Source organism: Streptomyces sp. NPDC088910 (assembly GCF_044749865.1).
Taxonomy (GTDB): Bacteria; Actinomycetota; Actinomycetes; order Streptomycetales; family Streptomycetaceae; genus Actinacidiphila.
The window spans coordinates 288,357-329,967 of record NZ_JBIVIV010000012.1; the positions used below are offsets into that span (position 1 = coordinate 288,357).

A 41,611-nucleotide genomic window follows, 5' to 3' on the forward strand; every position below is an offset into this window, starting at 1 on the left:
TTCGCGGGGCACTCGGGTAAGTGTTCCCGCGCGGAGCGAAACGGAACGAGGGAATCCGCTTTTTTCGGTCGCGGTTCCACCGTGCGGCGCGCCGCTGGTCAGGTGGGTGGCATGAGGTGTGTCGGTGGGACGGTCGGGCGGTCAGGCCCGGACGTAACGGGTGAACAGGAAGCCGTCCTCCTCCAGGACGGAGCGCGGGACGAGGCGGGCCGGGCCCGGAACGTCGGGGCCGTGCATGATCCGGGGCGCGTCGCCGCCCCCGAGCACCGGGGCGACGGTCAGGCACAGTTCGTCCAGCGTGCCGGCCGCGGCGAACTGCGCGAGGACCCGCGGGCCGCCCTCGTGGAGCAGCCGCGTGTGGCCCAGCGCGGCCAACTCGCGCACCGCGCGGACCGGGTCGACGCCTTCGCCGTCGCCCGCGACGACCACATGGGCGCCCGCCGCGCGGGCGGCGGCGACACGGTCGGCGGGCGGCGACGCGCCGGTCAGCACCAGGGTGGGGGTGACCGGCGCGGTGAACAGCGGTGTCGTGAAGTCCAGATCGAGTCCGCGGCTGATCACCGCGACGGCGGCGGCCGGGGTCTGGCCGTCCGCCGCCCTGCGCGCCGCGAACACCTCGCGGGCCCTCGCGGGCCTGTAACCCTCCAGGCGAACCGTTTCCGCACCCACCAGCACCACGTCGGCCAGCGCGCGCAGCACGCCGAAGACCCGCATGTCCGCCTCCGACGACAGCGGCGCCGACCTGCCGTCGTACCGGGCCGCGCCGTCCAGCGACGACACCATGTTGGCCCGGAGGTACGGGCCCGCTCCCCGTTCGGGGTACGCGTACGCGTCCGCCAGGCCGAGCGGGGTCTCCAGCCCGGCCGAATCGTTCGCTCCCGCTACGGGATAGAGCCGTCGCATCCCCGAAGTCTCCCACGCCGCGCCGCTACGGGCCGGTCGGCGCCCTCGGCCCGCCGCCCCCGTACGCGTGGGGTCGGACACATGCCGGCGGGGGCGGAACCGGGAGGCACTACGCTGGTGAGCTGTGTCGACCTCTGTCGTTTCGTCTGGGAGTGCCGCGATAGGCGGCGATGGCGGGCCCGTGTCACTCAGCGCGCGCACGCCGCATGTGCCGGTGGAGCGATTGGTGGCGGAGATGGTGCCGCCGCCGCGGTTCGACGGCGTCAGGTTCGAGACCTACGTGCCCGACCCGAATCAGCCCAGCCAGGCCGCGGCCGTACGGGCCCTGGCCGGTTTCGCGGCGTCGCTGACGGCCGCGCCGACGCCCAAGCGGTGGTTCCGGCGGGCGGCGTCCGCGCCCGGCGGCCCCGGCGGGGTCTACCTCGACGGCGGTTACGGCGTCGGCAAGACCCACCTGCTGGCGTCGCTGTGGCACGCCACCCCGGCGCCCGCCGAGCGCAAGGCGTTCGGCACGTTCGTGGAGCTGACCAATCTGGTCGGCGCCCTCGGCTTCCAGCACGCGGTGGCGGCGCTCAGCGACCACCGGCTGGTCTGCATCGACGAGTTCGAACTGGACGACCCGGGCGACACGGTGCTGGTGTCCACGCTCCTCGGCAAGCTCGCCGACGCGGGCGTACGGCTGGCGGCGACGTCGAACACGCTGCCCGGCAAGCTCGGCGAGGGCCGCTTCGCCTCCGCCGACTTCATGCGGGAGATCCAGGGCCTGTCCGCCCGCTTCACCAGCCTGCGGATCGACGGCGAGGACTACCGGCACCGCGGCCTGCCCGAGGCGCCGACCCCGCACACCGACGAGCAGGTCACCGCCGCCGCGGCCGTCACACCCGGCGCCGCGCTCGACGACTTCGGCGCGCTGGCCGCGCACCTGGCCACCGTCCACCCCAGCCGCTACGGCGCGCTCTGCGACGGCGTCGGCGCCGTCTTCCTGCGCGGCGTGGAACCCGTCACCGACCAGGCGACCGCGCTGCGCCTGGTGGTGCTCGCCGACCGGCTCTACGACCGCGAGATCCCCGTCTTGGCCTCCGGCGTGCCCTTCGACCGCGTCTTCGGCCAGGACATGCTGGCGGGCGGCTACCGCAAGAAGTACTTCCGCGCCGTCTCCCGGCTCACCGCGCTCGCGCGGGACGCCGAGAAGCTGACCGGCACTGGCGGAGACCGCTGATCCGGCGCAGGATCGGTGCATGGCCAAGAGCGGGAGCAAGGACAAGGGCAACGGCAAGCACGGCGCCGAGCACGCGCACGTGGACCGGCACGCGCACGAGGACGGCCGGGGCGGCAAGCACGCCGACGCCGCCGCCAAGAAGGCGCAGAAGGACCCGGGCCTGCGCTCCCTGCTGCGCGTGCCGCCCGGCGGCGGACCGGTCAACCTGCGGGCGTACGACCCCTCCGCGACCCCCGGCGGCCCGCGCGACAAGGCGACGGCCCTGGCCGCGACCGCGGAGCTGCGCGCCCGGCTGGCCGAGCTCCAGGAGCGGCTGTGGGCGCAGAGCACCGCGGGCGACCCGCACTGCGTGCTGCTGGTGCTCCAGGGCATGGACACCTCGGGCAAGGGCGGCACCGTCAAGCACGTGTCCTCCGGGCTGAACCCGTCGGGCATCCGCGTCACCGCGTTCAAGGCGCCCACCGAGGAGGAGCGTCAGCACCCCTTCCTGTGGCGCATCCGCCGCGCGCTGCCCCGGCCCGGCGAGCTGGGCGTCTTCGACCGTTCGCACTACGAGGACGTGCTGATCGCCCGCGTGCGCGACCTCGTGCCGCGCGCCACCTGGAGCCGCCGCTACAGCGTCATCAACCGCTTCGAGCAGTCGCTCGCCGACGACGGCGTCACCGTCGTCAAGGTCTTCCTGCACATCAGCTACGACAAGCAGCGCGAGCGGCTGCTGAAGCGGCTCGACAACCCGGACAAGCACTGGAAGTTCAACCCCGGTGACATCAGCGAGCGCGCGCTGTGGCCCGCGTACCAGAAGGCGTACGAGGTGGCCCTGGAGCGCTGCTCGACCGACGCCGCGCCCTGGCACGTCGTGCCGTCCGACCGCAAGTGGTACCGGAACTGGGCGGTCGCCAAGCTGCTGCTCGAACACCTCGAACTGATCGACCCGGCCTATCCGAAGGCCGACTTCGACATCGAGGAGAACCGCGTCGCGCTCCTCAAGACCTGACCCGCGTGCCCCGGTCCTAGCCGGAGCACGCGGTGCGCTGCGCCTCCTGCCACTCGCACACCGGGCAGTACGTCGCGCCGCGCGTGCTCGCCGGATACTCGGTCGGCTCGCCGCACAGCACGCAGTCCGCGAGGGCTTCCGCGTCGGGCGTCGGGGTCGTCTGTGTCACCCGTTCACCGTAACGCGGGCGCGCAGCACGGCGGCCCCCCGGGGCGGAAGCTGGACGGCCGCGTCCGGGCCCGGCAGCACCTTGCACGACGGCCGGGCCAGCACCACCTCGCACGGCACGTCCAGCGGCACCCGCGCGGGCGCGTCGGAGAAGTTCACGACCGTACGGAAGGGGCCGCGGGCCAGCCGCAGCGTCCGGCCGCCCGCGGTCGCCGCGACCGTGTCGAGCTGGGGATCGGTCAGGGCGGGCTCCGACCTGCGAAGCGCGATCAGCCCGCGGTACCACTCCAGCAGCTCGCGGTGCCCCGCCTTGTCCGGCTCGGCCCAGTCCAGGCACGAGCGGTCCCGGGTCGCGTGGTCCTGCGGATCGGGCACGTCCTCCTCCGCCCAGCCGTGGTCGGCGAATTCGCGGCGCCGCCCGCGCGTGATGGCCGCGCCCAGCTCCGGGTCGTCGTGGTCGGTGAAGAACTGCCAGGGCGTGCCCGCGCCCCACTCCTCGCCCATGAAGAGCATCGGGGTGAACGGCGAGGTCAGGACGAGGGCCGCGGCCACGGTGAGCTGGTCAGGGGTGAGCCGGTCGCCGGTCGCGCGGTTGCCGATCTGGTCGTGCGTCTGCGCGTAGCCCAGCAGCCGGTGGGCGGGCGCGGCGGCCCGGTCCAGCGGGCGGCCGTGGTGCCGGCCGCGGAAGGAGGACCAACTGCCGTCGTGGAAGAAGCCCCCGGTGAGCGTCTTGGCCACCGCGGCGGGCCCGGCGGCGGCGAAATCCGCGTAATAGCCCTGCGCCTCGCCGGTGACGGCCGCGTGCAGGGCGTGGTGGAAGTCGTCGCTCCACTGGGCGTGCAGGCCGAGGCCGCCCGCCTGGCGCGGGGCCGTCGTCCGCGGGTCGTTCAGATCGGACTCGGCGATCAGGAACAGCGGGCGGCCGAGCGCGGCTGACAGCCCGTCCACGGCCGTCGACAGCTCCTCGAGGAAGTGCAGGGCGCGCGTGTCCACCAGCGCGTGGACGGCGTCGAGCCGCAGCCCGTCGAGCCGGTAGTCGCGCAGCCACGACAGCGCGCTGCCGATCAGGAAGTCCCGCACCTCGTCGGAGCCGGGCGCGTCCAGATTGACCGCGTCGCCCCAGGGGGTGTGGTGCCGGTCGGTGAAGTACGGGCCGAACGGCGGCAGATGGTTGCCCGACGGGCCCAGGTGGTTGTGGACCACGTCGAGGACGACGCCCAGGCACTGCTTGTGCGCCGCGTCGACAAATCGCTTCATTCCCTCGGGGCCGCCGTACGGCTCGTGCACCGCCCACAGCGACACGCCCTCGTACCCCCAGCCGTTGGTGCCGGGGAACGGGCACACCGGCATCAGCTCGATGTGCGTGATGCCCAGCCGGGCCAGGTGCGGCAGCCGCTCGATCGCCGCGTCGAAGGTGCCCTCGGGGGTGAAGGTGCCGACGTGCAGTTCGTAGACCACCGCGCCGGGCAGCGCGCGGCCCGGCCACGGCACCGTCCAGGCGAACGCGTCGTGGTCGACGACGGCGCTCGGCCCGTCCGGGCCCTCCGGCTGGCGGCGCGAGCGCGGATCGGGCAGCGGCGGACCGCCGTCGAGCAGATACGCGTACCGCGTGCCCGGCCCGGCGGACACCTCCGCGCGCCACCAGCCGGCCCGCGCCGGGTCGGGGCCGAGGCCGTGCCGTGTGCGGTCGTCGATCAGGATCTCCACCTGCTGGGCATCCGGCGCCCACACCTCGAACAGCACCCACGGCTCCCGTCTCGTCATCCGGTTCGTTCAGCGTCTTCGGTCTTCCGCGCGGCGGTCTTCCGCGCGGAAGTTCTCCGTACAGCGTTCTTCTGTACGGCGGTACGGCGGTCTTCTGTACGGCAGTCTTCTGTACGGCGGTCTTCTGTGCGGGCGCCCCCGAGGCCGTTCCTCGCGGGTGCCCGGGGCCGTGGCCGCGCCACGGACCCCGGGCACATGCATGCCCACGGAACGGCCTCCCGCATCACCGCGAGCGGATCAGCGGGGGAACATCACACTGCGTCGGGGACGAAGTCGATCCGCTCCTGAACGATCGGGTACCCCGCCTTCGCGAAATTCCGCGCCATCGGGACATTCGTCCGGTCGGTGGCCGCCGCGACCTTGACCGCGCCGCGGTCGACCAGGTCGTGAGTGCACTCGACCAGCAGGTCGTACGAGTAACCACGGCCTCGCTGCTCGGGCACCACGGCGATGAAGCCGATGCACGGGCCGGCCGGATTGCGCGCGGGCACGTGCAGCCCGGCCACCTCGCCGTCCGGGGTGTACGCCACCCGCCGCCAGTCGGCGGGCGAGGGGAACCAGTCGAAGAAGCCGATGGTCTCGTCGAGGGCGGCCTCCAGGCCCTGTTCGGCGATCATCCGGCGGTCGTGGGCGTCGAGGGTGCCCTCCATGATGCGGGCCATGACGGCCCGGAAGGCGGTGTCGTCCGGCTCGGGCCGGTACTCAAGACGCCCGGTGCGCGGCGGCAGCGGGCAGTCCGCCGTCCACTCGTAGCGGTACCGCTCGACCAACTCGCGCAGCCCCGCGGCCTCGACGGCCGCCGCGCGGCTCCGCGCCGCCGCCGTCACGTCGGGGCGCTCGCGCCAGTCGGGCGGCAGCAGCAGGCTGTACTCGGTGTTCAGCGGCGCGGCGCGCAGCAGTTCGGTGGCCGCCTCGGCTTCGCCCTCGGCGAAGTCGAACCAGTCCAGGGCCAGCGGCTCGCTGTCCTCGGGCTTGGCCCACCACGCGGCCCGCGCGACGACCTTCGCGCCGCGCAGCGCGACCCACGACCACTCGGGCCGGTACTCGCCGCCCGCGTCGAGGGTCGCGAAGGACTGGCCGAGCAGGGCGCGGCCGACGGACGCGTCACCGGTGCCGGTACGCGTGCCGGATGCCGTCTCGGCAAGGGAGTTGAACAGGGCGGACTCGCCCGCGACCAGCGGGCGGAAAACCAGATCGGACATGGTGAAGCGATTCCTTCGGGAGTTCGACGGAGCGCTCCCGGGACCATCTCCCCGTGGATCTACGGACGCCCTGCGGAGGGGCGGGAGCGCGGCACAGTGATGTACGTCATCGCTCTCGCCTCCTTCTCGTCCGGTCACGGGCGTGATCAGCACCCTAGGCGGGCGACGGCCGACAAGGCCACCGGTTATTACGCGGCGGCCTTGTCGGGATGGCGACGCGGGTGCGCGGGAGCGGGCGTGGGCGGCTCAGCCCGCCGGGCTCACCCCGCCGGGCTCACCTCTCCGCGCTCACCTCTCCGGGGTCAGCAGGGCCACAGGGCTGCGGCCCAGCAGTTCGGCCAGCGGGGCCGCGCCCTCGTACGTCCCGCCGCCCAGGCGGTCGTGCCAGCGGCCCGGAGGGAGCGGCAGCGACGCCTCGCGCCAGCCGCCCGCCGCGGCGAGGCGGGCGGAGAGCCGGGTGACGACGGTGAGGGCGGAGCCGCCGCGCAGGAAGGCGAGGCAGTGGTCACCGGCAGGACCCTGCGCGACGAGGGGGATGTACGAGGCGGTGGGGCCGTACCACTCGGGGCGGTCGCGCCGCAGCCGGAGCGCCACCGCGGTCAGGCGCAGCTTGGCCTCGTCGAAGGAGCCCGGCGCGGCGCCGTCCAGCAGGCGGTCCAGGGTGCGGTCGACGCCGAACCGCTGGGTCCCGCCGACCGGCCCGTTCATGGGGCCGCGGTTGTCCGGGTCGACCAGGGTGTACACCGGGAATTCGGTGTTCTGGTAGACGTCGGGCACCCCCGGCATCGTCAGGTGCACCAGCGCCGCGCCGAGCGCGTTGGCGTCGGCGTACGGGGCGAGGGAGTTGACGAATTCGCCGACGTCGTAGACGCCCGCGCCGCACGGGCCCTGCTCGGTGAAGTCGGTGACGGCCTTCTCGTACGCCTCGTCCTGCTCGGTCCACGAGGTGTGCAGGCCCGCCTCGCGGACCGCCTTGAGGGCGGCGGGCACCAGCCGGTCCGGGTGGCAGAAGCCGAGGCCGACGCCGGTCTGGAAGACGGTGTACGCGGTGTGCCGGTCGGGCGCGGGCGCGTCGCCTGACCGCTCGGCGCGGGCCTCGCGGGCGCCCATCCACTCCCGCCAGGCGTCGGGGAGTTCGGACAGGACGGCCAGCCGCAGCCGCAGGTCGGCGCTGCGCTTGGTGTCGTGCGTGGACAGGACGGTGCCGGTACCGGGGTGGTCGCGCTGGATCCGCGCGCAATAGGCGTGGAATTCCTCCGGGGCCGTCGCCGGATGCGCCGGGCTGCGGCCGACCTCGCACAGCGACAGCAGCGGCGAGTAGCGGTAGAAGGCGGTGTCCTCGACGGACTTGGCGTGCAGCGCGGAGGCGACCTGCGCGAAGCGGACGGCGAAGTCGTCGGCGTCCTCACCGGGCACCGTCGCGCCCTCGGCCGGGCGGCCGAGCGCGAGGTCGCGCAGCAGGCCGATCGCCGGGGCGAGCCGCCCGTCGGCGCTTTCCGCCGCACTGGAGGCGGCCTCGGTCACCATCAGGGTGTCGCCGGGCGTCGCCGGGGTGCCGGGGCGTACGTACGGGCGGTACACCGGGATACGGACCAGCAGCTCGCGCAGCGCCTCCTCCAGCACGGACGTCGCACAGGGCGCCGTGTAAGGGTCGGTCTCCTGGCGCTCGGCTGTTACCGGCCCGGCCGCCCCCTCGGTCCCGCCGCCCGTGCCGGGGCGCTGCGCCCGCTGTGCGCTCGCCGCGAGGCGGGAGACCTCCGCGGCGAGGTCGTGGCCGACGATGCGGTGGGCGGCGCGCCGCGCGGTCGGCTCCCACCGGCCGCCGCGGCTGTCCTCGACGCCGGTGAACTCCCGGTAGAAGTCGGTCACTTCGGCGACGCCCGCCGGGTCGGTGAACAGCCCGTCGATCCGGTCGAGCGCGTCGTACCCGGTGGTGCCCGCGCACGCCCAGTCGGCGGGCAGCGCCTCGTCCCGCTGGAGGATCTTCTCCACCACCGTCCACCGCCCCTCGCTGGCCTCGGCCAGGCGGCGCAGATAGCCCGCCGGGTCGGCGAGGCCGTCCGGGTGGTCGATCCGCAGCCCGTCGGCGACGCCTTCGCGCAGCAGCCGCAGCACGGTCGCGTGGGTGGCCTCGAAGACGTCCTGCCGCTCGACGCGGACCGCGATCAGGTCGGAGATCGTGAAGAAGCGGCGGTAGTTCAGCTCGGTGCGGGCCTGCCGCCAGTACGCCAGCCGGTACCACTGCGCCTCCACCAGTTCCGGCAGCGGCAGATTCTCCGTGCCCGGCCGCAGCGGGAACCGGTGGTCGTAGTAGCGCAGCACCTCGCCGCCCGCGCGCTTGTCGGAGACCACCGAGAGCTGCCCGAGGACGTCGGGCAGGGGGTCGCCCAGCACGGGCAGCAGCACCTTGCCGCCCAGCGCGGCCCAGTCGATGTCGAACCAGTCGGCGTACGCGGAGCCGGGACCGTCGCGCAGCACCTCCCACAGCGGGCCGTTGAGGTGTTCGGGCGCGGGCACCGCCATGTGGTTGGGGACGATGTCCAGGATCAGGCCGAGGCCGTGCTCGCGGGCGGTGTGCGACAGCGCCCGCAGGCCCTGCTCGCCGCCCAGCTCCTCGCGTACCCGCGAGTGGTCCACCACGTCGTAGCCGTGGGTGGAGCCGGGCACCGCTTCGAGGATCGGCGACAGATGCAGGTGCGAGACGCCGAGCGAGGCCAGGTACGGCACGTGCGCGGCGGTGTCGGCGAAGGTGAAGCCGGGCTGCACCTGCACCCGGTAGGTGGCGGAGGGCGTCACGGGAAGTCCGGTCATGAGGTCTTCTCTACCCCGGATTCGGCCGTGAAGCGGCCGAACGCGCCCGGGTCTCCCCGGACGCCGTCCGTATCGCCGAAAGCGGCCCGTCCTTCCCCGTGGCAGGCCGGCCGCGCCGCCGACCCGCGGGCCACCGGCCGCGTCGCCGACCCGCGGGCCACCTGCCGCGCCGCCGACACACGGAGCACGTGTCGCGCCGCCCGGGCCGCTACAGCGCCGGGCGCTGGAGCACCACCATGCTGCGGTCGGCCAGCTCCACCCGGTCCCCGGCCTGTACGCGCTGGCCGGTGCCCGGCGGGACGCCCCCGGCCAACTGGGTGTCCACCACGAGCTGCCACTCCATGCCGTGGTTGACCGGGACCACGAACTCCTGCGGCTTCGGCGCCGCGTTGACCATCAGCAGGAACGAGTCGTCGGTGACCGGCTCGCCACGCGGCCCCGGCTCGGAGATCGCGTTGCCGTTGAGGAAGACCGACATCGACCTGGCGTGCGCCGCCTGCCAGTCGCGCTGCGCCATCTCCTGCCCCTCGGGCGTGAACCAGGCGATGTCCGACAGTTCGTCGTGCGTGCCCTCGACCGGCCGCCCGTGGAAGAAGCGCCGCCGCCTGAACACGGCGTGGTCGCGCCGCAGCCACACCATCGTGCGCAGGAACTCGTGCAACTGCTGCGCCTCGTCGTTCGGCCCGCCGTCGTCCGGCTTGCCGGGCCAGGACACCCACGCCAGTTCGTTGTCCTGGCAGTAGACGTTGTTGTTGCCCTTCTGGGTACGGCCGAACTCGTCGCCGTGCGAGATCATCGGCACGCCCTGCGAGAGCATCAGCGTGGCGAGGAAGTTGCGCATCTGCCGCCCGCGCAGCGACCGCACCTTCTCGTCCTCCGTCGGCCCCTCCGTACCGCAGTTCCAGGACCGGTTGAAGCTCTCGCCGTCACGGTTGTTCTCGCCGTTGGCGTCGTTGTGCTTGTCGTTGTACGACACCAGGTCGCGCAGCGTGAAACCGTCGTGGCAGGTGACGAAGTTGACCGAGGCCAACGGGCGGCGGCCGTCGTCCTGGTAGAGGTCGGAGGAACCGGTCAGCCGGGAGCCGAACTCGGCCAGCGTGGCGCTCTCGCCGCGCCACAGGTCCCGTACCGTGTCGCGGAACTTCCCGTTCCACTCGGTCCACAGGGGCGGGAAGTTGCCCACCTGGTAGCCGCCCTCGCCGACGTCCCACGGCTCGGCGATCAGCTTCACCTGCGAGACCACCGGGTCCTGCTGGACCAGGTCGAAGAAGGACGAGAGCCGGTCCACCTCGTGGAACTGCCGGGCCAGCGTGGCCGCGAGGTCGAAACGGAAGCCGTCCACGTGCATCTCGGTGACCCAGTAGCGCAGGCTGTCCATGATGAGCTGGAGGACGTGCGGGCTGCGCATCAGCAGGCTGTTGCCGGTGCCCGTGGTGTCCGTGTAGTACCGCTTGTCGCCGCCGAGCCGGTAGTACGAGGCGTTGTCCAGGCCGCGCAGCGACAGCGTCGGCCCGAGGTGGCTCCCCTCGGCCGTGTGGTTGTAGACCACGTCCAGGATCACCTCGATCCCGGCCCGGTGCAGCGCGCGGACCGCCGTCTTGAACTCCAGCACCTGCTGCCCCCGGTCGCCCAGCGAGCAGTACGAATGGTGCGGCGCGAAAAAGCCGATGGTGTTGTAACCCCAGTAGTTCGCGAGGCCCGCGTCCACCAGACGGTGGTCCTGGATGAACTGATGCACCGGCATCAGTTCCAGTGTCGTCACCCCGAGTTCCACCAGATGGCCGATCACCGCCGGGTGAGCCAGCGCGGCGTAGGTGCCGCGGATCTCCTCCGGCAGACCCGGGTGAGTCATCGTCAGGCCCTTGACGTGGGCCTCGTAGATGATGGTCTTGTGATAATCGATCCGCGGGGCGCGGTCGTCGGCCCAGTCGAAGTACGGATTCACCACGACGGACGTCATGGTGTGCGGGGCGGAGTCCAGATCGTTGCGCGAGTCGGGCTGTCCGAAGCGGTAGCCGTAGACCGCCTCGTCCCAGTCGATGCTGCCGCTCATCGCCTTGGCGTACGGGTCGAGGAGCAGCTTCGCGGAGTTGCAGCGGTGGCCGCGGGGCGGGTCGTAGGGCCCGTGCACCCGGAAGCCGTACCGCTGACCCGGCATCACCCCCGGCAGGTAGGCGTGCCGTACGAAGGCGTCCGCCTCGCGCAGCTCGACGGCCGTCTCCGACCCGTCGTCGTGCAGCAGGCACAGCTCGATACGGGACGCCACCTCGGAGAAGACGGCGAAGTTGGTGCCCGCGCCGTCGAAGGTGGCACCCAGGGGGTACGACTGACCCGGCCAGACTTGCATCTCGTGACTCTTCCACTCCCGGACCGGGAGAGCGCGGACCGATTCCGCGCACCCGGCCAGCTTCGTTGCCGAATTCGTTGCCGAGAGTGCATCCTCCCACCTGGTCCACCCGAGGGTGACAAAGCCACAACAGCCAGCTACCGCAAGGGTGATGAGCTTGTCCGGTAGTAGTCAAGTAGGGTCAACAGGGCTGCGGGGCACCCTGCACCGCAGTACCCTTCCTTGATCGTGGACGGGGGTGGGAGGCGGGTGGCGTGGAGACGTCCGGAGGTCTGATGCTCCCGGGTGGTGGAGATCAGGAGGACCGTCAGGTCGCGGACGGTGCCGCCGCCGAGGCGGTGCAGAGCGCGGTCACCCTCGCCCAGCCGCTGGAGATCGGAGCGGAGCTGGACTGGGGCGCGGAAGCCTGGTCGGAGGTACGCACCCGCGCCACGCGCGCCGGGCGGGCCTACGTATGGCTCAACCTCGTGGAACAGCGCCTGCGCGCCGTCGTCAACGCTGTGCTGCGCCCGATCTACGAGCCCGTGCACGGCGAGGAGTGGGTGGTCGCCGCAGCGGGCCCGGCCGGGCACGAATGGGTGCAACGGGCCGTCGCCGTACGGGAAGTGAGCCGCCGTAAGGGCTTCCTGCTCGACCCCGCCGACGACAATGTGCTCAGCTTTCTGACGCTGCCCCAGCTCCGCGAACTGGTCGTCCAGCACTGGCCGTGCTTCGAGCCGTACTTCGACGACCGCCGCGACCTCGAACTCGCCCTGGACGAGCTGGAGGTGGCCCGGCACGTCGTCTCGCGCAACCGGGCGCTGTCCAGGACCGTCCTGGACCAGGCCGAGCGGGCCGCCGCCAAGCTGCTGGAGCTGCTGGGCGCGGGACCCGCCCGTACGGCCGCGCAGCGGCTGCCGGTGGACGCCGTCGAGGACCTGGTCGCCGACCGCTACTCCGACGTCATCGGCGTCTACCCGGACCGGGTGCGGCTGCAACGGCAGCTCCCCGTCGAGGACTTGTTCTCCGGCGCGCGCCGGCTCGACGCGATAGGCATCGGCCTCAATCTGCTGGTGCAGAACTACTCGGGGCGGCGCCTGGTGCGGCTCGCCGAGTCCGGCTGCCGGGTCAGACTGCTCTTCCTCAACCCCGCGAGCAGTACGGTCCGCCGCCGCGAGCGGGAACTGGGCCTGGGGCGCGGTGAGCTGGCCCGGTCGGTCGAGATGAACATCATGCACATGCGCCGGGTGCGGGCCCGGCTGCGGGACCCCGACGCCTTCGAGATCCGGGTCTTCGACGAGACCCCGCGCTTCACCGCCTACCTCGTCGACGGCGACACCGGCGACGGCCTGGCCGTCGTGCAGTCCTATCTGCGGCGGGCCCGCGGCATGGAGGTGCCGGTGCTGCTGCTGCGCGGCGGGTCCCGGCAGGTGGTCGCCGAGGAAGGGCCCGCGGAACACGGGCTCTTCGAGGTCTACCGCGAGGAGTTCGAGGGCATCTGGACGGATTCCCGTCCCGTGTCGTGACCTCCGGGGGAGGGGCGGGGACGCCCCGGGAAACGGAACCCCGCCGTCCGGCGCTGTCAGTGGTCCGCGCGATGATGGCAGGGCACACGGGGGTTACGGGGAAATGGGTGGGAAGGATGCTCGCCATGGCATGGCATGAGGAGCTGTTGGTCGGGTTCGACCTGGAGACGACGGGGACGGATCCGCGCCAGGCGCGGATCGTGACCGCGGCGGTCACCGAGGTGAAGGACGGGGAGCCGGTACGGCACCGGGCGTGGCTGGCCAATCCCGGCGTCGCCATTCCCGAGGAGACCACCGCCATCCACGGCATAAGCACCGCCCGCGCGGCGGCCGAGGGGCGCCCGGCGCCGGAGGTCGTCGCCGAGATCGCCGACGCCCTGCGGGGGTACTGGGCGGCCGGGGTGCCCGTCGTCGTCTACAACGCGCCCTTCGATCTCACCCTGCTGGACGAGGAGTTGCGGCGGTACGCGCTGCCGCCGCTGGCCGTTCCCGGGGCCCGTCCGGGGCCCGTGCTCGACCCGCTGGTGATGGACCGCGCCCTCGACAAGTACCGGCGCGGCAAGCGCACCCTGGAGGCCGCCTGCGGCGTCTACGGTGTCGTCCTCGACGGCGCGCACGAAGCGGGCGCCGACGCCCTCGCCGCCGTCCGCGTCGCCCGCGCCCTCGCCGCCCGCTACCCCCAGGTCGCCGACGCCGACCTCTGGGACCTCTACGACGAGCAGCGCGGCTGGTACGCCGACTGGGCCGAGGACTTCGCCTCCTGGCTCCGCCGCAAGGGGTCCGCCGACGCCTCCACCATCGACCGCGCCTGGCCGCTGCGCGTCTCCGCCGCCTGACCCCTCCGGGGCCGGTCACCCGCCGTCCCGCGTCCCGCCGCTGCGGCGGATCGAAGAGGCGCCCCCTCTTCGGCTCACCTGTGCGTCGCGGTCAACCGGCGGCCGTGCGGGGGGTGATGGGGCGGGGGAAGGCGGCGGTGCCTTCCTTGAAGGCCGCCGCGGTGGGGCGGGGTCAGAAGGAGTACCAGCGGACGGTGGGGTCGGCGGCTCTCAGCGAAGCGACACGTCGGCGGAATTCGTTGAGGGCGGCCGGGCTGGCGGGGGCGTGCTGGGCGACCCAGGCGCAACTGGCGGTCTCGCGGGCACCGCGCAGGACGGTGATGCCGGGCCACTCGGTGACGTCCCAGCCATAGGCGGCGGTGAAGGCGTCGTACGCCGCCGCGGGCACCCCGTAGCGGTCACGGCTGAGCGCCTGGACGACGAGGTCGTGCTCGCGCAGGTCGGAGGAGAAGGTCTCCAGGTCGACCAGGACCGGCCCGTCGGGCCCGATGTGCACGTTGCGCGGCAGCGCGTCCCCGTGGATCGGCCCGCGCTCCAGGTGCGGTACGAGCTCGGCCGCGGCGGTCGCGAAACCGTCGCGCCGATTGCGCAGATACGCGGCGTCCGCCGGATCGATCGCGTCCCCGGCCAGCCGCAGCCAGCGCTCGACCCCGCCGAGCAGCTCACGCGGCGGCAGCCCGAAGTCCGGCTCGGGCAGCGCGTGCACGAGCAGCAGCAGCGGCGCCACATCGGCGGGCTCCGCGGGCCGCAGCGGCTCGGGCAGCCGCTGCCAGTACGTGATCGGATGGCCGTCCACCAGCCGCACCTCGGACTCCGCCGAGCGCACGGCGGGCACATCGTGCTTGGCCAGCCAGTCGGCGGTGCGCACCTCGCGCCGGGCCCGCTCCAGCAGATCGGCGCTGCGGCCGATCTTGATCACCAGACGCCCGGCGGCGTAGACCGCGTTCTCGCCGAAGGCGAGCAGCTCGGCCTCGTGATGCCCGGCGGCAGCCAGCACCGCCCGCGCCCGCTCCCGCGTGAACACCCTCGTGTCCGCCATGCCGAAACCCGAACCCTTCGCCGAATCGCCCGCAGTCCCGAATCGTCCACTGTCCCGTACCGCCGCGCCCGCCCGCGCCCTCCCCGTACGCCCCCGCCGTGTCACGCGCCGCCCCACCGACGTGCCGCTTTCCGTACCGCATATGCCGACAGCATCGGTCAACGGCGCGGAACTAGGCCAGTGTCGCATCCGCGCGCCCCCTGAACGCGCGTCACCGGCTGAGAATGCGCCGTGAATACGCCCGAATACGTCGGGCGCGCAGCGATGAATCCTGGCCGCCCGGCCGGTCGGTATCCATGAAGGCCCGTCCGAGGGCCAGGTCCAGGAGAGGCGGAGAAGACTGTGACGGCGGCACCCGGCCCGACGGAACCCCTGGTCGTGGACGTGACCGGGCTCCCCGGCGGCGCGCCCGGCACCATCGGCGCGCTCGCCCGGCTGGGGCTGGCCGCGCACAGGACCGGGCACACCGTGCGGTTGCGCGGCGCCACCGCGGAACTCCGCGAATTGCTCGAACTCGCCGGGCTAGCGGGGCAGTTCGAGTGGGAGGCCGAAAAGCGGGAATAGGTGCGCGGTGTCGAGGAACGCGTTGATGCCGGTGATCCGGCCGTCGGTGATCTCCAGCACCTGGAGCGCCCACGGGTGGTGGCCGCCCTCCGGGCCGTTCGACCGGTACTGCCCGAAGCCGGGCGATCCGTTCGCCCACACCGGCAGCAGCCGGGAGTCCTTGCACTCGATACCGGTGCCGAGGAACCAGTCGCGTATGTCCTGGTGACCCTGGAGCCACAGGGCGTACGGCGGCATGGACAGCGTGACGTCCTCGTGCAGCAGGGCGGTCAGCGAATCGAGGTCGTAGCGCTCGAAGGCGTCCACATAGCGCGCGAGCAGCTTCTCCTGCGCCTCGTCCATCGGCGCGGCGGCGGCCTTGGCGTAGTCGGTCCCCGCCGTGCTCACCCCGGCCTCGCTGAGCGTGGCGCGGGCGCGCTGCAACGCGCTGTTGACGGACGCCACCGTCGTACCGAGCAGCTCCGCGGTCTCGCTGGCCTTCCAGGCCAGCACCTCGCGCAGGATCAGAACGGCCCGCTGCCGGGCGGGCAGGTGCTGGAGGGCGGCGACGAAGGCCAGCTTGATCGTCTCGCGGGAGACCACGACATCGGCCGGGTCGCCGGAGGACGGCAGGGCGCGGACGTCGGGTACCGGCTCGATCCAGACGCTCTCCGGGGAGGCGGCGGGCAGCGTCGCGTCGGCGTGCGACGCGGGGGACAGGTCCATCGGGCGGGCCCGGCGCTTGCCCGCGTTGAGACTGTCCAGGCACACATTGGTCGCGATCCGGTACAGCCAGGAGCGGAACGAGGCCCGCCCCTCGAAGCCGCGCTGCCCGCGCCAGGCGCGGACCAGCGTCTCCTGCACGGCGTCCTCGGCCTCGAACACCGAGCCGAGCATGCGGTAGCAGTAGCCGGTCAGCTCTGCCCGGTGCTCCTCAAGACGGAGCTCCACCTCGTCGGCAGCCAGGGCGGTACCGCTCCCGGCGCTTTCGCTCTCTCTCACGGTCACGCTTTCCACACTAGGCCCGCCCACTGACAACGAGCCCGGAAAAGGGGCCCGGAACACCGCCCGGAACGCGCCGGAGCCCCCGTCCCGGGCGGGACAGGGGCTCCGTGACCTGCGGAGAAACGCGGGATCCGAATTTTCCGAGGTAATTTTCGCGCCGGGCCGAGGCGGGCCGGGCCGGGAACAGGTCCTGGGGCCCAGGTCGGGTCGGGAACAGGTCCCAGGGTCCTCCCCGGCTCCTGGCCGGGGATCAGACCCGGTCGGGCACCTGGTCCCGGTACGGCTCCTCCGGCAGCGCGACGACCGGCGGCGGGGCCAGGGTCGACTCGTCGTGCGTCATGTCGGGCAGCCGGTGCATCCAGCGCGGCAGGTACCAGTTGCGCTCGCCGAGCAGGCTCATCACGGCCGGGAGCAGCACCCCGCGGATGACGGTCGCGTCGATCAGCACCGCGAAGGCCAGGCCGACACCCATCTGCTTCATGCTCTGCATGGACAGCGTCCCGAAGATCGCGAACACGGCGACCATGATGACGGCGGCGCTGGTCACGACGCCCGCGGTGGTGGTGATGCCGTGCTCGATCGCGCCGCGGGTGCTCATCCCGCGCACCTTGGCCTCGCGGATCCGGGAGACCACGAACACGTGGTAGTCCATGCTCAGCCCGAACAGGATCACGAAGAGGAACAGCGGCAGCCAGGCCACCACCGCGCCCGTACCGGTGGCGCCCACCAGCGACGCGCCCCAGCCGTGCTGGAAGACCGCGGACAGGATGCCGTAGGCCGCGCCCACCGAGAGCAGATTCAGCACGATCGAGGTCAGCGCGATGGTCAGCGACCTGAAGGACAGCAGCATCAGCAGGAAGGCGAAGACGGTCACGAAGGCGAAGACCGGCAGCACACTGCTGGTGATCTTGGCCGTGAAGTCCATCGACCCGGCCGTCCCGCCGGTCACCGGCGCCTGGAGGCCGTCGACCTTGCCGAGGGTGTCGGGCCGTACGTGGTCGCGCAGCGTCCGCACGTTGTCCTGGGCCTTGGCGCGGTCGCTGCCGCCGGCCAGCGGTACGTCGATCTGGGCGACGTTCTGCGCGGCGTGCACGGTCAGGGTGACCGGGCCCTTGCTGGCGCCCGAGGACACGGCCTCGGCGCGGAAGGCGGCGATGGCCTTCTTGACCGCCGGGGCGTCGATGTCGTCGGCCTTGACGACCACGTTGGCCTGGTCGGGACCGCCGGGGAACGCCTCGTTGATGTGCTCGTAGGTCTGGATGATCGGCAGCTTGCTGCCCAGTTCCTGCGGCATCGACAGATTCGCGGTCTTCATGCCGAACGCGGGGAGCGCGATGACCAGCAGCGCGCCGCCCGCCATTACCGTGGCGGTCTTGGGGTGGCTCAGCACCGGGCCCAGGACGGTCTTCCAGAAGCGGCTGCTGGGGTTGGCGGCGCGCCGGGCGGTGTTCTTCCGGCCGCGGTTCAGGAACGGGATGCGGCCCTTCTCGACCCGGTGGCCGAGCAGCGACAGCAGCGCGGGCAGCACGGTGACCGAACCGAACATCGCGATGGCGACGACGATCATCGTGGCCAGGCCCATCGCCTTGAAGTCACCGATGCCGGTGAAGAGCATGCCCGCCATGGCCACGATCACGGTGATGCCGGAGATCAGGATGGCCCGTCCCGAGGTGGCCGCCGCGATCTTGATCGCGGTCTGTCCGTCGTGCCCCGCGGCCCGCTCCTCACGCTCGCGGCGCAGGTAGAACAGGCAGTAGTCGACGCCGACGGCCAGGCCGACCAGCAGCATCACGGAGTTGGCGGTGTCGCTCATCGGGATGATGTGGCTGACCATCGCCACCACACCGCCCGCGGCCATGAACGCCGTCATCGCCAGCGCCACCGGCAGCAGCGCCGCGACCAGCGCGCCGAACGCGATCAGCAGGATGCCCAGTGCCACGGGCACGGCGGAGAACTCGGCGGTCTTGAAGTCGCTGCCGAAGGCGTCGTTGAGCACCTTCCCGCCGCTCGCGTCGCCGAATTCCTCGATCCGCAAATCCGTGTGCTGCGACTGGACCTTCTTCACCGCGTCCATGACCGGCTGCACCTTGTCGGGCGCGTCGTCCGCCAGGCCGAGCATGTCGAAGCGGACCAGCGCCGAACGCTGGTCGGCGGAGACGGCCTTGGTGTCATAGGGCGAGGTGACCGCGGTGACCTTGCCCGTGCCCTTGACTGCGGTCATCACATCGGCGACCGCGGTGCGGAAGGCCGGGTCGGTCGCGTGACCCGAGCCCTTGGCCTGGATCAGCACCATCTCGCCCGCCGCGCTCTTGAGCCCGGCGTTCTCCTTGATCGTGGCGGCCTGGTTGATCTCGCCGGACATCGACTTGTCCTGGTCGAGGTCGACCCGGCCCGCCGACTGTCCGACGAACATCGCCAGGATGACGAAGAGCAGCCACCCGCCCACCGCCGCCCAGCGGTGCCGGGCGCTCCAACCGCCCATAGCCGCCGCGATGCCCATCCTGCTGCCGTGTGCGCCTGAGCGACTCACGGTGTCCCCCTTGAAGGATCGTCATGGGTGGCGGCCTGACCTGGTGATCCGGGGCCGCTCCGTACGCCTATGACGCTATGGGGACGCGGGGCGCCGACCCATCCGGCCTGCTGGTGACTTCCGGGAGGGCGGGCTCCCCCTCAGGGGTGGGGACAACCCCACCATGGCCGGGAAGTTGGCCCTTACACCGACACCAGTCGGCGCGCGGGCAGCAGCGCCTCGTCGTACCGGCGCAGCAGCAGTTCGGCCAGCTCCGGCGCGGCGCCGAGCACCGGCGCGAGCACGTCGGCGCCCGCCTCCCGCGCGCCGCGGGCGATCCGGTCGGGCAGGAAGCCCGGCGCGATGACGTACGGGGCCACGGCGATCCGGCGGACGCCCTCGGCGCGCAGCGCGCGTACGGCGTCCTCGGTGCGCGGCAGGGCGGCGGAGGCGAACGCGGGCCGCACGGCGCGCCATCCGGTGCGCCGCCACTCCCGCGCGATGTCGGCGATCACCGCCCTGGCCTCCGGGTCGGTGGAGCCCGCGGAGGCCAGCACCACACCGGTCGAGGCGCGGTCGCCCGGCCGCAGCCCGGCCTCCGTCAGCCGCCGCTCCAAGGTGGCGACCAGCAGCGGCGACGGGCCGAGCACGTCGGCCTGCGTGATCCGCAGCCGGGAGGGGGCGTCCCGCAGTACGGCGGGGATGTCGGCCTTGGCGTGGAAGGCGCGGGTCAGCAGCAGCGGAAGGGCGACGGTCTCCCGTACGCCCTCGGCCGCGAGCCGTTCCAGCACCTGGGGCACCGAGGGGGCGCAGAAGTCCAGGAAGCCGGTCTCGACCCGCAGACCCGGCCGCGCCGCCCTGACCCGCCGGGTCAGCGCGCGCACGGTCTCGGCGTGCCGCGGGTCGCGGGAACCGTGCGCGATGACGACCAAGGGGGGCCGGGCGGCGGGGCGCACTACTGCTGGGCCCCGGCGGTCAGGCCGCGGCTGCGCAGCACCCAGCGCTCCAGCGGGCTGAAGATGATCTGGTCGATGGCGATGCCGACGAACAGGATCAGCAGGATGCCGAGGAAGACCCCGGCCATGTCGGAACCCTCGCGCATGTTCTCCAGGTAGCGGCCGAGGCCGACGCCCAAGTCCGGTGAGGACGCGATGAGTTCGGCGGCCATCAGGGAGCGCCAGGAGAACGCCCAGCCCTGCTTGAGGCCCGCGACGTAACCGGGCAGCGCGGCGGGCAGCAGGATGAACCAGGCGCCGCGCAGGCCGGTCGCGCCGATGGTGCGGCCCGCGCGCAGGTACAGCGGCGGCACCTGGTCGATGCCGGACACCAGGCCGTTGGCGATCGACGGCACCGCGCCCAGCAGGATCACCGTGTACATCGCCGAGTCGTTGATGCCCAGCCAGATCACCGCGGCGGGCACCCACGCCACCGACGGCAGCGACTGGAGCCCGGACAGGATCGGGCCGATCGCCGCCCGGACGAACGGCACACGGGCCACCAGCAGGCCCAGCGGGGTGCCGATGGCCAGCGCGGCGACGAAGCCGAGCAGGCCGCGCTGCACGCTGGTCCAGATGATGGAGAGCAGGTCGCCCTCGTTCCACCGCTCGGACAGCGCCTGGCCGACGGCGTGCGGGCTGGGCAGCTTCGTCGGGTCGGAGAAACCGCCCCACACCGCGAGCTGCCAGACCACCAGCACCAGCAGGATCGCGGTGACCGGCGGCAGCACCTTCTTGAACAGGATCTCCCAGAAGGGCGCCCGCCGGACCTCGACGGTCTCCAGCGCGTCGAGGCCCGCTTCGAGCCCTGACAGGTCGTGCCGGTCCGCGGCGCCCGGCCCGTCCGTCTTCCCGAGCGGGACGGCGCCTTGCGCGGACGTCTCAGTGCTGGCCATGGCGGCGGATCTCCCCACGCAGTTCTTCGGTGATCTCGACGGACAGGTCCGCCACGGCCGCGTCCTCGATACGGCGCGGCTGCGGGATGTCGATGGTCCACTCACGGGCGATCCGCCCCGGCCGCGACGACATCAGCACGACCCGCTCGGCGAGCCGTACCGCCTCCCGGACGTTGTGCGTCACGAACAGCACCGACAGGTCGGTCTCGGACCAGATCCGGGTCAGCTCGTCGTGCAGCACATCGCGGGTGATGGCGTCCAGCGCCGCGAACGGCTCGTCCATCAGCAGCAGTTGGCTGTCCTGGGCGAGCGCGCGGGCCAGTGCCACGCGCTGCCGCATACCGCCGGACAGCTCGTGCACCCGCTTGCCGTACGCGCCGCCGAGCCGTACGAGGTCCAGCAGCCGCTCGGCCTCGGGGCGGCGCTCCTCACGGGGCACGCCCCGCAGCCGCAGGGCCAGTTCGATGTTCTTGCCCGCCGTCAGCCACGGGAACAGCGCGTGTTCCTGGAACATCAGGGCGGGCCGCCCGCCGGGCGCCGCGATGGCGCCCGCGGACGGCTTGTCGAGTCCGGCGACCAGATTGAGCAGGGTGGACTTGCCGCACCCCGAGGCCCCCAGGAGGCAGACGAACTCACCGGGCCGCACGTCGAGCGTGATGTCGTCCAGCACGAGTTGCCGGGCGCCGGGCCTGCCGAACGCCTTCGACACATGGTCGAGCCGCGCGGCGTACGCCTCGGGCTCCGCGGTCTGCGCGTCGGCACTGGTGAGGGTGTCGGCCATGGGTGTCACCTCCTGGGGTCCTACGGGGCGGGTGCGGTTGACGCCGCTACGGGTCGTCGGGGGGCGGGTGTCGCGGGCGGGGCTACTGAGCGCCGAGCCCCGCGGCGTCCACCGTCGGCTTGCCGTCCGCCGTGAGCACCTTGTTGAGCAGCGTCAGGTCGTACAGCCCGTTGAGCTTCGGCGCCTTGAGCAGACCGGCGTCCACGGCGTGCTGCGCCTCCTCGCCCGCGGTCTTCGCCAGCGGGTCGTCCAGCACCTGGATGGACTTCCAGGCCGGGTCGAGGACGTTGGCCGGGAGCGCCTTCTGCGTCAGCTTCTTGAGCTGCTCGTTCGCGTCCGCCTTGGCCTTGTCGGGGTTGGCCGCGATCCACGCGTTGGTGTTCACCGAACCGCGCAGCACCGCCTCGACCACGTCCGGGTGCGCCTTGAGGAACTTCTGCGACACGATCACATTGGTGATCACGAACTTGTTGTCGGGCCACAGCGTGCTCTCGTCCAGCAGCACCTTCGCGCCCTCGGCGACCAGCTTCGACGCGGTGGGCTCCGGCACCCACGCGCCGTCGATGGAGCCCTGCTTGTACGCGTCGGGGGTGATCTTGTTGTCGGTGCGGACCACCGACACATCGCCCTTGCCGCTCTGCGCGTCGACCTTCCAGCCCTTGGTCTTGATCCAGTTCAGCAGCGCCACGTCCTGGGTGTTGCCGAGCTGCGGGGTGGCGATCTTCTTGCCCTTGACGTCGTCCAGCGTCTTGATCTTGTCGGGGTTGACGACGAGCTTCACACCGCCGGACGCCGAACCCGAGATGATCTTCAGGCTGGCGCCGTTCGACTTGGTGTAGCCGTTGATCGCGGGGGAGGGGCCGATCCAGCCGATGTCGATGGAACCGGCGTTGAGCGCCTCAATCTCCTCGGGGCCCGCGTTGAAGGTCAGTTCCTTGACCGTGGTGGCGCCCAGTTCCTTCTGGAAGATGCCTTCCTTGAGGCCGACCAGCGGGGTGGCGTGCGTCAGGTTCGGGAAGTAGCCGATCTTGACCTGGTCGGCGGAGAGCTTCTTCGCGTCGGCACCGGCACTGGCGGCCGGCGCGGTCGTCGCGTCACTCGACTTGTCGTCGTTGGAGCCGTAGCCGCAGGCGGCGAGAGCGCCGAACAGGATCGGCAGGGCGGCGGCCGCGGCGGTGAGTCTGCGGCGGCGGAGGGCGCGGGATACGGGACGGGACTGGGCAGACACGTGGGTGTCCTCTCGTAAGGCCCGGCGTGTCGCGCTCGTGGTCAGGGCGCGGCCGGAAGTTCGTCAGGTCTTCGAAAGCGGTGCAACGGGGGCCGCTGTGCGCGGCGCTGGGGTACGGCGGCGGTCACGGCGTGCCCGTGGTCCGCGGCCGGGCGCGTCAGCCCACACATCGTGCGACCCCGCCCGTACCCGCGCCGAGCGAGCCGCTGCCGACGCGGCCGCCCTCCTTCGCGAAACCCGAGAAGGCATCCTGAGTCATCGTCAGAAGTCCCAACCCTCGTCGTCGGCCGCGCCACCCGCGGCCGGATCCGTCTTCTCCGCGAACGCCTCGCCCGCCATGCCCGCGGTCAGCGTCGTACCGTCCGCCGGGTCGATCAGCAGGAAGGAACCGGTCAGCCGGGAGTCCGCGTACGCGTCCACCGGCAGCGGCTCCGCGGTGCGCAGCAGCACCGCTCCGATGTCGTTGACCTCCAGCTCGGCGGGCTCGTTGTCGTGCGCGAGACCGTGCGAGAGGTCGATCCGGTACGGCAGGCCCTTGACGATCGCCTTCACCGTCCGGGTGGTGTGCTTGAGCAGCACGCGGTCCCCGATCCGCAGCGGACGCTCGTGCAGATGGCACACCGTGGCCCTGATGTCCTGGGTGATCGCGGGCGCCGTCGCGGTCGGCGCGATCATGTCGCCGCGCGAGATGTCCAGGTCGTCGGCGAGCAGCACCGTCACCGACTGCGGCGCCCACGCGGTGTCGACGGCCTCACCGAGCGCGTCGATCCCGGAGATCGTGGTGGTACGGCCCGACGGCAGCACCGTCACCGCGTCGCCGACGCGCAGCAGCCCCGAGACGATCTGGCCCGCGTACCCGCGGTAGTCCGGGTGCTCCGCGGTCTGCGGCCTGATCACGTACTGCACGGGGAACCGCGCAGGGCAGCCGGTCAGGTCGTGGCTGACCGGGACCGTCTCCAGGTGCTCCAGGACGGTCGGGCCGCCGTACCAGTCCATGTGCGCGGACGGCTCGACGACATTGTCACCGGCCAGCGCGGAGATCGGGATCGCGGTGATCTCCGGGACGCCCAGCGAGGCCGCGTAGGAGGTGAACTCCTCGGCGATGGCGGCGAACACGGGCTCCGCGTAGTCCACCAGGTCCATCTTGTTGACCGCGAGCACCACGTGCGGGACACGCAGCAGGGCCGCGACGGCCGCGTGCCGCCGGGTCTGCTCGATCACGCCGTTGCGGGCGTCGACCAGCACCACGGCCAGCTCCGCCGTCGAGGCGCCGGTGACCATGTTGCGGGTGTACTGCACATGGCCCGGGGTGTCGGCGAGGATGAACCGCCGCCGCGCGGTGGCGAAGTAGCGGTAGGCGACGTCGATGGTGATGCCCTGCTCGCGCTCGGCCCGCAGGCCGTCGGTGAGCAGCGCCAGGTCCGGGGCCTCCTGGCCCCGGCCGAGCGACGCCCGCTCGACCGCCTCCAGTTGGTCGGTGAGCACCGACTTGGAGTCGTGCAGCAGCCGCCCCACCAGCGTGGACTTGCCGTCGTCGACGGAGCCCGCGGTGGCGAAGCGCAGCAGCGTGGTGGCCGACAACTGCTCGGCGGTGAGGGGGTTGGTGGGACCCGTGGTGGCGGTCATGGTTAGAAGTACCCCTCGCGCTTGCGGTCTTCCATCGCGGCTTCCGACATCTTGTCGTCGGCGCGGGTCGCGCCCCGCTCGGTCAGCCGGGAGGCGGCGATCTCGGTGATCACCGCGTCGAGCGTGGTGGCGGCGGAGTCGACGGCGCCCGTGCAGGACATGTCGCCGACCGTGCGGTAGCGCACCTGGCGGGTCTCCACCGGCTCACCGGCCTTCGGGCCGCCCCACTCGCCCGCGGTCAGCCACATCCCCGACCGGTTGAACACCTCGCGCTCGTGCGCGAAGTAGATCTCGGGCAGCGCGATCTTCTCGCGAGCGATGTACTGCCACACGTCCAGCTCGGTCCAGTTGGACAGCGGGAAGACCCGTACGTGCTCGCCCGGCGCGTGCTTGCCGTTGTAGAGCTGCCACAGCTCGGGGCGCTGGCGGCGCGGATTCCACTGCGAGAACTCGTCGCGCAGCGAGAACACCCGCTCCTTGGCCCGCGCCTTCTCCTCGTCGCGCCGACCGCCGCCGAACACCGCGTCGAAGCGGTGCTCCCTGATGGCCTCGGTCAGCGGCACCGTCTGGAGCGGGTTGCGGGTGCCGTCGGGGCGCTCGCGCAGCCGCCCGTCGTCGATGTACTCCTGCACCATCGCGACATGCAGCCGAAGGCCGTGCTCGGCGACCGTACGGTCCCGGAACTCCAGCACCTCGGGGAAGTTGTGCCCGGTGTCCACGTGCAGCAGCGAGAACGGCACCGCCGCGGGCGCGAACGCCTTCAGCGCCAGGTGCAGCATGACGATCGAGTCCTTGCCGCCGGAGAAGAGGATCACCGGCCGCTCGAACTCGCCCGCCACCTCCCGGAAGATGTGCACGGCCTCGGACTCCAGCGCGTCCAGGTGCGAGAGGGCGTACGGGCTGTCCGTGTTTCCGGAGTGCGCGACGGCGGCGGTCATATGGTGAGCCCCTTCTCGACAAGCAGCGCGTGCAGTACGGAAGCCGACTCCTCGACCGTGCGGCCCTGGGTCTCGATCCGCAGATCGGGGTCGGCCGGGATCTCGTACGGGTCGTCCACGCCGGTCAGGCCGGTCAGTTCACCCGCGGCCTGCTTGGCGTACAGGCCCTTGACGTCACGCACCGAGCAGACCTCGACCGGTGTCGCGACATGCACCTCGACATAGCCGGTGCCCTGCTGCTGGTGGCGCTTGCGGACGGCCTCGCGGCTGTCGGCGTACGGCGCGATGACCGGGACGAGCGCCAACACGCCGTGCGAGGCGAGGAGTTCGGCGACGAAGCCGATGCGCTGCACATTGGTGTGCCGGTCCTCGCGGCTGAAGCCGAGGCCCGCGGAGAGGAATTCGCGGATCTCGTCGCCGTCGAGCACCTCGACCCGGCGGCCCTGCGCGCGCAGCCGCTCGGCGAGTGCGTGGGCGATGGTGGTCTTGCCCGCGCTCGGCAGACCGGTGAGCCAGACGGTGGCGCCGGTGGTCATCCCCAACTCCTGACTGGTCGTCACTGCCTCGGTTGTCACCGCGCCGGTCCGCGCGGGGCCGGCCTTCGTGGCACCGGTCCCCGTCCGACCGGCCGTCACAGGTGGATCCCGCACTCGGTCTTGCCCAGGCCCGCCCAGCGGCCGGCGCGGGCGTCCTCGCCCTCCAGCACCCGGCGGGTGCACGGCGCGCAGCCCACCGAGGCGTAACCGTCCGTCAGCAGCGGGTTGGTGAGGACCCCGTGCTCGGCGACGTACGCCTCCACGTCGTCCTGCGTCCAGCGGGCGATCGGCGCGATCTTGACCTTCCGCCGCTTGGCGTCCCAGGACACCACCGGGGTGTTGGCCCGGGTCGGCGACTCGTCGCGGCGCAGGCCCGTCGCCCACGCCTCGTAGCCGCGCAGGCCCTCCTCCAGCGGAGCGACCTTGCGCAGCGCGCAGCACCGGTCGGGGTCGCGGTCGTGCAGCTTCGGCCCGTACTCGGCGTCCTGTTCGGCGACGGTCTGCCGCGGGCTGATCGTGATGACGTTGACGTCCATCACGGCCGCGACCGCGTCCCGCGTGCCGATGGTCTCGGGGAAGTGGTAGCCGGTGTCGAGGAAGACCACGTCCACGCCGGGCAGCGCCCGCGAGGCGAGGTGCGCGACCACGGCGTCCTCCATCGAGGACGTGACGCAGAACCGCGGCCCGAAGGTGTCGGCGGCCCAGCGCAGCACGTCGAGCGCGGACGCCTCCTCCAGGTCGCGGCCCGCCTGCTCGGCCAGGGTGCGCAAGTCCTCGGCGGTGTGCTGTGCGGTGGTCACGAGGCGCCTCCATGCGGGGAGTTGGCGGTCGTTCCCCTGGACAGCAGCCCGAGGAACTTCAGCGTGAATGCGCGATTGCAGGCGTGGCATTCCCACGCGCCGTGGCCTTCCTCGGACGGACGCAGGTCCTCGTCCCCGCAGTAGGGGCAGTAGAACGGCGCGGCCCGCTCGCTCATGACAGCTCCTCAGCGGAGGCGCGCGCCGCCCACTGCGCGAAGCGCTCGCCGTCGGTGCGACCGGCCTGGAAGCGGGTCAGCACCCGCTCCACGTAGTCCGGCAGCTCCGCCGAAGTGACCTTCAGACCGCGGACCTTGCGGCCGAAGCCCGCCTCCAGGCCGAGGCTGCCGCCCAGGTGCACCTGGAAGCCCTCGACCTGCTCGCCGTCGGCGTCGGTGACGAGCTGTCCCTTGAGACCGATGTCCGCGACCTGGATACGGGCGCAGGAGTTGGGGCAGCCGTTGATGTTGATGGTGACCGGCTCGTCGAAGTCCGGCAGCCGCCGCTCCAGTTCGTCGATGAGCGAGGCGCCGCGCGCCTTGGTCTCCACGATGGCGAGTTTGCAGAACTCGATTCCGGTGCAGGCCATGGTGCCGCGCCGGAAGGGCGACGGCGTGGCCTGGAGGTCCAGCGACTCCAGACCCGCGACCAGTGACTCGACCCGGGACTCCTCGACGTCCAGGACGAGCATCTTCTGGTCGACGGTGGTCCGCAGCCGGTCGGAGCCGTGCTCGGCGGCCAGTTCGGAGATCTTCGTCAGCGTCGCGCCGTCGATCCGGCCGACCCGCGAGGCGAAGCCGACGTAGAAGCGGCCGTCCTGCTGCCGGTGCACGCCGATGTGGTCGCGCCACTGCCGCACCGGCTGGTCGGGCGCCGGACCGTCGGTCAGCTCGCGCTTGAGGTAGTCGTCCTGGAGCACCTGGCGGAACTTCTCCGGACCCCAGTCGGCGACCAGGAACTTCAGCCGGGCGCGGGCGCGCAGCCGCCGGTAGCCGTAGTCGCGGAAGATGCCGATGACGCCCGCCCACACCTCGGGCACCTCGTCCAGCGGCACCCAGGCGCCCAGCCGCACACCGAGCTTGGGGTTGGTGGACAGCCCGCCGCCGACCCACAGGTCGAAGCCGGGGCCGTGTTCGGGGTGCCGGACGCCGACGAAGGCGATGTCGTTGATCTCGTGCGCCACGTCCAGCAGCGGCGAGCCGGAGACCGCGGTCTTGAACTTCCGCGGCAGGTTGGAGAATTCCTTGCTGCCGATGTAGCGGTCGTGGATCTCGTCGATCGCGGTGGTGCCGTCGATGATCTCGTCCTCGGCGATGCCCGCGACGGGCGAGCCGAGGATGACGCGGGGCGTGTCGCCGCACGCTTCCATGGTGGACAGGCCGACCGCCTCCAGGCGGCGCCAGATCTCCGGTACGTCCTCGATCCGGATCCAGTGGTACTGGATGTTCTGCCGGTCGGTGAGGTCGGCGGTGCCGCGGGCGAACTCCTGCGAGATCTCGCCGATCACCCGGAGCTGGGCCACGGTCAGCCGGCCGCCGTCGATCCTGACCCGCATCATGAAGAACTCGTCGTCCAGCTCCTCCGGCTCCAGGATGGCGGTCCTGCCGCCGTCGATCCCGGGGCGGCGCTGCGTGTACAGCCCGTACCAGCGCATCCGGCCGCGCAGGTCGGCGCCGTCGATGGACTGGAATCCGGCCTTGGAGTAGATCGTCTCAATGCGTGTCCGCACATTGAGACCGTCGTCGTCCTTCTTGGTCTGCTCGTTGCCGTTGAGCGGCGTGAAGTGCCCCATGGCCCACTGGCCCTCACCGCGGTGCCGTCCGGCCTTGCGGCGCGACGCGGCAGCCCCGGCGGCGGCGTCTCCGGCCGGAGTCTGGGGCAGGTCAGGGGTGGAAGCCATGGCGATGCGTCCTTCGGGCAGGCTCGAATACGGTCGATTACGCGCGGGAGCACCCTATGGCCTGGGAAAACGCAGGGCTGTGAAACACAGCGGGGCGGCCGGGGACTCCCGGGCATCCACGACGACGGGGATGGCGGGGAGCGGAGCTAAGTCGGTCAGACCGCCGGACAGATGGCGCTGGACACGCGGCAGAAGTCGACGTGCGGCCGACCTACCAAGGCGATTCCAGTGCGTGACATGACGAAAGCGTGGCATGCGGGTCTCCGGAGAGTCCACCGCCATCCATTATGTGGACCAGATAATCTCACCAGGTGAGAAACTGTGGCGTCGGTCACGCCCCGCCCGGCGCGACCGGCGCGCGGACGGTCACGCGCCCGGCGGAGTGGACGGGGAAGCGGCGACCGTCGTGTCGAACACCCGGAAGCCGCGCCGCCGGTAGTTGTCCAGCGCGTACGGCCCGTCCAGCGAGCAGGTGTGCACCCACACCCGCTCGGTCGGTTCCCTTCCCTCCCAGCGGTCGCCCAGGTCCCAGGCCCGCTCGGTGCCGAAGGACAGCAGATGGCCGCCGAGACCGCGGCCCCTGGAGTCCGGCAGCAGCCCGAAGTAGACGATCTCCACCACGCCCGCGTCCTGCGCCCCCAGCTCCACATAACCCGCGGGGGTGCCGTGTTCGTACGCCACCCACACCTCGGTGCCGGGCCGCGCCAGATGCGCCCGCCACTGCTCCGGCGGCCACGGCAGCCGGTCCCGCCACGCGCAGTCCGCGCCGACCGCCGTATACAGAAAGCGCCCGAATTCGGCCGACGGGACCTGCGACCGCACGATCCGGACACCCGACGCCTCGGGCGGCACGGCCGCGGCCCGCAGCTCGTCGGGCGAGGTCAGTTCGAGGGACCAGGTGGTCACGGGCGTACTCATGCGGCCCACCCTAGGCGGTGCGGCCCGGCGCCCCGGGCCCGCCCCGGACGCCGCGACCGGGCACCCGGTGGCCGGATCTCGCCCCCGGCCCGCGCCCGTACCGCGCTCCGCGCGCCCCCACGGCGCGGACACGTCCTCTTGACGGCCGCGCCGCCGACTCGTTTCGATGGTCATCACGCGAATGCGGCCGGACACGTACGGTGACCGGTCGCGCCCGGCGGCCGTACGGTCAGCGGCGCGCGGCCAGCACCGCGGGCGCGAGCGAGTGCGGGAGGAGGTCCAACGGGTGGTGCGGACGGATGAGTTCGACATTCACCCCGTCGGCGAAGCGGTACGGCCGGTGCGCCAGCACGCCCGCCAGATTCCGCCGCAGCCGGGACAGCTCCGCGCGCACCGTCACCGTACGGCTCGGATCGCCGAACAGATCGGCCGCCAGCTCGGCCGCGGTCCTGCCGCCGCGGTGCACCGCGAGCACGAACAGCAGCTCCGCGTGGCGCGGACTGAGCTGCTGCGCCCAGCTCCCGGCCGCGCCGCTCACCGTCACCATCCAGTTGCGCGGACGGCTCACGTCCAGCACCACCTGGCTCGCGCCCGACGCCCGCTCGCGGCTGCCCAGCCGTACCAGCCAGCCGCCCGGCAGCGGCTCCACCGAGCACAGGCCGAGCGAGGGCAGCCACATCTGCCCGGCGCTGACGGCCGCGGGCAGTTGCAGCCGGTCCGGCGGCGCCATCCCGGCCACCGCGGCCACCCAGCCGTTGGGGTCGACGGCCAGTGCCTGGCCCTCCATCCGGGCCAGCAGCGGCGCGGCCACCGACCGCAGCCGCTCGACCGCCGCCCAGTGCCTGGCCCGCAGTTCGCCCTCGGCGACCCTGGCCACCGCGGAGACCAGCGACAGATTCGCCGGGTGTGCGGTGGAGGCGGGACCGGTCACGTTCACCACGCCCAGCAGCCGTCCGTCGCGCGGATCGTGCAGCGGGGCCGCGGCGCAGGTCCAGCCGTGCAGATTGCGCACGTAGTGCTCGGCGGAGTGCACCTGGAGGGGGGTGCCGGTCACCAGCGCCGTACCGATCGCGTTCGTGCCGACCGCGTCCTCGGCCCAGCTCGCGCCCTCGGCGAAGCCCAGCCGGTCGGCGAGGGACTTGCGGGACGCGAGGCTGCCGTCGCGCCACAGCACCCGGCCCTCCGGGTCGGTGACGATCATGATGTGCCCGGCCACGTCCGCGACCGCGTGCAGACCGTCGCGCAGCAGCGGCAGCAGAGCGCCGAGCGGGGTGGACTGCCGCCGGTACTCCAGCTCGTCGGTGCCCAGCAGCCCGTCGTTGCGACCGGTGTCCGGGTCCAGGCCCCGGCTCAGGGCGCGTGTCCATGACTCGCCGATCACCGGCCGCGGCGGCTTCGGCGGCACATCACCCGCAAGAGTGGCTTCCCGGACCGAGGCCAGCAGGTGCGCGGACGCGCGGGCGTCCATCGCGTCCCTCCGGCCGACCTGGATCGGAAAGTGTGTCACGTCGCCCCCGCCCTGCGTGCTCTCCGTCTTCCACTGCCCATGGTGCCGCCGTACGGGCCCGGCCGTCGCGATTTCCCTCCCCTCCGCCGGAGGTCCCCACACGGCCTGACGACATGTGCAACGGGCTGCAACCATTGCGAGCGTACGCGACTTCGACGGAGAGTGACGCGGCGTCACCGGCGCGCGGCAGCCCCCCGCCCGCGCTGCCGGGACGGTCGGCCTGACGGCCCAACAGACCGGGGGTGGTGCCGAGTCGGCGCGGCGCCACCCTCCGTGGGCGCGGCGGCGGAAACCTTTCTGCTCCCCCTTCGGGGGGCGAGCGGAGGGACAGCCGCTGCCGCGCCGTTTTCCGTTCCGCCGCGACGGGACTTCGCGGACGCGCCCTAGGACTGGACCGGGCGGGCGCGGTCGACGATCGAGGACAGGTCCAGGGTGTGGGGGAGGGTGCCGAAGGTGGCGCCCCAGTCGTGGCCGAGGCGGGAGGCGCAGAAGGCGTCGGCGACCTCGGGGGGCGCGAAGCGGACCAGGAGGGTGCCCTGGAGGACCAGCGCCATGCGCTCGACGATGCGGCGGGCGCGGGTCTCGACTCCGTCGAGGTCGGCGAGTTCGCCGAGGAGGTCCTTGACGGCGCCGTCGAGGCGGTGGTCGGCCCCGCGGGCCAGCCCCAGCTCGGCCAGGAAGGCGTTGAGGGCCAACGGCTCCCGCTGGAGGACGCGCAGCACGTCGAGGGCCTGGACGTTCCCCGAGCCCTCCCACACCGAGTTCAGCGGCGACTCGCGGAAGATCCGCGGCATGCCGGACTCCTCCACGTAGCCGTTGCCGCCCAGGCACTCCAGCGCCTCGGCCGCGACGACCGGACAGCGCTTGGTGACCCAGAACTTGGTGACGGCCACCGCCAGCCGCCGGAAGTGCCGCTCCTGCTCGGTGTCCGCGTCGCAGGCCGCCGCCAGCCGCAGCGCCGTGGTCGTCGCGGCCTCCGACTCCAGCGCGAGGTCCGCCAGCACGTTGCGCATCAGCGGCTTGTCGGCCAGCGGCCCGCCGAAGGCGCTGCGGTACGTGGCGTGGTGCACGGCCTGCGCCACCGCCTGCCGCATGAGGGCGGCCGAGCCCAGCGCGCAGTCGAGACGGGTCGCCGCGACCATCTCGATGATGGTGGCCACCCCGCGCCCCTCGTCGCCGACCCGCCGCGCCCACGTACCGCTGAACTCCACCTCGGAGGAGGCGTTGGAGCGGTTGCCGAGCTTGTCCTTCAGCCGCTGGATCGCGAAGACGTTGCGGGTGCCGTCCGGCAGCACGCGCGGCAGCAGGAAACAGGTCAGCCCTCCCGGCGCCTGCGCCAGGACGAGGAAGCCGTCCGACATCGGCGCGGAGCAGAACCACTTGTGCCCGGTCAGCGCGTACGCGCCGTCCTCCGCCAGCGGCTCGGCGTGCGTGGTGTTGGCCCGTACGTCGGAGCCGCCCTGCTTCTCCGTCATGCCCATTCCGAACAGCGCGCCCGGCTTCTCGCCGGCCGCGACCAGTTGCGGATCGTAGACCCGCGACCCGAGCCGCGGCTCCCACTCGGCGGCCAGCGCCGGGTCGGTGCGCAGCGCGGGCACCGCCGCGTGCGTCATCGACACCGGACAGCCGTGCCCGGCGTCGACCTGCGACCAGACCAGGAACCCGGCGGCCCGCCTGAGGTGCCCGTCGGGCCGCGACCAGGCGTCGGTGAGACCGGCGGTGACCGCGTGCCCGAGCAACCGGTGGTACGAGGGGTGGAAGTCCACCTCGTCGATCCGGTTGCCGTAGCGGTCGTGGGTGCGCAGCACGGGCGAGTACGTGTTCGCCTCCTCACCCCAGCGCTGTGCCTGGGCCGATCCCGCGGCCTTGCCCAGCTCGCTCAACTCGTCCGTGATCTCCGTGAGCCCGGCCGGATCGGCGTGGCGGGCCACGGCCTCCACGAGGGCGCTGTCGGTGCTGTACACGTCATGGCCGACCAGCGGCGGAGCCTGATTGGTCACCGTGTGAGTGAGGGTGCTCATGGCAGCTAACGTAAGGGGGTGCAAGCAGCCGAAGAAAGAGGCCATCGTCGCCCGAGCAGGTGGCGCCGGGCTCGGGTGGTGTACCGCAACGTCTCCAAGCGCAAGGTCGCTTGGCTGCTGCTGAAGGACACCGTCAACTCCTGCATGGAGTACCGGGTGACCGGCCTCGCCGCCGAGGCGGCCTTCTTCGTCCTGCTGTCGCTGCCGCCGCTGCTGCTCGGCCTGGTCGGCGCCCTCGGCTACGTCGACACCGTCATCGGCCTCGACACCATCGACCACATCCGGCACAACATCCTCACGGCGTCCTCCACCGTGCTCTCCGACAAGGGCGTCAACCAGCTCGTCAAACCCCTGGTCGACGACGTCTTCCACGGTCGCCGCCCGGACCTGATCTCGCTCGGCTTCCTGATCGCCCTGTGGTCGGGCTCCCGCGCGGTCAACGTCTTCGTGGACACCATCACCATCATGTACGGCCTGGAGGGCCGCCGCGGCATCGTCAAGACCCGGCTGATGTCGCTGGTGCTGTACGTCGTCGCGCTGATACTGGGCGCCGCCGTCCTGCCGCTGGTCGTCGCGGGACCCGACGCGGTGGTCGACGTGCTGCCGGGCGGCGAGGGCGCGGTCGCGGTGCTGTACTGGCCCGCCGTCCTGCTCGCCACGATCGCCTTCCTCACCACGCTCTACCACGTGTCGGTGCCGGTGCGCTCCGCCTGGTACGAGGACGTGCCCGGCGCGCTGATCGCGCTGCTGATGTGGGTGGTCGGCAGCTTCGTCCTGCGGATCTACCTCACCCACACCGTCGAGGGACCGACGATCTACGGCTCGCTGGCCGCACCGGTCGCCGTCCTGCTGTGGATCGGCGTGTCCGCCTTCGCCGTCCTGGTCGGCGCCGCCGTCAACGCGGCCGTGGACCGGGTGTGGCCGTCGCTGGCCACCGCCGCGGCCCGCGAGGAGAACGCCAGGCTGCGGGAGGCCGCGGCGGCCGAGGTCGTCGCGCAGGCCGCCGCCCGCAGGGCCGCGTACGCCGGGGACGAGGACGGCGACCCCGACGACGACCCGCCCGCCGAATACCCCGAGCGGTGGGCGGAATTCCTGCCGCACGCCGATGTGCGGTCCCGGCTGCGCCGCCGCCCCGACGTACCGCCGATGGCTCCGGCGACCCCGCCCGCCCGGCACTCGGCCCCGCACCGCTCGGCCTCCCGGCCCGCGCCTCCGCCGCCCGCCGCGCCCCCGCCGCCGATGCCGCCCTTCCCGCCGGAGCTGTGACGCGCGGCTCGGCTCGGCGGGACCGGCGGCCGGGTCGCGGTGCACCATGGAGGCATGTACGAGGAACGTGCCGCCGCGGTGCCGGGCGTCACCGTGTGGACCCGTGAGAACGGCGGCGGGTCCTACCGCGTGCTGCCCGACGGCTGCATGGACCTGATCTGGTACGACGGCGGCCTGCTGGTCGCGGGCCCCGACACCCGCGCGTTCGTCGCCGACGACGCGCCGGGCGGCTCGTACGCGGGGCTGCGGTTCGCGCCGGGGCTCGGCCCGCTGGTGCTGGGAGTGCCGGCCCGCGAGCTGCGCGACCGCAGGGTGCCGCTGGACGCGCTGTGGCCCGCGGCGCGCGCCGGACGGCTGGCAGACCGGCTGGGCGGCCGGGACGCCGCCGCCGTCCTCGACGCCTGGGCGGTGACGCGGCTCGGCGCGGCCGGGCCCGTCGATCCCCTCCCGGGCGGCGTCGCCAGGGCGCTGGCCGCGGGCCGCCCGGTGGGCGCGATCGCGGCCGGGACGGGCCTGGGGGAGCGGCAGTTGCGCCGCCGCTGCGAGGCCGCGTTCGGCTACGGGCCCAAGACGCTCGGCCGGGTGCTGCGGCTGCAAAGGGCGCTGGAGCTGGCCCGCGGGGGCACCGCGTTCGCGCAGGTCGCGGCGGTCGCGGGCTACGCCGACCAGGCCCATCTCGCGCGCGAGGTCAAGTCGCTCGCGGGCGTGCCGCTCGGGCGGCTCATCCAGCCGACGGCTCCGGCATAGCGGCGAAGAGGTCGACGGTGTTGCCGTCCGGGTCGTACACGGCCGCGTAGCGCTGGCCCCAGAAGGCGTCCCACGGCTTGAGGTGGCCCGTGTGCCCGGCCTCGGTCAGCTCGGCGTAGGCCGCGTCCACGCCCTCGGGGGCGCCGCAGTCGAAGGCCAGCGACATCCGGGAGCCGGTGGCGGGCGACCAGTCGGGGTCGAAGGAGCGGACGGTCTCCACGGTGTCCCAGGCCAGCCGCAGACCGCCGGGGAGCGTGACCTCGACGTGCGGCTCCGCGTCCGCCGCCGCGGGCAGCTCGATGCCCAGGCGCCGGTAGAAGGCGAGCGAGGCGGCCATGTCCGCGACGACGAGGCCGATCAGATCGATACGGGGCGTGAGGGGTGCGTTCATGCCGGTCACGCTAGGCGGGCCGGGCGCCGGGTGTCTTGAACGAAACGGACACCCGGCACCCGACCTGCGACCCCCCGGCCCCCACCGGGGTTGTGAGCGTCGCCGCGGTCGCGCACCGTGCTCCGCGGGCGACGCGGTCCGAAGGATGCGATGAGGCCGATGGGGACTGATGAAGGCCGATGGGGTCGGATGAGGCCGATGGGGTCGGACGGGGCCCGACGGGGAGGAGTACGGACCAGTGGTAAGGGGGAGGTATGCGGTGGTGCGTGGAAGGAAAGCTTCTTGTCCGTTGGTTCGGAAGGATTGCCCCACCGGGCCGCCGCGTCAAGGGCTGGGTCAAGGAAGTGAACGAAAAACAACTCACCCCCCGGTCAACGCTGTTACTAGGTCAAGGATTCGACCGCGAGTCATTGACATGAACATAGTCTGGACCTTTCAATCGCGGTACAGGCGCACGTCCCCCACCGTCGCGCACAAGGAAGGTCCCCCACATGATCAGATCCCGCACACAAATACCCTGGTCGCGCACCCTGTTGAGGCTGTTCGCGCTGTTCGCCGTGGTGCTCGGGGTACAGGCGGGGCCCGCGCACACCGCGCAGGCCGCCGACTTCAAGGTGATCGCCTTCTACGACGGCACGTACGACGCCGCCCACATCAACTTCGTCCACGAAGCGAACGCGTGGTTCCCGCAGCACGCGGCGCAGTACGGCTTCTCGTACACCTCGACCAACGACTGGAGCCAGCTCAACACCGCCAACCTGGCCCAGTACCAGGTGGTCATGTTCCTCGACAACGCCCCGCAGACCGCGGCCCAGCAGAGCGCGTTCCAGACGTACATGAACAACGGCGGCGGCTGGATCGGCTTCCATGTCGCGGCCTACAACGACGCGTCGTCCAACGGCTGGTCCTGGTACCACCAGACCTTCCTCGGCACCGGCACCTTCAAGTCCAACACCTGGGGGCCGACCGCCGAGACGCTGAAGATCGAGGACCCGAACCACCCGGCCACCGCGGGCCTGCCCGGCACGATCGCCTCGTCCGTCAGCGAGTGGTATAGCTGGCAGAACGACCTGCGGCAGAACCCGAACATCGACATCCTGGCCTCGATGGACCAGTCGACGTTCCCGATCGGGACCGACCCCAACCAGACCTGGTACAGCGGCTATTACCCGATCGTGTGGACCAACAAGAACTACAGGATGGTCTACAACAACTTCGGGCACAACGCGATGAACTACGACACCAACACCGCGCTGTCGTCCACCTTCGCCAGCGCCCAGCAGAACCAGTTGCTGATCCAGGAGATCCGCTGGGCGGCGGGCCAGAGCGGCCCGGTCACCCCGCCGCAGGGCGGCCCGACCGGCGCCATCCACGGCTACGGCGGCAAGTGCGTGGACATCGCGGGCGCCAGCAGCGCCAACGGCGCGGCCGTACAGCTCTACGACTGCAACGGCACCAGCGCCCAGACCTGGGCGGTCGGTTCCGACGGCACGCTCAAGGCCCTCGGCAAGTGCATGGACGTCACCTCGGCGGGCACGGCCAACGGCACCAAGGTGCAGCTCTACGACTGCAACGGCAGCGCCGCCCAGAAGTGGACGCGCAGCGGGAGCACGCTGGTGAACGCCGGGTCGGGCAAGTGCCTGGACGCGACGGGCCCCAGCAGCGCCAACGGCACCCGGCTCCAGATCTGGACCTGCGGCACGGGCGCCAACCAGCAGTGGACGCTGCCGAGTTGATCCCCCGGCCGGGCTGATCTCCGCGGCCGGCCGACACCCGAGCGGAGCCGGGCCACGGCCCGGCTCCGTACTCGTACGCCCCACGCCCACCTGAGGCCACACCCACCCCGGATGAACGCGGCGCGCGCCGGTCGCGTATTACTCCCACAGGGGTTGCGGCGTGCGCCGCCCCCGGGGGAGGGGACGACCGGTGACACCGGAAGAACGCGAAACCGGGCAGCACACCGAGCACTACGAGATGCTGGTGTCGTTCGCCCTCGGCCACGTGCGCGACCGCGCGCAGGCCGAGGACGTGGCCCACGAGACGCTGCTGCGCGCCTGGCTGCACCTCGGCCGGATCGAGCCGGGCAGCGCCACCGTCCGCGCCTATCTGCTGACCATCGCCCGCAATCTGCTGGCCGTGACACCGGGGGCCGGCTCGCCGCCGAACTCCCGCTGAGGGCCGCCGCGTCGGTACCGCTGAGCCCCGCCGCCCGGCCGGCTCACGCGGGATAGGCGTGCGTCTGGGCCGCCTTGACCGTCGCCCACACCTGCGCGCCCTCGTGCAGGCCCAGTTCGGCCACGGACACCGCCGTCAGGTCGGCGGTCAGCGGCAGGTCGTCGGCGCTTCCGGTGAGGGCGACACGGATCTGGTCGCCGTGCGACTCCAGGCCGCAGATCCTGGCCCGCCAGGTGTTGCGCGCGCTGGAGTCCGGCCGGTCGGTGGAGAGCGTGACCGCGCTCGGCGGGAAGGCCACGAAGGCGGGCCCCGTCAGCTCCTCCGTGGCGGTCACGGTCAGCTCCGGACCGAGCCGGACCGTGTGCCCCTCGGCCTCGCCCCGGTAGAGATTGAGCCCGACCAGCCGCGCGATGTAGTCCGTACGCGGACGGCGGGCGATCTCCGCGGGCGTGCCCTCCTGCACCACCCGCCCGTGCTCGATCACCACCAGCCGGTCGGCCAGCACCATCGCGTCCAGCGGGTCGTGCGTCACCAGCACCGCCACCGCCTCGAACGCGGCCAGATGGCGGCGCAGCTCCGCCCGTACGTCCAGCCGCGCGCGGGCGTCCAGCGCCGCCAGCGGCTCGTCGAGCAGCAGCAGCCGCGGCCCGGTCGCCAACGCCCTGGCCAGCGCCACGCGTTGGGCCTGCCCGCCGGACAGCCGCCGCGGCTTGACGCCCGCGTGGTCCGCGAGCCCCATCCGGTCCAGCAGATCCGCCGCCCGCGCCCGCGCGTCCGCCTTGGACGCGCCGTGGCAGCGCGGCCCGAAGGCGACATTGTCCAGCGCGGTCAGATGCGGGAAGAGCAGATAGTCCTGGAAGATCACACCGACCGGCCGGTCCTCGGCCGGCACCCGCCGCCGTACCGCCGGTTCCTCCAGTGTCCGCCCGTCGAGCCGCAGATGGCCGCCGGACAGCGGGGCGAGACCGGCCAGCGTACGCAGCGCGGTGGTCTTGCCCGCGCCGTTCGGACCGAGCAGCGCCAGCACCTCGCCGGGCGGCACCGACAGCCGTACGTCCAGCCGGAAGGTGCCGCGGTCCAGGACGAGACGCGCGTCGAGGCCGTCGGCGTCCTCGGCACCCCGCACGTCGGGCCCGTCCCCCTTGTCGAGTCTCATGACGCGGCCGTCCAGCGTTCGCGCAGCCCGGCGAGGACCGCGACGGAGACCGCGAGCAGGACGAGGCTGAGCGCGATGGCGGCGGCCGGATCGTCCTGGAGCGCCAGATACACCGCCAGCGGCATCGTCTGCGTACGGCCGGGGAAACTGCCCGCGAAGGTGATGGTCGCGCCGAACTCGCCCAGCGCCCTGGCCCAGGCCAGCACCGCGCCCGCCGCGACACCCGGTGCGATCATCGGCAGGGTGACCCGGCGGAAGGCGGTGAACCGCGAGGCGCCCAGCGTCGCCGCCGCCTCCTCGAACCGCGTGTCGGCCGCCCGCAGCGTCCCCTCGACGGTGATCACCAGGAACGGCATCGCCACGAACGTCTCCGCCACCACCACACCGGCCGTCGTGAACGGCAGCGTGACGCCGAACGCCGAGTCTAGCCAGCGCCCCACCACACCGTTGCGCCCCAGCGCCAGCAGCAGCGCCACACCGCCGACCACCGGCGGCAGCACCAGCGGCAGCGTCACCAGCGAGCGCACCAGACCGCGGCCGGGAAACGTCGTACGGGCCAGCAGCCACGCCAGCGGCACCCCGAACACCAGCGACACGGCGGTCGCCGTGGTCGCGGTCTCCAACGACAGCCGCAGCGCCGTCCACACCTCGGAACTGGTGAGCTGCGACGGCAGGCTCCGCCACGGCGCTCGGATCAGCAGCGCCAGCAGCGGCAGCAGCAGAAAGACGAGCGCGATCAGCGCGGGCAGCAGCAACGGCAGCGGGACACCGCCGCGGCTGCGCACGAAGCGGCGCCGCGGCCGGTGCCCGGGAAGGCCCGGACCGGCCGCGGCGCCCCACCGCTCCTGACCGGTCACGGGTTGAGGAAGCCCGCCCCGGTGAGCACCTTCTGGCCCTCGGCGGACCGCACCAGCGCGATGAACGCCTGCGCGGCCGTCCCGTTGGGCGCGTTCTTCAGCTCCACGATCGGGTACGTGTTGATCGCCTTCGCCGACTCGGGGAAGTCCACGCCCTGCACCTTGCCGCCCGCGGCCTTCACGTCGGTCTTGTAGACCACCGCCGCGTCGACCTCCTTCAGCTCCACCTTCGTCAGCGCGGCCTTCACGTCCTGCTCGTAACTGACCGGCGTCAGCTTCAGCCCGCTGTCGGTCAGCGCCGTCTGCGCGGCGGCCCCGCACGGCACCGTCTTCGCGCACAGCGCGACCTTGAGGCCGGACTTCGTCAGGTCCTTCAGCGACGCGATCTTGTCCGGGTTGCCGGGCAGCGTCGCGATCTCCAACTGGTTGCGCACGAAGGGGGCGGGAGTGCCCGCCGCGTCCTTGGCGTCGGTGACGATCTTCATCGTCTTCGTACTGGCCGCCGCGAAGACGTCAGCGGGCGCGCCCGAGGTGATGCTGGCCGCGAGCACGTCGCTGCCGCCGAAGTTGAACGTCACCTTCGTGCCGGGGTACGCGGCCTCGAACTGCTTGCCGAGCGTCGTGAAGGACTCCTTCAGCGACGCCGCCGCGAACACGGTCACGGAACCGGTGACCTTCGGCGTGGTCGCCGACGCGGAAGCGGAGGACGAGGCGGAGGGGGACGAGGACGAGGCGTCGGAACCCTTGTCCGAGGACGAGCAGGCAGTGAGCGCCAGCAGTACGGCGGCGCCGCCGACGGCCGCCACCATGCCGCGGCGCCGTTCGGTACGGATCATCACAGGAACTCTCTCTCTGCCGCGCACCAGGTCATTGTGACGATCATAGTGACGCATCTGCGAGGGATAAGTCTCCTGGCGCATTGCATAAGCCGCATGATCCAGCTGTCCGCCTCGTTTGTGCGATCACACAACCATGATGACGTCCAGGGTGCGGGGGCCGTGGACGCCTTCGACGCGGTCGAGTTCGATGTCGCTGGTGGCGGAGGGGCCTGAGATCCAGGTCTGGGGCCGGGTGGGGGCCAGGCGGGGGAGGGCCTGGGGGACCGAGGCGACGATCTGCGCGGGGGTGATGACGCAGATGTGGTGGTCGGGGACGAGGGTGATCCGGCGGCGGCCCTGGTCGGGGGAGGTGTCGAGCACGATGGTGCCGGTCTCGGCGATGGCCAGGGCGCAGCCGGTGATCACGGTGTCGATCGCGTCGAGGTCGTAGGTGGTCTGCTCGGGCCGGTCGGTGTGCCGCTCGGTGTCCGGGCCGATCGCGTCGAGCCAGTGCGCGGGCAGGCCCTGCGGGGTGACGACGCTGCGGCTGCCGCGCTCGGCGATCAGGCGGGCGACGGTCGCGGGCAGTCCGGTCTCGTCCGTGTGGTGGACGTGGGCCCGGTAGTCGGTGAGGTTCTCCGCGAGGAGGGTCGCGGTCTCCTGCGGGGTGCGGTCGGCGTGGGTGTGCAGGTAGTCCCTGGTGAGAGGGGTGTCGTGCGGGCGGTCGTCGCGGGGGACGTCCGCGAGGGCGTTGCGGATGCGGGTGAGGACGGTGTCGCGGGAGGTCACTGGCCGTTCTCCTCGGTCTGGGGGTGGTTGGCTGGTTGGTTTTTCTGCCACCAGTCGCGGAAGGTCTGCGGGGGGAGGGTGGGGAGGTCGCGGGTGGCGGTCCAGGCTTTGGCGGGTCCGGGGAGCCGTTGGGGGTGGAGGTGTCGGGTGCGGGTGGCGAGGCGCTGGCCCTGGCGCATGAGGGCGGGGTGGTCGAGTGCCCAGCGGGCGGCGCGCATGGTGGCGCGTTCGGCGGCGTGGCCTTTGGCGGGTTTGATCGTGACGCGTTGGCCGTCCTGGGTGGTGGTGGCGCCTTCGGCGACGCGTTCACGCAGGTGCACCAGGACTTCGGGGATGTTGATGGCGACGGGGCAGACGTCGTAGCAGGCGCCGCAGAGGGTGGAGGCGTAGGGGAGGGAGGCGTCGAGTTCGGTGGTGGTGGTGC

38 protein-coding genes are annotated in these 41,611 nt (G+C 72.4%); 9 read left to right on the top strand and 29 right to left on the bottom strand.

The window, feature by feature from the left end; genetic code table 11:
- Positions 1 to 141: 141 nt before the first annotated feature.
- Positions 142 to 903 carry a pyrimidine reductase family protein gene (locus ACIP4Z_RS26615; protein ID WP_401312176.1) on the bottom strand — a complete coding sequence of 254 codons (762 nt, stop codon included), beginning with the start codon at positions 901 to 903 and terminating at the stop codon, positions 142 to 144.
- 181 nt (positions 904 to 1,084) lie between these two features.
- Between ACIP4Z_RS26615 and zapE the strand changes: the two genes are divergently transcribed.
- A complete protein-coding gene (gene zapE, locus ACIP4Z_RS26620) occupies positions 1,085 to 2,122 on the top strand; it encodes a cell division protein ZapE (RefSeq protein ID WP_401312179.1) in 1,038 nt (345 codons plus the stop codon).
- A 19-nt stretch (positions 2,123 to 2,141) separates the two neighbouring features.
- Positions 2,142 to 3,116, top strand: a complete 975-nt coding sequence (locus tag ACIP4Z_RS26625; RefSeq protein ID WP_401312182.1) for a PPK2 family polyphosphate kinase — start codon at positions 2,142 to 2,144, stop codon at positions 3,114 to 3,116.
- Positions 3,117 to 3,132: 16 nt separating this feature from the next.
- Here ACIP4Z_RS26625 and ACIP4Z_RS26630 read toward each other — a convergent pair whose 3' ends face one another.
- The 5 genes from ACIP4Z_RS26630 to glgX all read right to left on the bottom strand — a co-directional run bounded on the left by ACIP4Z_RS26630 (position 3,133) and on the right by glgX (position 11,408).
- Positions 3,133 to 3,285, bottom strand: a complete 153-nt coding sequence (locus ACIP4Z_RS26630; RefSeq protein WP_223186409.1) for a hypothetical protein — start codon at positions 3,283 to 3,285, stop codon at positions 3,133 to 3,135.
- Entirely contained in the window at positions 3,282 to 5,048 is a 1,767-nt protein-coding gene (treZ, locus tag ACIP4Z_RS26635) for a malto-oligosyltrehalose trehalohydrolase (RefSeq protein ID WP_401312187.1), read from the bottom strand. Before treZ ends, ACIP4Z_RS26630 begins: the two co-directional genes overlap by 4 nt.
- Before the next feature lie 251 nt (positions 5,049 to 5,299).
- On the bottom strand, positions 5,300 to 6,250 hold the full coding sequence (locus ACIP4Z_RS26640) for a GNAT family N-acetyltransferase (protein ID WP_401312190.1): 951 nt from the start codon (positions 6,248 to 6,250) through the stop codon (positions 5,300 to 5,302).
- Between the two features lie 288 nt (positions 6,251 to 6,538).
- Complete coding sequence (gene treY, locus ACIP4Z_RS26645; RefSeq protein ID WP_401312193.1) at positions 6,539 to 9,061, bottom strand: malto-oligosyltrehalose synthase; 2,523 nt, start codon at positions 9,059 to 9,061, stop codon at positions 6,539 to 6,541.
- A 208-nt stretch (positions 9,062 to 9,269) separates the two neighbouring features.
- Positions 9,270 to 11,408, bottom strand: coding sequence for a glycogen debranching protein GlgX (gene glgX, locus ACIP4Z_RS26650; RefSeq protein ID WP_391048730.1), 2,139 nt, complete (start codon positions 11,406 to 11,408; stop codon positions 9,270 to 9,272).
- A 275-nt stretch (positions 11,409 to 11,683) separates the two neighbouring features.
- Here glgX and ACIP4Z_RS26655 point away from each other — a divergent pair, with 275 nt between their 5' ends.
- On the top strand, positions 11,684 to 12,913 hold the full coding sequence (locus ACIP4Z_RS26655; protein WP_355338811.1) for an SAV2148 family HEPN domain-containing protein: 1,230 nt from the start codon (positions 11,684 to 11,686) through the stop codon (positions 12,911 to 12,913).
- A 125-nt stretch (positions 12,914 to 13,038) separates the two neighbouring features.
- On the top strand, positions 13,039 to 13,749 hold the full coding sequence (locus tag ACIP4Z_RS26660) for an exonuclease domain-containing protein (RefSeq protein WP_391048729.1): 711 nt from the start codon (positions 13,039 to 13,041) through the stop codon (positions 13,747 to 13,749).
- Positions 13,750 to 13,921: 172 nt separating this feature from the next.
- Here the strand turns inward: ACIP4Z_RS26660 and ACIP4Z_RS26665 are convergent, their stop codons facing one another.
- The gene (locus tag ACIP4Z_RS26665; protein WP_401312198.1) at positions 13,922 to 14,788 is read right to left on the bottom strand and encodes an aminoglycoside phosphotransferase family protein; all 867 of its coding nucleotides are present in this window, start codon (positions 14,786 to 14,788) and stop codon (positions 13,922 to 13,924) included.
- 342 nt (positions 14,789 to 15,130) lie between these two features.
- On the opposite strand from ACIP4Z_RS26665, the gene ACIP4Z_RS26670 reads away from it, so the two are divergent.
- A complete protein-coding gene (locus tag ACIP4Z_RS26670; protein ID WP_188280389.1) occupies positions 15,131 to 15,352 on the top strand; it encodes an STAS domain-containing protein in 222 nt (73 codons plus the stop codon).
- Here the strand turns inward: ACIP4Z_RS26670 and ACIP4Z_RS26675 are convergent.
- The 16 genes from ACIP4Z_RS26675 to ACIP4Z_RS26750 form a co-directional block, all read right to left on the bottom strand.
- Positions 15,311 to 16,333 carry a sigma-70 family RNA polymerase sigma factor gene (locus ACIP4Z_RS26675; protein ID WP_355338814.1) on the bottom strand — a complete coding sequence of 341 codons (1,023 nt, stop codon included), beginning with the start codon at positions 16,331 to 16,333 and terminating at the stop codon, positions 15,311 to 15,313. The genes ACIP4Z_RS26670 and ACIP4Z_RS26675 overlap by 42 nt on opposite strands.
- A gap of 253 nt (positions 16,334 to 16,586) precedes the next feature.
- The gene (locus ACIP4Z_RS26680) at positions 16,587 to 18,836 is read right to left on the bottom strand and encodes an MMPL family transporter (RefSeq protein WP_401312259.1); all 2,250 of its coding nucleotides are present in this window, start codon (positions 18,834 to 18,836) and stop codon (positions 16,587 to 16,589) included.
- A gap of 212 nt (positions 18,837 to 19,048) precedes the next feature.
- The gene (locus ACIP4Z_RS26685; RefSeq protein WP_355338717.1) at positions 19,049 to 19,801 is read right to left on the bottom strand and encodes a sirohydrochlorin chelatase; all 753 of its coding nucleotides are present in this window, start codon (positions 19,799 to 19,801) and stop codon (positions 19,049 to 19,051) included.
- Positions 19,801 to 20,736 (bottom strand): ABC transporter permease, encoded by a 936-nt coding sequence (locus ACIP4Z_RS26690; protein ID WP_355338720.1) that lies wholly within the window; start codon positions 20,734 to 20,736, stop codon positions 19,801 to 19,803. The genes ACIP4Z_RS26685 and ACIP4Z_RS26690 overlap by 1 nt, the downstream gene beginning before the upstream one ends.
- Positions 20,723 to 21,526 carry an ATP-binding cassette domain-containing protein gene (locus tag ACIP4Z_RS26695; RefSeq protein WP_391048725.1) on the bottom strand — a complete coding sequence of 268 codons (804 nt, stop codon included), beginning with the start codon at positions 21,524 to 21,526 and terminating at the stop codon, positions 20,723 to 20,725. The genes ACIP4Z_RS26690 and ACIP4Z_RS26695 overlap by 14 nt, the downstream gene beginning before the upstream one ends.
- Before the next feature lie 73 nt (positions 21,527 to 21,599).
- Positions 21,600 to 22,745 carry an aliphatic sulfonate ABC transporter substrate-binding protein gene (locus ACIP4Z_RS26700; RefSeq protein ID WP_355338726.1) on the bottom strand — a complete coding sequence of 382 codons (1,146 nt, stop codon included), beginning with the start codon at positions 22,743 to 22,745 and terminating at the stop codon, positions 21,600 to 21,602.
- A gap of 261 nt (positions 22,746 to 23,006) precedes the next feature.
- Positions 23,007 to 24,371, bottom strand: coding sequence for a sulfate adenylyltransferase subunit 1 (locus ACIP4Z_RS26705; RefSeq protein ID WP_401312203.1), 1,365 nt, complete (start codon positions 24,369 to 24,371; stop codon positions 23,007 to 23,009).
- Between the two features lie 2 nt (positions 24,372 to 24,373).
- A complete protein-coding gene (gene cysD, locus ACIP4Z_RS26710) occupies positions 24,374 to 25,309 on the bottom strand; it encodes a sulfate adenylyltransferase subunit CysD (RefSeq protein WP_401312206.1) in 936 nt (311 codons plus the stop codon).
- Positions 25,306 to 25,845 (bottom strand): adenylyl-sulfate kinase, encoded by a 540-nt coding sequence (gene cysC, locus ACIP4Z_RS26715; RefSeq protein ID WP_355338820.1) that lies wholly within the window; start codon positions 25,843 to 25,845, stop codon positions 25,306 to 25,308. The genes cysD and cysC overlap by 4 nt, the downstream gene beginning before the upstream one ends.
- Positions 25,846 to 25,940: 95 nt before the next feature.
- Positions 25,941 to 26,645: a phosphoadenylyl-sulfate reductase gene (locus tag ACIP4Z_RS26720; RefSeq protein WP_355338735.1), complete on the bottom strand. Its 705-nt coding sequence runs from the start codon at positions 26,643 to 26,645 to the stop codon at positions 25,941 to 25,943.
- On the bottom strand, positions 26,642 to 26,821 hold the full coding sequence (locus ACIP4Z_RS26725) for a hypothetical protein (RefSeq protein WP_355338738.1): 180 nt from the start codon (positions 26,819 to 26,821) through the stop codon (positions 26,642 to 26,644). The genes ACIP4Z_RS26720 and ACIP4Z_RS26725 overlap by 4 nt, the downstream gene beginning before the upstream one ends.
- Positions 26,818 to 28,542, bottom strand: a complete 1,725-nt coding sequence (locus ACIP4Z_RS26730) for a nitrite/sulfite reductase (protein ID WP_391048716.1) — start codon at positions 28,540 to 28,542, stop codon at positions 26,818 to 26,820. Before ACIP4Z_RS26730 ends, ACIP4Z_RS26725 begins: the two co-directional genes overlap by 4 nt.
- A 155-nt stretch (positions 28,543 to 28,697) precedes the next feature.
- The gene (locus ACIP4Z_RS26735) at positions 28,698 to 28,781 is read right to left on the bottom strand and encodes a putative leader peptide (protein WP_355338823.1); all 84 of its coding nucleotides are present in this window, start codon (positions 28,779 to 28,781) and stop codon (positions 28,698 to 28,700) included.
- 127 nt (positions 28,782 to 28,908) lie between these two features.
- On the bottom strand, positions 28,909 to 29,460 hold the full coding sequence (locus ACIP4Z_RS26740) for a GNAT family N-acetyltransferase (RefSeq protein ID WP_355338744.1): 552 nt from the start codon (positions 29,458 to 29,460) through the stop codon (positions 28,909 to 28,911).
- A 229-nt stretch (positions 29,461 to 29,689) separates the two neighbouring features.
- Positions 29,690 to 30,967: a GAF domain-containing protein gene (locus ACIP4Z_RS26745; RefSeq protein WP_391163898.1), complete on the bottom strand. Its 1,278-nt coding sequence runs from the start codon at positions 30,965 to 30,967 to the stop codon at positions 29,690 to 29,692.
- A gap of 383 nt (positions 30,968 to 31,350) precedes the next feature.
- Positions 31,351 to 32,988 carry an acyl-CoA dehydrogenase family protein gene (locus ACIP4Z_RS26750; RefSeq protein ID WP_355338747.1) on the bottom strand — a complete coding sequence of 546 codons (1,638 nt, stop codon included), beginning with the start codon at positions 32,986 to 32,988 and terminating at the stop codon, positions 31,351 to 31,353.
- An 18-nt stretch (positions 32,989 to 33,006) separates the two neighbouring features.
- Here ACIP4Z_RS26750 and ACIP4Z_RS26755 point away from each other — a divergent pair, with 18 nt between their 5' ends.
- Together ACIP4Z_RS26755 and ACIP4Z_RS26760 are read left to right on the top strand one after the other, a co-directional pair.
- Positions 33,007 to 34,254 carry a YihY/virulence factor BrkB family protein gene (locus ACIP4Z_RS26755; protein ID WP_401312214.1) on the top strand — a complete coding sequence of 416 codons (1,248 nt, stop codon included), beginning with the start codon at positions 33,007 to 33,009 and terminating at the stop codon, positions 34,252 to 34,254.
- Positions 34,255 to 34,308: 54 nt separating this feature from the next.
- Positions 34,309 to 35,001: a helix-turn-helix domain-containing protein gene (locus ACIP4Z_RS26760; RefSeq protein ID WP_401312217.1), complete on the top strand. Its 693-nt coding sequence runs from the start codon at positions 34,309 to 34,311 to the stop codon at positions 34,999 to 35,001.
- Here the strand turns inward: ACIP4Z_RS26760 and ACIP4Z_RS26765 are convergent.
- The gene (locus tag ACIP4Z_RS26765) at positions 34,976 to 35,392 is read right to left on the bottom strand and encodes a VOC family protein (RefSeq protein WP_391048703.1); all 417 of its coding nucleotides are present in this window, start codon (positions 35,390 to 35,392) and stop codon (positions 34,976 to 34,978) included. The genes ACIP4Z_RS26760 and ACIP4Z_RS26765 overlap by 26 nt on opposite strands.
- 491 nt (positions 35,393 to 35,883) lie before the next feature.
- Here ACIP4Z_RS26765 and ACIP4Z_RS26770 point away from each other — a divergent pair, with 491 nt between their 5' ends.
- Together ACIP4Z_RS26770 and ACIP4Z_RS26775 are read left to right on the top strand one after the other, a co-directional pair.
- Positions 35,884 to 37,128, top strand: coding sequence for a ThuA domain-containing protein (locus ACIP4Z_RS26770; protein ID WP_401312220.1), 1,245 nt, complete (start codon positions 35,884 to 35,886; stop codon positions 37,126 to 37,128).
- 190 nt (positions 37,129 to 37,318) lie between these two features.
- Positions 37,319 to 37,567, top strand: coding sequence for a sigma factor (locus ACIP4Z_RS26775; RefSeq protein ID WP_355338762.1), 249 nt, complete (start codon positions 37,319 to 37,321; stop codon positions 37,565 to 37,567).
- Between the two features lie 43 nt (positions 37,568 to 37,610).
- On the opposite strand, the gene ACIP4Z_RS26780 is transcribed toward ACIP4Z_RS26775, so the two are convergent.
- The 5 genes from ACIP4Z_RS26780 to ACIP4Z_RS26800 form a co-directional block, all read right to left on the bottom strand.
- Entirely contained in the window at positions 37,611 to 38,723 is a 1,113-nt protein-coding gene (locus ACIP4Z_RS26780; protein ID WP_401312224.1) for an ABC transporter ATP-binding protein, read from the bottom strand.
- Positions 38,720 to 39,580 (bottom strand): ABC transporter permease, encoded by an 861-nt coding sequence (locus ACIP4Z_RS26785; RefSeq protein WP_391048694.1) that lies wholly within the window; start codon positions 39,578 to 39,580, stop codon positions 38,720 to 38,722. Before ACIP4Z_RS26785 ends, ACIP4Z_RS26780 begins: the two co-directional genes overlap by 4 nt.
- The gene (gene modA, locus ACIP4Z_RS26790) at positions 39,577 to 40,416 is read right to left on the bottom strand and encodes a molybdate ABC transporter substrate-binding protein (RefSeq protein ID WP_355338771.1); all 840 of its coding nucleotides are present in this window, start codon (positions 40,414 to 40,416) and stop codon (positions 39,577 to 39,579) included. The genes ACIP4Z_RS26785 and modA overlap by 4 nt, the downstream gene beginning before the upstream one ends.
- A gap of 126 nt (positions 40,417 to 40,542) precedes the next feature.
- A complete protein-coding gene (locus ACIP4Z_RS26795) occupies positions 40,543 to 41,187 on the bottom strand; it encodes a lactate utilization protein C (RefSeq protein WP_401312229.1) in 645 nt (214 codons plus the stop codon).
- The coding region (locus ACIP4Z_RS26800) for a lactate utilisation protein LutB domain-containing protein (RefSeq protein ID WP_401312231.1) at positions 41,184 to 41,611 on the bottom strand (428 nt) is incomplete at its 5' end. The genes ACIP4Z_RS26795 and ACIP4Z_RS26800, both read right to left, overlap by 4 nt.

Excerpts from the sequence above, each read along its gene's own strand:
- treZ (WP_401312187.1), bottom strand. The coding sequence starts at position 5,048 with ATGACGAGACGGGAGCCGTGGGTGCTGTTCGAGGTGTGGGCGCCGGAT.
- ACIP4Z_RS26730 (WP_391048716.1), bottom strand. The coding sequence starts at position 28,542 with ATGGCTTCCACCCCTGACCTGCCCCAGACTCCGGCCGGAGACGCCGCC.
- modA (WP_355338771.1), bottom strand. The coding sequence starts at position 40,416 with ATGATCCGTACCGAACGGCGCCGCGGCATGGTGGCGGCCGTCGGCGGC.
- ACIP4Z_RS26660 (WP_391048729.1), top strand. The coding sequence starts at position 13,039 with ATGGCATGGCATGAGGAGCTGTTGGTCGGGTTCGACCTGGAGACGACG.
- glgX (WP_391048730.1), bottom strand. The coding sequence starts at position 11,408 with ATGCAAGTCTGGCCGGGTCAGTCGTACCCCCTGGGTGCCACCTTCGAC.
- ACIP4Z_RS26735 (WP_355338823.1), bottom strand. The coding sequence starts at position 28,781 with ATGTCACGCACTGGAATCGCCTTGGTAGGTCGGCCGCACGTCGACTTC.
- ACIP4Z_RS26690 (WP_355338720.1), bottom strand. The coding sequence starts at position 20,736 with ATGGCCAGCACTGAGACGTCCGCGCAAGGCGCCGTCCCGCTCGGGAAG.
- ACIP4Z_RS26750 (WP_355338747.1), bottom strand. The coding sequence starts at position 32,988 with ATGAGCACCCTCACTCACACGGTGACCAATCAGGCTCCGCCGCTGGTC.
- ACIP4Z_RS26615 (WP_401312176.1), bottom strand. The coding sequence starts at position 903 with ATGCGACGGCTCTATCCCGTAGCGGGAGCGAACGATTCGGCCGGGCTG.
- cysC (WP_355338820.1), bottom strand. The coding sequence starts at position 25,845 with ATGACCACCGGCGCCACCGTCTGGCTCACCGGTCTGCCGAGCGCGGGC.
- ACIP4Z_RS26770 (WP_401312220.1), top strand. The coding sequence starts at position 35,884 with ATGATCAGATCCCGCACACAAATACCCTGGTCGCGCACCCTGTTGAGG.
- ACIP4Z_RS26625 (WP_401312182.1), top strand. The coding sequence starts at position 2,142 with ATGGCCAAGAGCGGGAGCAAGGACAAGGGCAACGGCAAGCACGGCGCC.
- ACIP4Z_RS26740 (WP_355338744.1), bottom strand. The coding sequence starts at position 29,460 with ATGAGTACGCCCGTGACCACCTGGTCCCTCGAACTGACCTCGCCCGAC.
- treY (WP_401312193.1), bottom strand. The coding sequence starts at position 9,061 with ATGACCGGACTTCCCGTGACGCCCTCCGCCACCTACCGGGTGCAGGTG.
- ACIP4Z_RS26655 (WP_355338811.1), top strand. The coding sequence starts at position 11,684 with ATGCTCCCGGGTGGTGGAGATCAGGAGGACCGTCAGGTCGCGGACGGT.
- cysD (WP_401312206.1), bottom strand. The coding sequence starts at position 25,309 with ATGACCGCCGCCGTCGCGCACTCCGGAAACACGGACAGCCCGTACGCC.
- ACIP4Z_RS26665 (WP_401312198.1), bottom strand. The coding sequence starts at position 14,788 with ATGGCGGACACGAGGGTGTTCACGCGGGAGCGGGCGCGGGCGGTGCTG.
- ACIP4Z_RS26640 (WP_401312190.1), bottom strand. The coding sequence starts at position 6,250 with ATGTCCGATCTGGTTTTCCGCCCGCTGGTCGCGGGCGAGTCCGCCCTG.
- ACIP4Z_RS26780 (WP_401312224.1), bottom strand. The coding sequence starts at position 38,723 with ATGAGACTCGACAAGGGGGACGGGCCCGACGTGCGGGGTGCCGAGGAC.
- ACIP4Z_RS26705 (WP_401312203.1), bottom strand. The coding sequence starts at position 24,371 with ATGACCGCCACCACGGGTCCCACCAACCCCCTCACCGCCGAGCAGTTG.
- ACIP4Z_RS26680 (WP_401312259.1), bottom strand. The coding sequence starts at position 18,836 with ATGGGCATCGCGGCGGCTATGGGCGGTTGGAGCGCCCGGCACCGCTGG.
- ACIP4Z_RS26725 (WP_355338738.1), bottom strand. The coding sequence starts at position 26,821 with ATGAGCGAGCGGGCCGCGCCGTTCTACTGCCCCTACTGCGGGGACGAG.
- ACIP4Z_RS26765 (WP_391048703.1), bottom strand. The coding sequence starts at position 35,392 with ATGAACGCACCCCTCACGCCCCGTATCGATCTGATCGGCCTCGTCGTC.
- ACIP4Z_RS26760 (WP_401312217.1), top strand. The coding sequence starts at position 34,309 with ATGTACGAGGAACGTGCCGCCGCGGTGCCGGGCGTCACCGTGTGGACC.